Here is a 57,671-nt window from a genome sequence, read left to right on the forward strand (position 1 = left end):
AGCGACTTACTCATCATCATCTTGGCCGGTCTTTTGGCCGGGTGGGGTCAAGCAATTATATCTATATTTGTCATTTTCATTGCTAGTATGATAATAGGCCGATACAAAAAGTCTCCAATTAAAGAAGGTCCTAGCATAGAAAAACAACCTGCCTATACTCATAAACACTCTCAATCATTATAAAAAAACATCGGTAGGTCACTAATGACTCTACCGATGTTTTTTATCTGCTAAAACCGTTTTGCCCCAAGGTAACGTTTTGACCAATAAGATGAATCTAATGAAGCGTGTGTGACACCGTTAGAGGAGCCAGAATGAATAAATTGGCGATCGCCAATATAAATGCCAGCATGGGAAGGGCCGCTACGATATGTAGTGAAAAAAACGATATCGCCTGCCTGTAATGTTGATACCGGTTGACCTTGATTAAATAGTTCCTTTGTTGTTCTCGGTAATTTTTTTCCATGTTGATTAAATACATATTGAATAAATCCACTACAATCAAAGCCGGCAGGGGTTGTTCCACCCCAGACATATGGAGTTCCTTTTAAGGAAGAAGCTGTTGTAATTAGGTTAGAAGAATGTGTCGAAACGCTTTTTTCAACTGGTTCTTGTTGTTGTTCGGTCGTTTCTGCAATTGCTACTTCTGCTGCTTGTGTCTCATCAGTCTTTTGAATGTCAACAGTTGCGGAAGCAGTTATCTCAGGTGTCGGAGGACTATAATCAATAATTTCTTCTGTATTCTCAAACATCTTTTTCGTCTCCGGTCCAATAATTCCGTCAACCGCTAAATTATGGACACGTTGAAACTCTTTTACAGCTGACATCGTTTTCGAACCGAATATTCCATCTACACCATCGTAATAGCCATGGTCTTCAAGTACCTCTTGAAATTTCTTTATTTGTGAGCCTTGATCACCAATTTTATATAATTGAATTGACTCTCCTTTTAGTACAGAGGTGTCTTCTTTAGCAATTAACACCTCTTCAGGATTGTTCTCCTGTATTTGTATGGAAGACATTAGCATCGTGTTATTTACATTAACAGAAACATCACTCGAATGAATCAAATGACCAAGGGTTTGAGGTCCTGAAATGCCATCGATTGTTAGTTTGTGATTTTTTTGAAATGAAGTAACCGCTTGCTTTGTTAATAATCCGTATACACCATCGTGGACCCCTCTGTAATAATCAAAAGCTTTTAAATAGCTCTGAACCTCAAATACAGAATCACCGACTGATCCGAAGCTAAGTTTTTGGTTATACTGAGACTTTTTTGGGGAAGGGGTTATAGGAGTTGAAGTCATTTCTGCTTTGCTAATCTCAAATGGTAGTGATAATGCCGACCCAAACATGGCAGTTGACAATAGCAGTGTTCCTTTGGCCTTTGCATTCACAATTGATCCCTCCAGTGTTTAGATCATGATGGTTGGTCATTTATCACTTAGTTTATGATGGGTGAGAAGGGCTAGAACCGTTGTAATCATTTTGAAATGAAAATAGACATGTTATACTACTAGTACATACATAAGAAGGGGTGGAACTATGCGTCTACAAAATAAGAAAATTATTGCACTTGTTGATCATGATTTTGAAGATTTAGAGCTTTGGTACCCAGTAATGCGACTCCAAGAAGAAGGAGCAACTGTTCATTTAGTAGGAGATGAGAAGGGAAAGAAGTATATTGGAAAATATGGTGTTCCCGCTACATCTGATTTCGCATTTTCTGGTATCTCGAGTTCAGACTATGATGGAATCTTAGTTCCAGGGGGATGGGCTCCAGATAAATTGAGAAGATACCCAGAAGTCTTAACTTTCGTAAAAGAGATGGATAAAGCCCAAAAACCAATTGGACAAATCTGTCACGCTGGTTGGGTTCTCATTTCAGCGAAAATATTAGAAGGAAGAACAGTTACTAGTACGCCGGGGATTCGCGATGATATGGAAAATGCAGGGGCAACCTGGTTAGACGAAGCTGTTGTCGTTGATGGGCATATTATCTCAAGTCGCCGTCCGCCAGATCTTCCCCCATATGCAAAAGCTTTTGCGGACGCAATTGCGGGAGAATAAGGAATGGAATGTCATTTTCTAGGTACAGGATCCGGTATCCCGTCTAAATCACGTAATGTGAGTGCGTTGGTTGTTCGTTTTCTACAGCAAAAAGTCCAGTGGCTTTTTGATTGTGGAGAAGCAACTCAACATCAGATTCTATCGACACCCGTCACCTTGTCGAGAATAAATCGCATTTTTATTAGTCATTTGCATGGTGATCATATTTTTGGGCTACCAGGATTGCTTTGCTCTAGATCTGCCCAAGGTGCAGTCTCGGAATTAACCATATACGGTCCAAGCGGTTTGCAGGAATACATTGAAACATCATTATCATTGTCACAATCTTATTTAGGCTATTCGATCACCTACGTCATTGTAGAAGAAGGAGTTGTCTATTCGGATGATTCAGTAACGGTTGAAGCTCTTTCTCTAGATCATGTGATGCCAAGCTTTGCTTATAAAATAACGGAATGTGATAAGCCAGGAACCTTGCAGGTGGACAAACTTAAAGAACTTGGTATTGAACCAGGACCGATCTATCAAAAAATAAAAAATGGTGAAGCAGTTACATTATCAAATGGTCTCGTAATCGAGAGTTCAGAATTTCTGAGTGAGCCGATCAAAGGGCGTTCGATTGTTATTGCAGGAGATACGCGAGTGATAACTAAAATGGCTGCTTTCTCCTCAGGCGTCGATTTACTCATTCATGAAGGCACATTTTCAAGTGATAAAGCTGAACATGCTGAGAAATTTGGACATTCAACGATTTTGGAAGTAGCGAATCTGGCAAAGGAAGCAAAAGTGAAAAAGCTAATTTTGACTCATATTAGTTCTCGTTATGTAGACAAGGAAGAAGAATTGTTATTGGAAGCAACGTCTGTTTTTGAACAATCGATCATTGCTCATGATTATATGATTTATCGATTTGAATGAATACATTAACAGATTATGCACAAATTAAGATCAGTCCATTATTAGGAGGGTGATCTTAATGACAGAAAGAAGCCATTTAAAGCAATTCTTAGAAAAAGTTGATATGACGATGGAACAAGCTGAAGCCATTTTTGATGAGTCACAAAAGATAGAGAGTGTTGATGAGCAAGAGTACATACAAACTCAAACTCAATTAGAAGAACTGCACGGAGAGTTAGAAGGATTAATTCGTGCGGCAACTCCAGAACAGCGCGAGGAATTGAATCGTACTCAGCAGCAAATTAGACAGTTGCAAAATCATATGATCTTAAAAAAGGAATATTAATATGTTAACCTTATCTTAACAAACGTAAGCCGAGTACAAAACGCTCGGCTTTTTGTTTTTTTTCTGCTACAATTGAGCTTGAAAGAGGGATAGGTTATGATTGAAATAACAAATGATGAATTACATAAGAAACTTGAGAGCAGGGAACCACTAACAATTATTTTTATTTATACACCTTTATGTGGTACGTGTAAGTTAGCTGAGAAAATGATTCGTATTGTGGAAGAGATGTTACCTACGTTACCAATATACTCGCTAAACGTGAACCATGCTGCAGGCTTTGCTCAAACATGGAAGGTGAAAAGCGTTCCCGCCTTATATGTATTTCAAAAGGGGTTTGGGACCAAACAAATTTACGCATTCCATTCAATTATGAATGTTCATCAATTATTAAAACCTTATACTATAAATTGAAGGGAGAAATTTATTTATGTCAATGGCTTATGAAGAATATATGAAGCAAGTTGTTTTACCAATGCGGGCTGAGTTAACAGAGAATGGATTTAAGGAATTAGTAACTGCCGAAGAGGTAGACCAGTATATGGAACAAACAGAAGGGACTACATTAGTTGTTATTAATTCTGTTTGTGGCTGTGCTGCCGGATTAGCACGTCCATCCGCTGTGACATCACTCATGCATGATCATACACCAGATCATCTCGTAACAGTGTTTGCTGGCCAAGACAAGGAAGCGACAGCACGTATGAGACAGTTTATCGGGGATGTACCGCCATCATCACCATCAATGGCTTTATTTAAGGAGAAAGAATTGGTTCATTTCATTCCTCGTGAGGAAATTGAAGGAGCTTCACCCGAAGCTATTATCAGAAACTTGGCACTTGCTTACAATTCATTTTGTTCAGAGTCAAAATAATGTGAAGAAAGGTGACTTTTTGCAGGATCTGCATAAAAGTCACCTTTTTTATTATGTGCTAGTTATGGACGTACACCATAAAATATAACCGGGGCCATAGTCTGTGTATTTGGATAGCCACCTTGTTTGTAGATTTCAACCACATGTTCTCTATTATAAGGAACGCGATTTAAGTGTAATCTATGTCTACCTTCCTCAATTTCGGCTATTAAATAAGATGCTAGTGGATGACCATCAAATGGCAGACCGACACTTCCGACATTTACGATGTTCTTTCCATGCATTGAACGAATATACGGGTGATGAATGTGACCGTATACATATAAATCGGCATCGTCTCTCTGCATTAATGTGTTTTCGATTTTCTCTGTTTCGTCTGGTAATACAACATCAAATAAACTGTCTGGTGTCGCGTGAAAAGCATGAACAATCGTATCTAGACCATCATCTAACACTAATTCTGTTGGTAGGTTCTTTAAGTATTCAAGATCCGCTTGATTTAAACGTTGTAGTGTCCAATCGCGTTCTTGCCTCATAATACTTAATGACTTATCAGGAACTTCGCCTTCTTCAATACCTCTGACAAGCCATTCGTCTGCATTACCCTTAATTACTTGAGCATTTAGTGATTGGACGGTTTCTAGAACCCGCTTAGGTTCAGGTCCACGGTAACAAAGGTCACCTAATATACATATCTTATCAACACGTTGTAACCTGATGTCTTGTAAAACAGCATCAAGTGCTGTAGCGTTTCCATGAATATCAGATAAAAAAGCAATTCTCACTAGAAAAACCTCCCTTTTTCTTTTTATTATAACAGACAAGCATCAATTTACAGTATTTCATTTCCGTTAAATTGATAATTAAAACATGATAATCAACAAAAGCTGATCACTGGCATGACATTAGCTCGTATGATAAAGTTAAAAACAAATGAAAAATACAGGAGGTTTCTTATATGTTTATCAAAACAATTGAACCAACCCCAAGTCCTAATACGATGAAATTAATTTTAAGTGAAAGTTTAGGGGATAGTTCACGACATACGTACACCGCAAAAAATAAACAAGAGGCACCATCATACATACAACAATTGTTTGACATAGAAGGAGTAAAGGGAGTGTATCATGTAGCTGACTTTATTGCGATTGACCGTCATCCGAAGGTAGATTGGAAGCAAATTCTTCCCCAAGTTCGTACTGTGTTTGGTGAAGACTCAGAAGGATCTTTAAATAATGAAGATGCTGTTAATGAACATTATGGTGAAGTGAGTGTATTTATTCAGACATTTAAAGGGATTCCAATGCAAATTAAATTAACGGATGGCGAACAAGAGAAGCGAGAAGGTCTCCCAGCACGTTTTGTTGATGCGGTAACTAAGGCTCAAAGCCCTGATGATAATGTTGTCTTAGAACGTAAATGGGTTGAAAAAGGAGTGCGTTATGGTGACTTCGAACAAATTGCAAAAGAAGTTGCAGATGAATTATTAGCAGCTTATTCAGATGAACGCTTACATGCTCTAATTGCATTAGCACAAGGTAATCCATCTGAGGTTCAAGAGGCACAAGCGGACCGTTTTATTGAGGTTACTTTAGACATGCTTGATGATGAGGATTGGAGAAAACGATATGCGGCCCTTGAAAGAATGGATCCTAAGGAGAAGGATATTCCAGTATTAGAGAAAGCTCTTTCTGATGAGAAAGCATCGATTCGAAGATTAGCAACTGTTTACTTTGGTATGATTGAAACAGAAGCCGTTCTCCCTTATTTATATAAAGCCCTTCAAGACAGTTCTGTTACAGTTAGACGAACAGCTGGTGACTGTCTCTCGGATTTAGGAAATCCAGATGCAATACCAGCAATGATTGAGGCACTAAAGGATAAGAATAAGCTCGTGCGTTGGAGAGCAGCAATGTTTTTGTATGAAGAGGGAGATGAAACAGCTATTCCAGCCCTGAAAGAAGCAGAATCTGATAATGAATTTGAAGTTGCTCTCCAAGTGAAAATGGCACTTGAACGAATCGAGGGCGGAGAAGCTGCGAAAGGTTCTGTTTGGAAGCAAATGACTGAGGCGAGAAAAAATAAAAGTGAAGGGGAAGCTTAAGATGACAAGGGATGAGATCGTAAATGAGCTCAAACGATTAGAAATGGATGATGTTCTTGAAATAATAGAGGATGCCGAGACTGGACATCTGGAGGAACTTGAATTAGTGGAATCGATTGGTCTAGTCTACGATCAAGATTTAAATAGAGAAGTCATTAACTTATTAAAGCAATTAAATGTGTCGATCGTTTATTTGACAGATGAAAATGAAGATTGATTTAGTAGTAGAAAGAAACTGACCACTATGTATAATGGGTCAGTTTCTTTTTTGTTTCGTATTACGGTCATAACGTAATGATTGGAGCTGAAAAAGATAATCCATACGCGACACACGCTCTTTTTCTAGCTTCTCATTAAAATCAATTAAAGTAAGTTCCATTTTTGTTAAAGTCATATAAATATTTTCTATTTGTGCGGCTTGATGCTCCGCTGTTAATGAGATGAATGTGTGAAGAAGTGATGGAATATCTTCTCGCAACATTCTTCTAACAACATGTCTCTCTTCAAAATCAAGTAATGAAAAATCATCCTGTAATTGATTAGCTTGCTGGAGGATACGACCTAATCGATTTTCAATCGCAGGATCAACTTGAAAATGTTTGAGCAGTTTTTGATAACGTTTTGCTTCTTCAATTAGAAATAAAATATCATGTCCATCACTTGTTTTTAAAAGAGTTTCTTGCTGCTGTAACATCGCTTTAGATGTTTCTTGAAGTAACGTAATATCGTTAGCAAGTGCTGAGTCTAAATAATGTATCCTGTAGAATAATGTTCTAAATAAAGGAGAATCCTTGACGGACCTAATTTGGGCTCGTCCATCCTTTATATAGTGAATGGAAGCTTCCTTGCATACACCTACTCCATTATCTGCCTTTATGTATTTACGATAACATCGGATCACTATTCGTTTGTTAATTGGTGCAGTTGATTTCTTTTGATCTGTGAGAGTGATTATTATCATTGTTTGCTTAATTTTTACTTTTATTTTCCACTCAGGTTGTTTTCTAGTAATTGTTTTGTTTTGATTGTTTTTTGGTAGATTTTCAGTAATACGAATTAATAAGTCTTCGGCATCTTCTAGTAAGCGCCTTGTCGTTGAATCACTAATTAAATGTTCGTCGATAGGCTTTTTATGTGATGGAGTAAAGAAGGAGCTTACTTGTTCAAGTAATAGTTTCATTAAGTTCCTCCTCTCGAATGAGCTCGTCCATTAGCGTAATAGCTTTGTCTTCATTTGGTTATTAAGTGTTTCCAGTTCTTTAATAAACTCCTGACCGTTTTGAACGATACGTTCGTTTGATTTCTCAGTAAGTTCAATTGCAGCAAACACATTTTCATAAGCTTTTCTAAATGATTCTAATGCAATCGCAGGTTCTTCCATTGTTTTTAGGGTCTGTTCCGTGTTTTGTTTAAGTAGCTCAGAGTTACTTAGTAACATTGATTCGGTTGCTTCATTAACGTGTTTGACAGCCTTAATAACTTTCTGCTGGTTCGCCAAAGCAAGTTGAATAGAAGCAGATACAGTAATAACATTTTTAGTCATCGTAATAGCGTTGAAAATAGCTTCTTCAAGCTTGTCATTGTTTTCCATAATTAAATCAACGGAAGCTAGGGATTGTTGGAGAACTACAACAGCCTGGGACATATTTTTCACACGAGACACGACTTTAACTTGTCCTTTTTTAATTTCATTTAGATCCGTAGTAGTCGTGTCCTCATCTTCAAGTTTTTGTCTAAGCATATCATGAAGGGTTTGACCCAATTCTATTTGTTCATTCAACCTATCGATCCGCTCAATTGCGACACCTTTTAACTGGTCAAGCATGATATTATCTTCTTCCAGTTTATCCTTACCACTTAGAAGTCCTTCGATAATTTGATCGACCTGAGCTTCGACTGTTTGATATTTTCTCGCATACTGTTCAATCGGATTGCGTCGTAACAATTTATTAACCAGCTGCTTTGTTTTACCAGCACGGAGATAGGTTGGTTCTAACTGGCTAACTGTTTCTTTTAGTTGATGAAGTTGGGTAGGTAATTGATTATTTTGATCTTGCATCATTTCTTTAACAGGTCGTTTAAGTGCTTCTAATGATTCTCCTGCTTCTTTTTGTTCATTCTCACCTAAAGAATCTAGAGAAGATAAGACAGACTTTAAATCATCCGTTTCTTTGTATTCATTAATTACTTTAGAAAAGTCTTTATTAGTCATGAAGTTCCTCCTTCAAAAAATTAACATATATATAAGTAGATTACTTATATTATGATTGATTTTTGTTGCGAACACAATGATCTTACACCAGATTCATCTACTGGTAGGATCTTTCATTAGAAATTTATTAGGATCTATCTTATGATAAATGAGAAAGAATCATTGATGCATAATTAATATGAAGAAAGACAATTTTTGGTTTTCTAAAAAATTGAATGTTTCCTTGGGAAAATCCGAGTAGTGTTCGCAAATAAACAAATGTCCTGTAAGGGAGCACGAATAAGAGGGAATTCCAAAATACAAAATCAATGCATTTTTATACAATATAAATCTATATCTATGCAAAAGAGGAATTTGCTGTATTAATCTAGTTATTTTAGAAAATCAGTTAAAAATACGCTGTAGTAACCGCTTTCATATTAAAGTTTTGTAAATTTTAATTTGCCGAAATGTCAGAAAAATGATATGATCCTGTATATTAGCTCATTAGATTTGGGGAGAGTTGATTGATATTTATTTTTTGGAGAAAGGTTGATGCCAATGCGGTACGCACAATTCCCGAAGAAACAAGGCTTATATGATCCGCAATTTGAACATGACAATTGCGGGATCGGTTTTTTAGCCCATATGAAAGGGAAAAAATCACATAAAGTAGTCGAAGATGCCCTTCATATTTTACGAAATTTAGAGCATCGTGGTGGTCAAGGTGACGAAGTAAACACAGGAGATGGTGCAGGTATCCTTCTACAAATTCCTCATCGTTTCTTTGAGAAAGTTTGTTTGGCTGAAGGTATGACGCTGCCAGAACAAGCTGGTGAGTACGGAGTAGGGATGCTATTTTTGCCACAGGATGAAGAAGCTAGAGGAAACTGCGAAAAAGGTTTAGAAGCGATTATAGAAGAAGAGAACATGGAGCTTCTAGGCTGGCGTACAGTTCCTGTTGATGATTCGATGCTTGGTAATGCGGCAAAAGCAGCTATGCCATTTATCCGTCAACTTTTCATTAAAAAAGATAAAACAATAAAAACAGAGATTGATTTTGAACGTAAATTGTATGTTGTACGCAAACGAGCTGAGCGGGAGCTCATTTCGTCTGTTCCTGAAAATGAATCATTTTATTTTACAAGTCTTTCGAGTCGAACAATTGTCTACAAAGGAATGCTTACAACAGAACAAGTAGATCAATTTTACTTAGATATTCCAGATCATGATTTTGAAACGGCGATTGCATTAGTTCACTCGCGTTTTAGCACAAATACATTCCCAAGCTGGGAGCGAGCTCATCCTAATAGGTATATGATTCATAACGGTGAAATTAATACTGTTAAAGGAAATGTCAATTGGATGCATGCTCGTGAGGCGAAATTTGAATCGGACTATTTTGGAGAAGACATGAACAAGATTTATCCGGTTGTTGATAAAGACGGTTCAGATTCATCAATGTTCGATAACACAATTGAGTTTCTTTCCCTGTCAGGACGTTCATTGGCTCATTCTGCAATGATGATGATCCCGGAACCTTGGCAAAATGATAAACAAATGTCCGCTGAAAAGAAAGCTTTTTACCAGTTCCATAGTACGCTAATGGAGCCATGGGATGGACCAACGGCCATTGTATTTACTGATGGAAAACAAATCGGTGCGTCTCTGGACAGAAATGGACTTAGACCATCACGCTACTATATAACAAAAGATGATTATATTATCATGTCATCTGAGGTTGGAGTTCTTGATATTGATGCTGATAACATCTTATACAAGGAGCGTTTGCACCCTGGACATATGTTATTAGTTGATACCGAAGAAGGAAGAATTATCCCTGACGAGGAAATCAAGCACGAAATTGCAAGTGCACAACCTTATGATCAATGGGTTAACGAGCATTTAATTAATCTGGAAGATGTTTTAGAGACGGCACATGTTGAGAATACTGATTTTCAGACATTAGAGACGCGTCAATTAGCCTTTGGTTATACGTATGAAGAATTGTCTAAAATGATCCAACCTATGGTAACTGCAGGTGTAGATCCAATTGGATCAATGGGGTATGATTCACCTCTTGCAGTTTTATCGAAGAAACCTCAACTTTTGTACAACTACTTTAAGCAGTTGTTTGCACAGGTAACGAATCCTCCAATTGATGCGATTCGTGAGGAAATTGTAACAGCAATGGGGACAACAATTGGGGCGGAAAGAAATTTATTGAAGCCGGAACCACTTAGCTGTCGTCATATTCATCTCCCATATCCGATTTTAGATAACGAGGAGATGGCGAAGTTACGTCATAATAAAATGGATGGATTTAAATCTATTACTCTTCCAATTTTGTTTGATGTAAAAGGAGAAAATCAACTTGAACAGGCACTTGATCAACTGTTTGCCCAAGCTGATGAAGCAATTAAATCTGGACATACGTTAATTGTCTTAAGTGACCGTGGAATCAATGAGAATAAGGCTGCGATTCCAGCTCTATTAGCTGTATCTGGCTTACACCATCATCTGATTCGTCAAGGTACAAGAACTGAGGTTAGTTTACTAGTTGAATCTGGAGAGCCACGTGAAGTGCATCACTTTGCTGTCTTACTAGGTTATGGTGCAGAAGCGATTAATCCATACTTAGTCTTTGATTCAATTGATGGACTTATCCATGAGTCACTTCTTGAGGATATTTCATATGTTCAAGCAGTTAATAAATATATCAAAGCCGCTTCAAAAGGTATTATGAAAGTATTATCTAAAATGGGGATTTCTACGATTCAAAGTTATCGTGGAGCTCAGATTTTTGAGGCTGTCGGGATTCACTCTTCTGTTGTAGATAAGTATTTCACTTGGACTGCAACTAGAATTGGTGGAGTTAACCTAGACATAATTGAAAAAGAAGTGAGAGAACGACATAATCGTGCATATTCTGAGCAAGAAGGCGTTGACAAGACTTTAGATCCTGGTGATGACCTTCAGTGGCGTCGAAACGGTGAACCACACCAATATAACCCACATACGATCCATATGCTCCAAAATGCTTGTCGTGCGAATAACTATGATCTTTTTAAGAAGTATTCAAAAGCAATTAATGAGCAAACAAAGGAACAAACAACACTTCGTGGATTGTTGAAATTCAAAGCTGATCGTACGTCAATTTCAATTGATGAAGTAGAGCCGGTTGAAGAGATTGTGAAACGATTCCGTACTGGTGCGATGTCGTTTGGTTCGATTTCTCAAGAAGCTCATGAAACATTGGCTATTGCTATGAACCGCCTTGGTGGTAAAAGTAATACTGGTGAGGGTGGTGAACATCCTGATCGATTTACTCAAGATGAAAATGGAGACTTACGTCGTAGCTCAATTAAACAGGTTGCCTCTGGCCGATTTGGCGTAACGAGTCATTATCTTGTAAATGCTGATGAGATCCAAATTAAGGTTGCACAGGGAGCGAAGCCTGGTGAAGGTGGACAATTACCTGGTAATAAAGTGTATCCATGGGTTGCTGAGGTTCGTGGCTCAACTCCAGGTGTTGGCTTAATCTCGCCTCCACCACATCATGATATTTATTCAATTGAAGATTTAGCTGAATTAATTCATGACTTAAAAAATGCTAATCCAACCGCAAAAGTAAGTGTAAAGCTTGTAGCCGGTACTGGTGTAGGAACAATTGCAGCAGGTGTAGCTAAAGGGCGGGCTGATGGCATTATTATTAGTGGTTATGATGGTGGTACTGGTGCTGCTGCAAGAACAAGTATTAAGCATACCGGTTTACCATGGGAGATTGGTTTAGCTGAGACTCATCAAACACTACTATTAAATAACTTGCGTGATCGCGTCACTCTAGAAACTGACGGGAAATTAATGACTGGTCGCGATGTTGTAACAGCGGCATTGCTTGGAGCAGAAGAATTTGCATTTTCAACTGCACCACTTGTTGTCTTAGGCTGTATAATCATGCGTGTATGTCATCTTGATACATGCCCTGTGGGAATTGCAACACAGAATCCGGAGCTTCGCAAAAAATACATGGGTCAACCTGAACATGTCGAGAACTTCATGCTATTCATTGCTCAAGAAATCCGTGAATTAATGGCAGAGCTAGGTTTCAAAAAAATTGATGAACTCATTGGACGTACAGATGTTCTAGAAATGAATATGGATATCGAGAATGAGAAGGCCAAGACAGTTGATCTTTCTAACCTATTGCATAGACCGAAAACTGATTCACATGACAGACATTTTAAAACGAAAGAGCAAGATCATCAGCTTGACATTTCTCTTGATCATCGCGAGTTACTTGCAGCAAGCCAACCTGCAATATTAAAGGGAGAAAAGGTTACAGGAACATTCCCTATTCGTAATATTGATCGTGTTGTTGGTACAATTGTTGGTAGTGAAATTAGTAAAAAATACGGTGCTGCTGGCTTACCAGACGATACAATCACTTTTGATTTTAAAGGATCTGCAGGTCAGAGCTTTGGTGCCTTCGTTCCAAAAGGGATGACTCTTCGTCTTGAAGGAGATGCCAATGATTACACTGGTAAAGGACTTTCAGGTGGTAAAGTAGTCGTCTATCCGCCGAAGGAGTCGTCATTCAAAGCAGAAGATAATATCATTATCGGTAACACATCTTTCTATGGTTCAACTGGAGGAGAAGCGTATATTAATGGGATTGCTGGCGAACGCTTTGGTGTGCGTAACTCTGGATTAAAGGTTGTCGTTGAAGGTGTCGGTGATCATGGACTAGAGTATATGACTGGTGGGGTTGTCGTTAACCTTGGAACAGTTGGTAAGAACTTCGCTGCTGGGATGTCTGGTGGAATTGCCTTTGTACTTGATGAAAATGGGACATTCGAGAAGAAATGCAATAAGGAAATGGTCCTTCTAGAGGATGTAATTGAACAAGATGATATTGATCAACTTCATAGTTTACTAGAAAACCATGTTTCTTATACTGGTAGTCCTCGTGCCCAATCGGTCCTTAATAATTGGAACGAATCACTACCGAAATTCGTTAAAGTGATTCCTAAAGATTACAAGAGAATGCAAGAAGCAATTAACCGTGTCAAGCAAGAAGGTTTGACAGGAGTAGATGCTGTCATGGTTGCATTTGACGAAAATAAAAACGATAAGTCTCGAGTTAGCGGAAAATAAATATGAGGGACGCAAAAGCGTCTCTCCCCTTTTTTGAGAGATTGGAGATAGCTAGAAACAGATTGGAGTGAATGCGATGGGGAAGCCAACTGGATTTCTTGAATATAAGAGAGAAAACCCAACAAAAAAAGATCCATTTGAACGGACAAAGAGTTGGAAAGAGTTTCAAATATTAATGCCTGAACCAAAGTTACGTCAACAAGGTGCTCGTTGTATGGATTGCGGCGTTCCATTTTGTCAAACGGGAACAACTATGGATGGGTCCGGTGAAATTGGATGTCCAGTCTACAATCTAATTCCTGAATGGAATGACCTTGTATACCGTGGGAAATGGAAAGAAGCCTTAGAGCGATTGCACAAGACAAACAACTTTCCGGAGTTTACTGGTCGAGTTTGTCCTGCACCGTGTGAAGGATCCTGTACAGTAGCAATTAGTGACGATGCTGTCTCAATTAAAAGCATTGAATATCATATTGTTGAACGAGGATTCCAAGAGGGTTGGATTGTACCACAACCTCCAGTTACTCGTACTGGTAAAAAAGTAGCAGTTGTTGGATCTGGTCCTGCTGGATTAGCAGCGGCAGCTCAATTAAACAAAGCAGGTCATTCTGTAACAGTTTTTGAAAGAGAAGATCGTATTGGCGGCCTTCTTACTTATGGTATTCCTGATGTTAAGTTAGCTAATGCTACTGTTGAACGTCGTATTAAAATTCTTGAAGAAGAAGGAATTACGTTCAAGGCTAACACGGAAATCGGAAAGGATATATCTGCAACAGAGCTTAAGGCACAATTTGATTCTGTCCTATTATGTACTGGTGCGACAAAGCCTCGTGATGTTGAAGTTGAAGGACGAGAATTAAAAGGTATTCATTTCGCAATGGATTTCCTTACTGAGAATACAAAGAGCTTATTAAATTCAGATCTTAAAGACGGCAAATATACTACAGCTAAAGACAAGCATGTAATTGTTATCGGTGGTGGAGATACAGGCGTTGACTGTATCACAACTTCGGTTCGTCATGGTGCTGCTTCAATTACACAATTTGATATTAATCGTCCTAAGTCTGAAGAACGACCAGATGCTAATCCATGGCCACTATTTCCAATTGTTCATACAGTAGAAGATGGTCAAAAGGAAGCAAAAGCTGTCTATGGTAAAGACCCACGTAGCTATCAAGTTAGCACGACTAAATTTGTTGGCGATGAAAATGGAAACGTTAAAGAGCTTCATACAATTGGCGTTGAGACGACAATTGATGATAGTGGTCGTAAAGTTCGTACACCAATTCCTGGTACTGAAAAGGTATGGCCAGCAGATTTAGTATTGCTTGCTGTAGGGTTTACAGGACCTGAAGAACGTATTATTAATGAACTATCACTTGAGACAACTTCGCGTTCAACAATTGATGCTGAGTACGGTAGTTACGCAACAAGTGTTCCTGGAGTTTTTGCAGCTGGGGATAACCGTCGCGGCCAAAGTTTAGTTGTTTGGGCCATTCATGAAGGTCGTGAAGCCGCTCGTGAATGTGATCGTTATTTAATGGGAAGTTCAAATCTACCTTAAATTAATAATTTTTTATGGCTCTTTCATAGATTTCATGAGAGAATAGAAGAAATGAAAGATGAAAGGGCGTATTAAAATGCTTCCTTGGATGAAACGTGGACTCATCATCTCATCTGCTATTTTGTCATTTGGTTTAGCTACAACAACTCCTGATCTTGATCAAGCAGTTTTAGCACAGCAACCGAATAAATCGCAGGATGAACTTGATGGTAAATCGGTTATTTATAAAGTTAACCAAGATAATTATGATTTATTTACTGATGTATTACCTGCTAAAGCAGGGCATTATATTCATCGACATTCATCATCAGCAGAATTGTTAAATGCCTATTTTATTGACCAAGCATACGAGCAAAGTCTAATTAAATTTGGCCCATCTATCTCTGATAAAATAGTCGAACCTTTTAATGACCTAATTCTTCCTCAGCTTGATAAGGTTGTTCGGGAGACAACGAATACTTTATCTAATGAAGATTGGAAATTTCTCAAAACATCAGTTAGTCCATCTGCAGGAAATGGAGAAAAAATTTTACATCTGTATAATGAAGAAAGTGGGGAAGACATTTTCCGTTTTCATGTTCGAAGAGATCAACCACCTAAACAAGGGTATTTCTTCAACTTTCATTACCACACGTATTTAGATCATTATGAAACACATCATGAACTTGGCTCTATTTATTGGGGCAAGGACATGCCACCTCAATGGTCTAGTGAAAGTAATTTATTCAGAGTTTAATGGTTAGGGTGTTTTTGAAAGGGCAAGTCTTTTCAAAAACGCTCTTTTTTTTTTGTGAATAAATATCGTCAATTTTTAGCGGTATGTGACAAATAATGAGCATGGTGATAAAATAAAAATATTAATATAAAAGTAGGTGAATCACTTGCCAAAACAAATAGCACTTCTGGCGGTTGCTGGCACTTTATTTGTAGGTATTTGGGTTTTAGTTATTTTACAAGTAACAGGAGATCCATATAGTCAACCAATAACTGATTTAGGGCAATTTGAAACGATTGAAACAATCGAAATAATCGATGATGAAATGGTTTCGACTGAAGTAGCCGAAGAAGAGACAGTTGAAGAAGATCTAGAAAAAGTATTAACGGAAGAGAACGTAGAGAAAGTGGTAAATACAGTTACGCAAAAAGACGATTCGATTAACTTATCAAACTATGACTTTAGTGATATTTCAACTGAAAATGGTATTCCAATTGATGGGATATTAACTAAGCTTAATTTAGTTAAGTAAACCTAATTGAAAAGGATTGAGGGGATCTTATTTGAAAATAGAAGGTACAAATAGACAAAGCCTTCCATCATGGCTTAAATGGGTAATTAGAGTTGTACTCGCTTATTTTATTCTACTTGCCATCATTCTTACTATTACAATTATCTCTATCCTAATTACTTTCACATTTATTGTTATTGATGGTTTTTCCGATGCAAGTTCATTAGGGCGTATTTCAGAAGAATATCTTGTACCGTTATCTGAGTTCATGTGGAACTTGTTTACTTTGCTTATACCGGGATTATAGGGAGCTTACATGAGAGAAGAGATTTGGATTATTATTGTCGTCTTTGTTTTATTTCTTTTAATAGGAGTGGCCGGAGCTTTGGCCTTTTTCTTTCTTTTTAAAGGGAAAAAAAGAAAAGCGTTATGGAGTCTGGTGATTGGACTTGTATTGATCATCGTTTATATTGTAAGTATGTTTTCAATCAAGCTATGAGGAGGAGTGCATAATATGGGGAAAGAATATGTTCGTGCTTTTTATAAAACAGGGGCTTATGTTGGTGAATTAATTGAACGACAAGAGGAAAACCAACGTGCACTTGTGAAGATCGTCGCTGTGTTGAAGCATCCGATGCAGGGAGATCTCCATTCTCCTAAACAAACTGATGTTCCGTTATTTCACCAACGTAAGGCATTGGCACAATTTGAAAAAACATGGGTGCCTCTATCCTCGTTGAAATCGTATCTAGAAGAGCCCCCAGTCTATCGATCCTCACTAGAACAAGCCTTATACAGCCAAGAAGAAGAGTTAAGTAAGGATCGCTCTGCTTGGGCCAAGTTATGTTTGGAACGACTTCAAGAATGTCGAGATGAGTATGGTCTTTAACGACCATACTCATTTTTTTGATGTTTCTAGTCGATATAGCCACAGTCTAATACTCATATCTAACAAGAACAAATCATCGGAATTGTCCAAGGAACAATTAGTCAATGTTTCAATTTTTCTTAATCTGTATAAAAGCGATTGTCGATGCAGATTAAGTTCTCTTGCTGTCTGACTAACATTTCCACGATTTTGATGATAACTAGTAAATGTATGAAGTAAGTCAATTTGACGGCTTTTTTGATAGTGTAATAGAGAGTCAAGTACTGAGTCTGATATATCTAATAAATCTTCATTCTTAAGCAAATGTTCTAATACTCGGTCCACTTTCGTATCCGCATAAGAAGAAATACAGCCAGGTCCGAATCTCTTTTTTCCAATTTCACGTGCCCGATTAGCTTCTTGATAGCCTTCAAAAAAGCAGGAATAGCCATTTTGCTTAGCGATTCCCCAAGTAATACATATACTAGGATAGAGAAATGACACCCTCTTCTGAAGCTTTTCAATATATACTTTCGCCTGCGATACCGTATCAGGATGGTTTGTTTCTAAATAAATGATCAATTCTTGCTGTTGATACGTGACCATTGATTTTAGTGCTAATGATTTTGCAACACTCTCCGCTTCTTCTTCTACATATCTAATACATTCATGCTGCCAATGATCAAAAGAAATAACTAGATGAGGTAACCTTTTATAGACATCTTCCATATGTTCGAGTGAAGCAACTAAACATAGATATGGTAGATTAATTTGATAATTTAACGATTTAGAACGAGAGAGTAGTGATTCAATCGAATCAAAGGATCCTCTCGATAATTCCCAAACGAAATCATCACGTAACCGCCATTCTGCTTCTTTTGCTGCTTGTTCATGTAGAAAATGAATAGCAACCGTTGTTGTCACATGTTCGAGAAGCATCTCCCATTCATGTTGCTCTTGCGGTGTTAATGGATTCTCTGAAAATCCACCAATAACTAAATACCCTTGGATATTTCCCGCTGAATGGATTGCTAACTGTAGACCGTAACCCTGATCGTAGGGAATCCATTTAAACGTTTGATTAACTATCTGGTTTATCCCCTCCTCGCTTAGTTGAGCATGAAGAAATTCGCACCATTTTTCGTGAAGATTACTTTCATTTGAAAATGATTTACCACGGATGCTCCCACGTTTGTCAGCAATCATCACTTCACAATCAATCGATTGTGCGACATGATTAGCTACCTTTTCGAGAGGTTGCCGCGTTAGGATTAACTCAAGTAATGCTTTACGAATTGTTTCGACTTTTTCTACGTACTGATGCTTAGATTGTTGAAGTAATTCATAAACTGACTCGATAATATCCGAAAAGCGGATAGACCAATCTAGTTCAACTAAGATAAAGTCTCGTTCGCTGGCATAAGTTATGATGGATTTTGGGATTTGATCAATGAAAGGACCAAGTGCAAAGGCAAGAGCAGCGGCACCTGAATCGATAACATCTTTCACAAATGTCATGAACAAATTTTCATCATGAGCAAAACTAACACCAGTCGTTAAAATATATTCATTCTTACGCACAAACGATTCCACAGGGGCTTCTATAACAGAAATCCAATCAACAACTTGGACAGGGATCGTCTGTGTACCGGTTCGAACACTTGCTTTTTCAAAGGGAGAAAGCGAGTGTACATCTTTTACAACAATATTCATTTCTTTCTCCTTATCCTATTAGTTATTTTCAGAACATTATAACAAATTGAACGAATATCGAGGATTTTTTTCATACAGTTTGTTGAATGATTTCCCTTTCTGGATTTCATATCATGGTTGTAAGAAGAAGAAAGGGGTGGCAAGATGGAAAACAATAAATCATTAAACAAAGCAACAAAAGCTGTATGGTCAGGTGAAAAAGATTCTTTGGCACATGGGGCAACTCAAGTGCCAGTCGTTCACAGCGTTGCCTATACCTATGATGATGTTGATCATTGGTATGATGTAGCGATAGGTAAGAAAAAAGGACATATTTATGGAAGAAACACAAACCCAACTGTTCAAGCTTTCGAAGACAAGGTTAAGTCACTTGAATATGCTGAAGCGGCGACAAGCTTCTCTACTGGAATGGCAGCTATCTCTAATGCTTTGTTAACCATTTTAAAACCCGGTGATCGAGTCGTGTCTATTAAAGATACGTATGGTGGTACAAATAAGATATTCTCAGAATTTTTACCACGACTACAAATTGAAGTTGTTCTTGTAGAAACAGGAAATCATGAACAAATGGAAACTGAAATTGCGAAAGGTTGCAAGCTTGTTTATCTTGAAACACCAACAAACCCAACAGTGAAAATTACTGATATTAAACGAATTTGTAAGGCAGCTCGAGCGGTTAATGCTCTTGTCTTCGTTGATAATACGTTTGCAACTCCGATCAATCAAAATCCGCTTGCTTTAGGAGTAGACCTTGTCATTCATAGTGCGACGAAATTTCTTGGTGGTCATGCAGATGCACTAGGTGGGGTAGTATGTGGTTCCAAGTCATTAGTTGATAAAGTGTATCACTATAGAGAAATTAATGGAGCTACCTTGGATCCGATGGCTGCATATCTTCTCCTTCGTGGAATGAAGACATTAGACCTGAGAGTTCAAAAGCAGCAACAAAATGCTTTAGCTGTCGCAAACTATTTATCGACACATGAAAAAATAGACCAAGTGTATTATCCAGGTCTTGTCACACATCCGAGTCATGACATTGCCAAAAAGCAGATGAGTGGATTTGGTGGAATGCTTAGTTTTTCTTTGAAAGGAGAAATGGAAGCGGTACGACAATTCCTCCCAAAACTCAAGCTAGCTCATCGTGCAGCAAACTTAGGGGCTGTTGAGACGACCGTTGGGCCTGCTCGGACGACGAGTCATGTTGAGAATACTGCGGAGGAACGAGCTGCGCTTGGAATTCCAGAAGGACTAATTAGATATTCGGCCGGAATTGAGGAAATTCATGACCTCCTGTTTGATCTAGAACAAGCACTTGCGGAAATTGATGTGTAAGCGATGATTTCACTTTTACGAAAGTGGAGAAGGCATCTCCATCAATTTCCCGAGCTGAGCTTTTGTGAATACGAAACAACAGCTTATATTATTAATCAAGTGAAAGACCTACCTGGGATAACTATTGAAACAGGAAAAAATGAAATTGGGATTGATACTGGAGTACTTGTGACAATTGGAAATGGAAGAAAGCCTATTATTGGCTTGAGAGCTGATATTGATGCATTGCCAATACAGGAGCTTAATCAACATTCTTATTGCTCCTCTTTCGATGGTGTGATGCATGCTTGTGGTCATGATGGGCACACGGCGATGTTAATAGGAGCAATATATCGGTTATCTGAACTATACGAAAAGGATTTTCTAAATGGCACCGTTAAATGCCTATTTCAACCAGCAGAAGAAACAGAAGATCAATTTGGAAAGACAGGTGCCCAGTATGTACTTGAATCAAGTGCTTTGGATGATGTTGAATCAATTATTGCTCTTCACCTAGATCCAGAGATTCCTCTTGGAGAAGTGAAGCTGAAGGAAGGTGTCGTTATGGCTAATGTTGATACCTTTCAAATTACGGTTCGTGGGACTGGAGGACATGGGGCTTATCCAGAGCAAACAATAGATCCAATTTGGATTAGTTCACTAATGCTCCCTGCTCTTTACAGTATGACCAGTCGTAAACTTTCTGCATCTGATCCGTTTGTTTGTAGCGTTTGTCAGCTAAATGGCGGTACATCGACGAATGTTATTCCTAACACGGTTACATTAGGTGGAACGATTAGAACTTACTCGGATCACGCTAGAATGATAATTTCAAAGGAATTAAAGAGCCTTGTTAATAGCTTCACGCATTTAGGAGCATCTATTGAAATAATGGTCCATCACGGTGAGCCAGCTTTAGTTAATGATCGGGATATGGTAGCCATTTTAAAAGAAAGCATTCAAATCGTTTATCCAGATATGCGTATTCATAATCAAACTTACGGAATGGGTGGTGAAGATTTCAGCCATTTCGCTCAAGTCATTCCAGGGGCTATGATGTTTTTAGGGGCAGGGATTATTGATGTAAATACAAGCTTGCATCAGGCATCCTTTGATTTCGATGAACAATCACTTGTTTACGGAATGGAGACACTTGTACATTCCGTCTTACTTCGTTTAAGGGGTGATCAACATGCATAAGCTCGCATTAATTGGTTTTGGTGGGGTTGGGCAAGGATTTGTAGAGATACTCAGTCAAAAAGAACAGAAGCTAGAAAAGGATGATTATTCATTTTTAATCGTTTCGATTTGTGATCTTTACAAAGGCTCAATTCATCACGATAAGGGGTTAGATCTAGACAGAGTCTTAGATTCGATCAAAAAAACAGGAACACTGGAACTTTATCCCGATTCTGATGAGTTAATACGTGGATGGTCTAGTCAAGAAACGATCAAAAAAACAAATGCAAAAACGATCATTGAAATGACTTATACAGATGTCGATACTGGGCAACCAGCTATTAATCATTGCGAGCAGGCCTTTAATCAAGGGAAAAATGTTGTTATGACAAATAAAGGTCCTGTTGCATTGGCTTATCACTCATTAAACCAACTAGCGAAGGAAAAGGGAGTGCGTTGGTTATTTGAAGGAGCTGTGATGAGTGGTACTCCTGCAATACGATTACCTCTAACAACATTAACAGGAAATGATATTTCGGAAATAAAAGGAATCTTAAATGGTACAACTAATTATATTCTAACGCAAATGGAAGATGGAATGAGTTATAAAAGTGCTTTAAAACAAGCTCAAAAACTCGGATATGCTGAAGCTAATCCTAGTGCAGATGTTGATGGCTTTGATGTGCTATATAAAGTATTGATCTTAGCAAATGTTGTTCTAGGAATCCCTTTAAAACGGGAAGATGTAATCGTTGAGGGGCTCTCAGCTCTTGATAGTGAAGCCGTTATTGAAGCGAAAAGTAATGGTGATCATTGGAAGTTGATTGGTAAGTTAAAAAAAACAGAGAATGGACTTGAAGCATCTGTAAAGCCAGAAAGATTGTCTAGCAAAGATCCGCTCTCGGCCATTTCAGGTGCAACCAACGCTATAACTTATACCTGTGATTTGTCAGGTCCGGTTACCTTAGTTGGAGCAGGTGCTGGTATTAAAGAAACAGCTTTTGCCGTTTTAATTGACTTAATTGAGATTGAAAGAAGTGAGCGTTTATAAGGAAAGGTGGGGAGTAATATGGAATGGGTAAAGGAAAAAATGCTCGTTGGCGGAACTTGGAGAAAAGGTGTTCAATCCCTAGCTGTGTATGACCCAGAAAGCGGTAAGAAGATCGCAGAAGTACCAGCAGCAACAAAGGATGATGTTCAGACAGCTGTTTTTTCAGCGAAGAACGGAGCTGCTATAAATAAAAAACTCCCTATCCACGAGCGTTCTCGTATTTTACAAGACACGGCAGCTTATATTAACACTCATTTTGAGGTCTTTGTTCATACAATTATTTCTGAAAGTAGCAAAACAATCAAAGAAGCTCGCAAAGAGGTACACAGATGCATAGAAACGCTACGTCTCAGTGCAGAAGAATCAAAACGTCTGCAAGGTGAAACGATTCCATTTTCTCAAATTCCTGGACACGAAAACCGAGTGGGGTATGTTTGTCGTGATCCGATCGGAGTTGTTGCCGCAATTACACCATTTAATGATCCGTTAAATTTGGTTGCCCATAAAATTGGCCCAGCGATAGCTGCAGGGAATTCAGTTATTGTTAAACCATCGACATTGACACCCTTAAGTACAATTCGCTTAGCCGAAGCTTTTTTACACGCTGGCTTACCAGCTGAAATACTATCTGTGATCACAGGAAAAGGTTCAGAAATTTGTGATGTTCTTGTCCAGCATGAGGATGTACGCTTCGTATCGTTTACAGGTGGGTATGAGACGGGGAGATCTATTTTAGAAAAAGCAGGTGTCAAAAAGACTGCGATGGAGCTCGGTTCTAATTCACCAACCATTATTTTAGCAGATAGTAACATGGAGGAAGCCGTTGCTGCTACTGTTGCTGGGGCATTTGGCGTTGCAGGTCAAAACTGTATCAGTGTTCAGAGAATCTATGTGATCGATTCAATCTATTCAGAATTTATTAAGCAGTATACGAAAGAAACGAAAAAATTAAAAATTGGCTCTAAAATCGATGAAAATACTGATATCGGACCAATGATTTCAGAAAAAGAAGCAAGTAGAGTGGAAAACTGGATCCTAGAAGCTGAATCTGCTGGAGCCGAATTGTGTTGCGGTGGGAAACGTGTTGGAGCCTTTCTTGAACCAACCGTTTTAACAAATGTGCCTGATTGTGCTTTAATTTCAAAAGAGGAAGTTTTTGGCCCAGTTGTCATAATTAATCCAGTTTCTTCATTCAATCAAGCAATTGAGCTAGCTAATGATAGTAGATTTGGACTACAGGCCGGTCTTTTTACATCAAGTATAGATCTGGCCTTTCAAGCAATTGAGCGGTTAGACTTTGGAGCAGTTATGATCAATGATAGTAGTGATGTCCGGATAGACAGTATGCCATTTGGTGGTGTAAAACATTCAGGTATTGGCAGAGAGGGGGTTCGTTATTCGATTGAAGCAATGACCGAGCGTAAAGTCGTTGCGTTTCGTCTTAACTAAACAATGATATCGTGAAAGAAGGTGAGGAGTTTGTTTGCACTAGCAGAGTATCGTCAGCGTTTAAACTCACTGAAAAAACGAATGGTCGATGAAGGGGTGGATGTTTTACTTGTTTCAAACCCTTCTAATATGTATTATCTATCTAATTATTCTGCTTGGAGTTTCTATGTTCATCAAATGATGATTATCACTCTAGAAGACGATCAACCCTTATGGATCGGTAGACAAATGGATGCATTAGGGGTTTCGAAAACGACATGGCTTGATGATCAACATATTATCTCCTATCCAGATTATTATGTTCAATCGAAAGAAAGGCATCCAGTTGATTTTGTTACGAATATTTTGACAGAAATAGGGCAAAGCAACAGAGTGATTGGAGTTGAAATGGATGTTCACTATTTCACTGGTTTATGTTATGAACGTCTAAGGGCAGGCTTACCAAATGCAACGATAAAAGACACTTCGAGTATTGTAAATATGGTGAGATTGATCAAATCAGATCAAGAAATTGACTATATGAGAAAAGCAGCAAAAATTGTAGAGAGTGCAATGCATGCGGCTTATGATTCAATTGCAGTCGGAACAAGAGAATGTGATGTAGCTGCCGCCATTTATTATGCTCAAATAAAAGGAACACCAGAATATGGGGGTGATTATACGTCGATTGTTCCAATGCTCCCAACCAATGAGAATACTTCTTGTCCTCATTTAACTTGGACAGATCGCAAGTATGAAATTGGTGATTTCGTCACACTTGAACTTGCAGGTGCTTATAAACGGTATCATGCCCCGATGGCTAGGACGATGGCAGTTGGTCAGGCTCCCTCTCGTGTTAAAGATCTTGCTTTAGTTGTGGAAGAAGGAATAGAAACAACGCTTGATGCAATAAAACCTGGAATACGCGCAGAAGAAGTTGAACAGGTTTGGCGGAATACGATAGCTAAATATGGCCATCACAAAAATTCTAGACTTGGGTATTCTGTCGGTTTGAGCTTTCCACCTGATTGGGGCGAGCATACAATTAGTTTAAGACCAGGAGATAAGTCGGTTTTACAACCTAATATGACATTTCATCTGATGCCAGGAATTTGGTATGAAGATTACGGAGTAGAAATAACTGAAACGATTCTAATCACTGAAAAGGGAGTGGAAACGTTAACTAAATTCCCGAGAAGCTTGTATGAGAAAATGGATCATCCTTTTGTAGATAAATATTCGTCTTAATGAGCCATAAGGGTACTAACCTTTATGGTTCTTTAATGTGAAAAATAAGGATAAAATCCGTGACCATTGTTTGTCAGAGTGATAAGATACTACAAAAGAGAGAGGAGTGGAAGGTAGTACGTGAAACAACAATCAGTTTTATTTACTTATGGTCTTGTATTTTTTGTCATGATCCTCTGGGGAGTAAATGTTGTCATGCTAAAAGTATTAGTCGACACGTTTCCGGCAACAACTATGACTTCATTTCGCATTATGACTGCTGGTATTGCTGCAACAGCCATCCTACTAGTAACGAGGAATATGAGAAGGTTAACAGCAAAAGAGTGGAAGTATACGATTCTTGGAACCGTTTTTGGCGTTGTTGCACATCATTTTTTTCTTGCGGAAGGACTCACACAAACTGGTGCTTCAAATGCTGTTCTAATTCTTGCACTATTGCCATTAACGACCTCGGTGCTAGCGATTTTAATGTTAGGGGACCGGTTAACAAAATGGCGCTTCCTTGGAATCGTTCTAGCTTTCATTGGTGTACTCTTTATTCAAGGTGGGGCGGGTTCATGGTCAATTGATCGTGGTGAGCTCTATATTTTTGTCGCGATGCTTGTGCAAGCAATTAGCTTCATTTATATAAAAAAAGCAACGGCTACACTTGATTCAAGGCAAATGACTGGAATGATGCTTCTGATTGGGTCACTTGGATTATTTGGCGTAAGTCTTTTGCTTGAGCCTGGTGGAACACAAGCTATGGTCGGTGCACCGCTTAGTGTATATGTGATCTTTTTTATTTCTGCCATTTTTGCTACGGCTGTTGGCCATTTTCTGTTTAATGGAGCGATTGAACGAATAGGGGCAGGACAAACGGCAATTTTTAATAATTTCGTCCCATTCTTCGGGTTACTAAGTTCTTCTATATTTCTCAAGGAACAAATTTATTGGTACCAGACATTTGGATTTCTCTTTATCGTTATTGGAGTCTTATTCGGAACGGGTTATGTTGAAAGAGCCATTTTAAAACGTCGAGTCTCACATCAGAAAAGTGCATAACAGTGGTGGGAAAAAGTGTCTGAATTGACTATAAGTCGAATAAGATAGATAGTGTATGGACACCGCTCCTGAAATATACTTCGCTTTCCGCGGGAAGCCGGTGAGCCTCCTCGTTTGCACTGCGGGGTCTCACCTTTGGCTTTTACATCCCGCAGGAGTCTACGTATATTTCATCCGCTAAGTGCTTGCTTTCTTTGCTATCTCAGAGGACATATAGAAAATCAGTTCTCTAATACTGATGCAAATGCGTAATAGCTAAAATTTTCATCCAAATATATTAAGTTGCTTTTATTCGTTGGCTTGAAGTTCCAAAAAGGTAGTTATTGTCACTACATGAACATCAATTCTCCGTCATCTATGAAAAAGAGTCCAATTTACTTGAAAACCCCTTTGAGAATTTGATTTCTCAAAAGGGGTTTTGTCTATAGTAAAAGAAGGTGTCGTTTTGACACCTTCTTTTTGTTTTTATTTAGCTCACGAAGAAATTCATTGTTGGATGTACAACGGTTTGTAATTCATGTTGTTGCTCAGCTGATAAAGGGAGTAGAGGCAGTCGAACTGAACCAACACGAATTCCCTTCATTTCTAGAGCTGCTTTGACCGGAGTTGGATTTGGAGCAATAAATAAATTCTTCATAACAGGTACTAGTTGGCGATGCTGCATTGCTGCGGCGGCTACTTGACCTGCCTGATAATTACGTACCATTTGCTGCATTTCATTGCCAATAATATGAGAAGCAACAGATACGACACCCACACCGCCAATTGCTAGTATTGGAAGGGTTAGACTGTCATCACCACTGTATAAAGAGAAGCCTTCAGGGGCATGCTCAATAATTGAGGCCATTGCGTCTAAATCTCCACTTGCTTCTTTTGTTGCAACGATATTAGGTATTTGTGCTAGTTCTAATGTCGTTTCAACACTCATATTTACTGCACTTCGACCAGGGATATTGTAAAGCATCACAGGTAATTTTGTTGCCTGTGCAATTGCACTGAAGTGTGCATACATACCTTCTTGAGAAGGCTTATTATAATATGGAACAACTAGCATAACGGCATCGACACCAATGGCTTCCGCTTGTTTGGTTAATTCAATAGAAGCTTGTGTGTTATTAGATCCAGTACCTGCAATGACAGGTACTTGTCCGTTAACGGTTTCAACAACTGTCTGAAAGAGTGTCAGCTTTTCGTCTGTTGAAAGGGTAGGGGATTCACCCGTTGTTCCTCCAACAACTAGAGCATCAGAACCGTTTGCAATAAGATGATGCACAAGTTCCTTTGTAGCTTCCTTATCAAATTGTCCATGTTGATTAAATGGTGTTACCATTGCAGTAATTACACGTCCGAAATTCATCCTATTCACCCTCAATTCATCAAGTTTTCTATACGTCACGGGCTACTTTTGGAAGGCACAAAAAACAACAATGAGGTCTCGACTCATTGTTGGATGGTTAGCAAGGCAATACAAGCAAAACCAAATCAATGTGTGAGATAGCCCTCCATATAGCATGTGCTATATGACAGTCCTGTTCTTATTCAAAACAGTCCCAGCAAATGGGTTATGAGTATCCATTTACTTCGGCAAATACCCCTTTTAACATGTTTCACGAGAGCTCATACTCTTCCGCATGTTTACTAATGATCTTTGCACCTCTACCCTCACTTCAAATTTTAATGAAGTAAGATATTTCTTAATTGTGTCTACCTTATCAAATGTAATGATTGAATGCAATGCTTTCGGAACAATTTTCCGATATTTCTATATCGTTTAGCTTATTTATTGAGTTTCATTTGGACTGCATTGAGCAACTTGTCCAATTCTTGACTGCATTGGACAGTGATCTCGGAAGTAAAGCCATATTTTTTAGCGGAGGATAGCATTTCAGACCGTTTTTCTTCTATCTTAATCATTATCATTTTATTTTTCACTCCATTACTGACATTCAAACAGTCGAGAAATTGTATGTTGTGATGCATATGGAGGAAAATCTTGGTCCCGTCTGTTCAATAAAGATTATAACCTAAAGAAATTTGTTGAAAAGTGTTTCTGCTAAATTAGTCAAACTTAGTAAATAAAAGTGCAAATTCGACAACAATTACATCATTTTTCCCCATTTGGTCAAAGCTTTTTTAAGCTCTAATGTTTGAAATCCCTAGTGTTTTCTCACACTAAGTGAAGGAGGGGATAACCAATGAGACAGTATGTTGTTTTCGCAGTGGCCGTCCTATCATTGAGCGGATGTGTGATACCACAAGATCAACCACTAGGATCGAATGCAGATCCTAATCGAGGATACAATCATTTTGGTGTTCAAAATGTACGGTCTTATGAAGGGCCATTAAGTGATTTAATGGTTCCGGATGCTGCTCCAAACGGAATAGGAAGTACAGCACAAGAGATCTTACGTAATAAAGGAGAAACGTCCCAAAATTATAATTTAAGCATGAGCCATGAAGGGATAAACAATGCTGGGTCAAGAATTTTAAGCAACAAACCTGGCATCATTAGAGATAAACCCGCACATCAAAATAATCCAAACTTAGAAAAACGACCAATCAGAGAAAAATCTCAAGTATTACAGAGTGAATTAAAAACAGAAAGAGCGATTGAACAAAGAGTTGAACAATTTGCAGAGGTAAGAGATGCCCATGTCATTTCAGATGGTAATGTCTACGTTATTGGTGTTGAGTCAACAGAATCTGATCGAGTAAGCTTGATACAATCAATTGAAAAAGAAGTAGCAGGTATGGATGAAGCAGAAATCTACATTACAACGAATCGTCGAGTTATTAATCGAATTAAGGCATTGGAACACCATATTAGTCTTCCGCAGCCATTGGAATCAATTGGTGGTGCAGTGGCAGAAATGGTCGATTTAATTGATGACACTACAAATCATAGAAGATAATTTTAACAAAACCCCAGTCCGAGAAGGCTGGGGTACTTCGTTTTAATGTAATCCGTATTCTTCAGTGATTGATAAATACTCTCTTTCCATTAGTTTATGTGATACGACAGCATTCTCATAGTGAACTCGAGCATTTGTGACAACTATTGGGTGAATGGGTTCAGTTATTTCCATTAATACTTTTTCAAGTGCATCAATTTCAACGAGTGTAGCTACATGAACATGATGAAACCCTTCAAACGCTTCTGGTGGTTGAAAGGTTAAAAAGCTCTGACTTTGTCTTTTAAGTTCTTGAATCGTTGCTAGAGCCTCATCAATGTCATTGGCCGTTGGTGCACCGACCTCAAATAATCGAACGGTTTTTTCCAATAAAGTAGCAGTTTCACTAATATACGATCCTGCTTGATTAGCGTAAGAAGTTAATTCGGGATTAGTCATTTGATCTTCATTCTGGTCAGCATTGTTCGCCCGTTGTTGAAAGCCGTAGTCTTCGTCAAATTGCTGAACTTCAACATCCTGAACAATATTTTCTTCAGAATCGGTTTGACCACAAGCGGATAAGGGTATAAAAACAAGTCCACTACAAATAATAAAAGTAAACTTTTTCAATGTATTTAACCTCCTGCAAGTATGTTAAGTTTAGTATGAGGGTCAAAAGGAAAAAGTATGCATCAATGGATTGAACTGGTGAATTTTTGTTGATCTTTCTAAATCAACCTTGCAATTTTAGGATATCTAGGGTATAGTATTGTTAACGGTTGAGAACAACAGGTAAGCGCTTTTCATTCGCTGGCGCGGTCAAGGAACCGCAAGGATGAACGAGAGGCAGGGCTTTCATTGTCTGAAGATTGATCAATTGGATCCTTATATTTACCCTTAATATATATTTTGGTTATCAATAGTTACACTGTAAGAGTTCAGTATTCACATGTTATAAGGGATATTCACTCCGAACCGTGGTTGATGCTCCTTATAATATGTGAATTTTTATTTACCACGTAAATACGATTGCATATTAAGAAAATTTATTTAAAAGATTGGGGTTTTTGTACATGCAAACTGGTACAGTTAAATGGTTTAACGCAGAAAAAGGATTCGGTTTCATTGAAGTAGAAGGCGGAAATGATGTATTCGTACACTTCAGCGCTATCACTGGTGAAGGTTTCAAATCACTTGACGAAGGTCAAGCTGTAGAATTTGAAATCGTAGACGGCGACCGTGGACCACAAGCAGCTAACGTTGTAAAGCGTTAATTTGCTTCAGATAAACACTATCTCTTTTGAGATAGTGTTTTTTTCGTGATGTGATTAAAAGGCAGGCATAGTTATTTCGTTTTTCTAAATATAAGTTATAATACAACTATACTTGTTTAAGGAGTTGACGTTATAATGTACGAATTACTAAAAGAATTGTCCCAATTACATGGTCCTTGTGGTCACGAGCAACAGGTTTCCTCTTGGATTAAAGATAAAATAGCCCCGATGGTCGATGAAGTTTACATTGATCCAATCGGAAACGTTATCGCAAGGAAAAAAGGTAATAAACCAGGACCTTCAATAGCAGTGACTGCTCATATGGATGAAATCGGTTTTATCATTAAAAAAATTGAAAACAACGGGTTGCTACGTTTTGAAAAGCTAGGTGGACATGATGATCGTATTCTATTAGCACAGCATGTTCAGTTGCTAACTATAAGTGGATACCTACACGGAGTCATTGGAACAATGTCGGCTCATTTTGTTAAATTTGATGATCCGAATAAAGTCAGAAATCATCGTCAGCTATACATAGATATCGGTGCAAAAAGCAAAGAGGAGGCGGAGCAATTAGGTGTAGAAATTGGCCAGACAGTGACTTGGCTACCGTCAATTGATTATCTTGGAAATAAGGAAACAGGCAAACTTGTTGGAAAAGCATTTGATGATCGTGCAGGCTGTGCAGTCATTATTGAAGCTTTAACAGAGCTGCAGGATGAACCTTTTTGCGGAGAACTAATCGCTGTTTTTACAGTTCAGGAGGAAGTAGGGTTGAGAGGAGCACAAGTAGCGGCTCAACAAATTAATGCAGATGTCGCCATTGCTCTAGACACTACTGCAGTTAGCGATACTGTGGAAGAAACAATGGATCAAAGTCTAGCTTTAGGTGCGGGAACCGGAATTAAGATTATGGACTTTAGCTTAATCTCACATCCTGCAGTCAAGGACAAGTTAATTGAAATAGCAAAAGAACAAAAAATTAATTATCAGTTAGAGGTATTTCCTGGCATCGGTACGGATGGAGGGGCAATGAGTTTAGCTAACAAGGGTGTTCCAACTGGAGTTCTCTCCATTCCTTCCCGTTATGCACATAGCCCAGTTGAAGTTATTGATCAAGAGGATTTACTCGCAACAAAACATCTATTGAAACATTTTATTCTTTCTTTGAGTGAAAGTACGGCCTTTCCATTTGTGCAACCAAATCGTCCCACTGTTTAAAACTAGAGAATATTTGTAAGTACAAAAGGATCGTAACGACCTTTTGTACTTTTTTATTTAGTACGAGCTACACAATTAACTCATTTCTTTTAGATTGGCTATTATCCAAGGGGCTGCCTCCTGTAACGTAGAAAAATAAGCATCTGCTTCGAATGAATGCTCCTGACCAATAAAAACAGTTTTGCATCCTGCTTTTCTTCCGGCTTGTATATCTGGTTCGCGGTCACCGACCATGATGCTTTCTTTAAGGTTAATATCATGCTTTTTGGCAAGATCTATTAGCATTTGTACCCCTGGTTTTCGACATAAGCATCCTGCTTGAGGCTTGTGTGGGCAATAAGCAATATCATCGATGTATGTTTCTTCGCTTTTTAATTGGTTTCTCATTTCTAGATGAATTTTCTCGAGAGCTTCTTTCTTCATATACCCCAGTCCAACTCCACCTTGATTTGTTACAACGAAGGTTGGGATTTTCGCTTCATTAAACTGGCGAATTGCCTGGCTTACACCATGCAATAAATGAAACTGTTCCGGCTTGTTAACAAATTTAACACGTGAGTTAATACCTCATTTATGACTCCATCTCGATCTAAGAAAACAGCTTTTCTCATCTTTACCTCCTCAAACTTTTTACCATTTACTATGTTATTAAAAATGTCCTCTTTTTAAAGCTTTTATGTAGAGTAAGTGGAGGCTTTGTGGAAGGAGGGATCATCTATTTGTTAGATTTAAAACTACACGATAATGTATTTACCCATCTTCATCGTAATCTAAACCATAGATAAAAAAATGACGAACAAACTATTTCCAAAATCTAGTATGCAGAAGGGTATATATTTGACATTCCTTTATGAGATTGATAGATTGGCACACAGACCTAGGGCATACTAACATGACAAGGATGTGGATGTTTTGAAGAAACTTGTACTAGCTGTTATTACTGTAACTTTAGTAATAACGTTAGCGTATAACAGCTCAGAAGCAGCTGAAGTAAAACCAGCGAAGCTAGAAAGATCTATATTATCCGAAAGTGATCTTTTTGATGAAACGATTGACCTATTAACAGGTGAGAATCATTTTGTCGATAATATTAACGAGATCTTTCCAGAACCAATTTTGAAAATTACTAGTAATAGTGAAAGTGAAATTGAAAAAGTTGAATTTGTAGAAGCAAAAGAAACAGAAGAGACACAAAAAATAACCGATATAGAGTATGACCTCCTTGCCCGATTGGTTGTATCTGAATCAAGAGGTGAACCGTATTCTGGTAAAGTTGCCGTGGCTAATGTTGTTTTAAAACGAGTGGAGTCAAATGAATTTCCGAATACAATCAGGGAAGTCATCTATCAGCCCGGTCAATTTCAGGTCGTTTCAAATGGATTAATTGACCGTCGTAAACCTTCAGAGAAGTCCAAGACAGCTGTAACGGAGGCATTAAATACAGACAACGGTGATGCATTATATTTCTATAACCCTGAAATCGCGACAAATAGGTGGTTGGATCAATTAACAACCGTTGAAGTGATTGGTGATCATACATTCAAAAAATAGCTTACAAAAAACTAAAAAAACCGCAGAGGGCGGTTTTTTTAGTTTTTTTAGTAATTATTAGCAATGATTATTTACTGCTTCACGCTAGCTAATAGTAGAAAAACAAACAAACATTCGCTACAATAAAGAGAGAAGAAAATGAGGTGTAACGGATGTTTAAAAAGAATTTGGACCAGCTTTTACATGAATTTCGAACAAATGATCGGTACAAGGAAGCAATTGTACATTGGCGAGAACTTGAGGCAGTTGAAGCCAAAAGTGTCGATTTCCCTTTGGACTTAGATATACGTATCCAGCAGGCACTCCGTCGCAGAGGCATTGGCTCCCTTTATTCTCATCAATACGAATCATTTAAAATTACACAAAAGCAAGAGAATGTGGTTGCTGTAACTCCAACGGCTTCAGGAAAAACATTATGTTATAATCTCCCTGTTCTTCAAGAAATCTCAGTAAACGCAGAGAGTCGTGCTTTATATCTTTTTCCAACGAAGGCACTTGCACAGGATCAAAAAAGTGAAATAAATGAAATAATTGAAGAGATGGGAATGGACGTGAAATGCTTTACAAATGATGGAGACACAGCTCCGAATATCCGTCAAGCTGTTCGAAAAGCAGGACATGTCGTCATTACTAATCCTGACATGTTACATTCTGCTATTTTACCCCATCATACAAAGTGGGTTGCTTTCTTTGAAAATTTAAAATACATCATTATTGATGAACTACATACATACCGAGGTGTTTTTGGTAGCCATGTAGCGAACGTGATTCGAAGGTTGAAACGTATTGCACGGTATTACGGCAGTAACCCCACCTTTATTTGTACATCAGCAACAATTGCTAATCCAAAAGAACTAGCTGAAGAGTTAACCGGTGAATCAATGCGACTAATTGACAAGAACGGTGCACCGAGAGGAAAGAAGCACTTTCTCTTCTATAATCCACCTATTGTTAATAAGCCTTTGAATATCCGTAAAAGTACAACAGTAGAGGTAAATGAATTAGCGAAAACCTTCTTGGAAAACCAGATACAGACAATCGTATTTGCGAGAAGCCGTGTGAGGGTTGAGATTATTCTAAGTCACCTGCAGTCTCTAACGAAAAAACAAATCGGTCCGAAAACAATACAAGGATATCGAGGCGGATATTTACCTAAGCAAAGAAGAGAAATTGAACGTGGCTTGAGGAGCGGAGAAATTATTGGAGTTGTAAGTACAAATGCACTTGAGTTAGGAGTAGACATTGGCCAGCTACAAGTTTGTATTATGACAGGTTATCCAGGTTCAATTGCTAGTGCGTGGCAACAAGCGGGACGAGCCGGTAGAAGACAGAATGAATCTGTCATTGTTATGGTGGCAAACTCTACTCCTTTAGATCAATATATCGTATCAAATCCAGATTATTTCTTTGACCGCAACCCTGAATCGGCTAGGATTAATCCAAATAATTTAATTATTTTGGTTGACCATTTGAAATGTGCTGCTTATGAACTTCCTTTTAAAAAAGATGAGACTTTCGATGGTGTAGATATTGAAGATATTTTAGAGTTTCTGACAGATGAACAAGTTCTTCATCATCGTGCTGATAAATGGTATTGGATGAATGATGCTTTTCCTGCACATGGAATTAGTTTGCGATCAGCATCTCAAGAAAATGTGGTCATCATTGATCAAAGCGATGTTGCTAACCCAACTGTCATTGGAGAAATGGACCGTTTTAGTGCAATGACTCTTCTTCATGATGAAGCGATTTATCTTCATCAAGGAGTCCAGTTTCAAGTTGAATATTTAGATTGGGATGAGAAAAAAGCCTTTGTCAGAGAAGTCGCTGTTGAATATTTTACAGATGCCAATTTGGCTGTTCAATTACGTGTACTAGAGGAAGACCAATCAACCAATGTTTCTAAGGCAACAATCAACTACGGTGACGTTATGGTCAATGCAAAAGCGACGATCTTCAAGAAAATCAAACTATCAACCTTTGAAAATATTGGATCAGGGCCTATTCATTTACCTGAAGAAGAGCTTCATACAAATGCGATGTGGATTCAATTCTCAGAAGAGTTAGTGAAGAAGTTTGGCGAGAAACGATTCGAATCAGCCTTGACAGGGTTGGCTCAACTCCTCCAACAAGTTGCACCTGTTTATGTAATGTGTGATCAACATGACTTACATGCTGTCCCGCAGATGAAAGCAGAGCACACGGAGTTACCGACAATCTTCTTATATGACCGCTATCCTGGAGGAATCGGTTTAGCAAAAGATGTTTACCGCAATTTGTCTGTAATTTTAAACCAGGTCAATAATTTAGTGACAACATGTACTTGTGAATTAGGGTGTCCTGCTTGTATTGGCTCTGAAAATAGCGAAGGTAACGCAAAGGCTTTAGTTCGTCGCTTTATTGATCTCCTTTTAAATACGAAGGAAGGATGATCCCAAATGCTAAAAAATAAATTAGCTAGAATGAAAAAACATATGGGGATTGAAGAAAAAAAAGATAAGGAACCTAAGATAGAACTTGCTCCATCCGAAACCCGTACAGAATCACTTCCATTTGAGAAAGAGTGGGCCGAAATAGGAGCGTTTCCGTTTTGGTTTGAAGATCAGTATATTTGGATCCGTGAAAAAAGCTATCCACTGTCCGACTTCCATGGTTGCTATCAATACAAGCAACTCATTTCGGTCGTTTCTCGTTGGCAGAATCATAAGTATTCGCACTCTTTATCAGCAAAAGATCGTCAGCCTGAAGATCTTATTTTCTTTGATACAGAAACAACCGGTCTAAGTAGTGGTGCTGGAAACACTATTTTTTTGCTTGGTTATTGTCAATTGAAACATGATCGTATTATTGTAAAACAATATTTTCTGCCAGGTCCTGAGGCAGAGGTTGCATTGTATCACTATTTCTTAACTGATGTCGGCTCGACAGGTAATCTTGTTACTTATAACGGAAAAGCTTTTGATTGGCCACAGGTTAAAACGAGACATACTTTTGTCCGGGAGCAAGTTCCTAAATTACCTAAGTTTGGCCACTTCGACTTGTTACATGCCTCGAGGAGACTTTGGAAGGACAGTCTACCATCATGTAAGCTCTCAATTGTCGAGAAAGAACAGCTTGATGTCAATCGTGTTGAGGATACACCAAGTTATCTGGTGCCGATGCTATATTTTGATTATCTGCACGATCCTAATCCTGAATACATCCAGGGAATACTTGATCATCATGAATGGGATGTTCTTTCATTAATGAGCTTGTATATTCACTTATCATTACTAATTTTAGGGGAGTTGAAGGCTTCAAACAAGGAACGGTATGAAATTGCCCGCTGGTATGAAGCGATTGGAGAGAGAGGAGCATCGACTCTTCATTATAAAGAGTTAATCGATTTAAAGGATGGAATTGGAGCAAGTAGCTTAGTAGCGTATGCAAAAATTTGTAAACAAGAACAACGTTTCGAAGAGGCCCTTGACATGTATAAGAAAGCTGTGGAAGAAGAAGCTGTTCGATTTGAAGCAGCTGTTGAATGTGCAAAACTTCTCGAGCATCAATTCAAAGACCCTCAGCAAGCATTAGTTTATACTGAAATTGCTTTTGGAACTTTAAGGGAAGAAATATTAGAAGAAGAACTGGTTAAAAGAAAAGAAAGATTGGAAAGGAAATCTCATGTATTTCCTGGGGAAGCGCAATAACTAACAAAAATCAACAATTAAATAAATGAAATATGGCAAAAACATGTAAATTCTAAAAAACGATTGTCATTTTGTGTTGAAGCAATTAAAATATGGTCGATATATGAAGAATACGAAAGATGAGTGATAACGATGTATCGAGCAATTTTACTAATGTTTTTTGTGATGATCGGCTTAACGCTATTTATTATGACCGGATTACGAGACGGGGCTATTTTATAGAAATCTTCCTTAAGAAATAGGTAGAGTAACTAGTACAATTATTCTGATTACATCATAAGTTATAATGACTCAACATTAAAAAGGAGGAATTAGCTTATGCATTGTTATCCAAGACCACATGTATGTAAAATGCCAACTACAACACGAGTATTACCTGCTCGAGTTGCTCCAACACAGCAGAATATTATCGAGAAAACATGTGAATATATTGTACCAGAAATTTATCCTACACACACTCATAACATTACTAATCATGTATATAAGCATGTGAAAAGCTTTCCGCAAACGTATTCTGCTAGTCAAACAATTGCTAATCAGCAATTTGTTGTTCCACCAGGACCGCCAAGACCAGTACCAGCACCACCGGCATATGGTCCTGTAGCAGGAGCAGGATTATTTGGGCGTAGATTTAGGTAACTGTCTAGGACATTAGCTGGATGCAAGACATAGGGTAATAGTGACTTAACTATTTAAGGAGGAGTTAACCTATGCATTGTCAACCAAAACCAAATTACTGCAAGCTACCAACAACAACTCAGGTGTTACCAACTCAGGTTGCACCAACTCAACAAAATATTATCGAAAAAGATTGTGAGTATATCGTACCCGAAGTATATCCAACTCATACGCACAATCAAACAAATCATCTTTATAAGCATGTAAAGAGTTTCCCGCAAACGTACTCGGCAAATGAAACAATTGCTAATCAGCAATTCGTTGCACCACCAACACCACCGAGACCAGTACCAACACCGGGATTCGGTCCACAAGTAGCAGGTGCACAAACAGGTCCAGCATTTGGTCCAACACCAGGATATGGTCCACAAGTAGCAGGTGCACAAACAGGTCCAGCTTATGGTCCAACACCAGGATACGGTCCGACACCAGGATACGGTCCGACACCAGGGTATGGTCCACAAGTAGCAGGTGCAATGTCACCACATTCTAAAGGCTGTGGCTGCGGTTGTAACGGTAAACGTTAATGAAGGAATTCATGAGCGAGCTGATTGACTCAGTTCGCTCTTTTTTGTTAAATCAAGGCTGAGGTGAAAATATGAAGGTTATAGCCGTAACGGGATATAAATCACATGAATTAGGAATATTTGATCAAAAACATGACGGCATTTATTACATAAAATTAGCTCTCGAACAAAGATTACGATCGCTTTGTGAAGAAGGGTTGGAATGGGTCATTATTAGTGGGCAATTAGGTGTTGAATTATGGGCAGCAGAGGTTGTTTTTGCTTTGAAAGAGGAATTTAAACAACTTCAGTTGGCTGTGTTGACTCCATTTCTTGAGCAGGAGGAACGCTGGCAGGAAGCTGCAAAATCACATTATCTTGAGATTTTACAAAAGGCTGATTTTGTTGACAGTATTACAAAACGCCCATATGATGATCCTGCACAATTACGTCAAAAAAATGAATTTATTATTATGAAGGCAGAAGGTTTGCTGGTGCTCTATGATGAAGAAAAGCCAGGGTCACCACGTTTTTATTTAGATATCGCATTAAAAAGACAAGAGAAAGAACATTTTCCAATCTTGTTCATAACTCCGAGTGATTTAGATATACTTGTTCAAGAGGAACAGTTTAATAGGGTTGATTATTGGGAGTAATAATATCAAATTGACAAGTCAGCAGATTTTTGGAAAAATAAAAGAGAAAAGTTGTTTTATTTTTCTGGATAAGAAGAGGTGGAGTAAGTGAATCAAGATATCCGTTTTACAACAAAGCAAATATTAGAAAAAGACTTTAAAACGAGTATGAGAGGCTATAACCCAGATGAGGTTGATAAGTTTTTAGATGCTATTATTCAAGATTACGAGGTTTTCTATCGCAAACTCGAACAATTGGATCAAGAAAACAATCAATTGAAGCGTGAATTGAAAAAAAACGCAGAGCGAGCTCAACGACAAAGCCCTGTGCAAACAGCTGGCAGCACTAATTATGATATATTACAGCGTTTATCTAATTTAGAAAAGCAGGTGTTTGGCAACAAACTTTAAAGGAGTTTAGAAATGGTTCATGTGTATATTGATGGAGCAAGTGCTGGTGACCCTGGACCTTCTGGAGCGGGTGTACTAATTAATTACAAGAATGGAGAGGTAGAACACCATTCATTGCCACTTGAGGACATGTCGAATCACGAAGCTGAGTATGAAGCATTGCTTTATGCCCTACATTTGTGTATACAGAAGGAAATTAAGATGGCTTCTTTCCGAACGGATTCTAAACTAATTGACGACGCAATCGAGAAACGCTATGTAAAGAACAAAAAATTTCAAGCCTATCTAGATAAAGCCTTGTTACAAATTGAACAATTTGACTTGTTCTTTATGAAATGGGTTCCTAGCAGTCAAAATAAAGCTGCTGATGCCCTAGCGAGACAAGCGATACAAAAGTCCAGGAAATAATTCCCTGTTGCCTCAATTTGTTTAACGCGGTATAATAACAAATGTCGCTTATGACATATTTAAGCATTCAGGTGACCGCTGCACGCATTGCGTGTAGAGGAAAGTCCATGCTCGCACGGGCTGAGATGCCCGTAGTGTTCGTGCCTAGCCAATTCATAAGCTAGGGTAGTCTGGTTTCGACTGGACTAACGGCAAGGGAAGCACCTACGTCTTTTATAGATATGGTGTTCTACCTTTGAAAGTGCCACAGTGACGTAGTCCATTTGGAAACGAATGGAGTGGAACGCGGTAAACCCCTCGAGCGAGAAACCCAAATTAGGTAGGGGCATCTTCTCTAATGGAAATGAACAAATGAGAAGGACAAGAGTGATCTTGTAGATAGATGGTTGCCACCGGAGTACGAGGTTCATCACCGTTTGCAGTACTAAGGTACAAAACATGGCTTATCGAATGCTTAAATGATGACAAAGACCCCTTTAGAGGGGCTTTTTTTATTTAGATATAATTTGTCATGTGATAGCAGAAACTTTATAATAGAAGGAATCACTGTACATAAGGAGTTTTATCATGGGAAAAGTAACATTAATTGCAACATCAACAATGGGCTTAGAAGCTCTTGTTGCCCGCGAGGTGAAAGATTTAGGATATGAAGACATCCAAGTCGATAACGGGAAAGTAACATTCACAGCTGATGCTTCAGCTATTCCTAGAGCTAATCTATGGCTTCGAACGGCAGACCGTGTGAAATTAAAAGTCGGAGAATTTAAAGCATTTACGTTTGATGAATTATTCGAAAAAACAAAAGCATTACCATGGGCTGATATCATTCCAATGGATGCTGAGTTTCCTGTTATCGGCAAATCAGTGAAGTCAACTTTATATAGTGTGTCTGATTGCCAAGCCATTGTCAAAAAAGCCGTAGTAGAAAGTATGAAAACCAAATATAATCAGAACTGGTTTGACGAGGATGGTCCTTTTTACAGGATTGAAGTAGCTCTTCTCAAAGATGTCGTAACACTGACAATCGATACGAGTGGAACGGCTTTACATCGACGGGGATATCGCTATTTGCATAATGAGGCTCCATTAAAGGAAACGTTAGCTGCTGCAATGATCATGCTAACACCTTGGAAACCAGATCGTCCTTTTGCGGATCCCTTTTGCGGATCAGGTACGTTACCAATTGAAGCAGCAATGATTGGACAAAATATCGCTCCAGGCTTCAATCGTGACTTTGCATCAGAGGACTGGCATATTGTCGGAAAAGACCATTGGGATAAAGCACGGCAGGAGGTTGAAGATGTTGCCAATTATGATCAACCATTAGACATTCTTGGTTCAGATATTGATCACCGAAGTGTAGAACTCGCAACCAATAATGCAATGGAAGCCGGATTCGGAGATCTAATTAAGTTTAAACAAATGCAAGTGCGAGATTTTCGTCATCGTGGTGAATATGGTATTTTAATTGGAAACCCTCCCTATGGTGAACGATTAATGGAAAGACCAGAAGTAGAGGAAATGTACCGCGATATGGGTAAGACCCTAGATCTCTTGGATACGTGGTCTGTTTATATGTTAACCTCACACGAAGGTTTTGAAGAGCTTTATGGGAAAAAGGCAACAAAGAAACGAAAGCTGTATAACGGAAACCTTAAAGTCGATTATTATCAATTTTTCGGACCACGCCCTCCTAGAAAATCAGAATAAGCCCAGTTTTTCATTTTTAATTCATTATAGCTAAAATAAAGATAGATCTCTCTAAACTATTGGAGGGATCTTTTTTTGTATTAATTACAGAGTTCATAGAAAGAAATTAAGGAAAATTAACGTTATTAAACCAAAATTAATTATGTATTTAGAATGAAAAAGTGATTTCTAACAAAGTCTAAAGATACAAATTCAATTTCAAAGGTGATTTTATGTCTTTTTTTCATAGGAAATATAAAGAAAATATAAATTTACCTGGTTCTCTCGACAAATTACTAGAGGAGAGTAGCTTTGACCAGAATATCCAATTAATAAAAGACACCTATCACTCAACGATTAATAAAGATTTTGTCTGTCGGGAATTCACGATGAAACAGTCATCAAAGAAAGCCATCCTGTTTTTTTATAAATCAGCGGTCAATAGTCAGCAAATCGAGGATAGCATTATTCATCCACTACAGACAATTGAAGGGACAGAGATCCAGTCAATTGCTTCGGTATTTACTGTTGCAACCGTTCGTTACCTAGATGAATTGGTTGGTAAGCTGAATGAATGTGATGTGATCCTACTAATTGATGGATACAAAGAAGCGTATACATTTTCGATTTCACAATTTCAGCATCGAGCGATAGAGAAACCAGCAAATGAAGGTCTAATTAAGGGGCCAAAGGAGGCATTTACTGAATCTCTTCAAGTAAATCATTCTCTATTACGTAAACGAATTTACAATGAAAATTTTGTAGCTGAATCGATATCAATCGGGAAACGTTCAAAAAGTAATGTATCAATCATGTATATAAAGAACCTTGCTAATGAGGAGGTTTTAAAAAAGGTAAGGGACAGACTAGCGAATATTAATGTCGATAACGTCCGAACGGTTGAATTGCTTGAACAATATATTGAAGACCGGGTGTACTCAGTCGTGCCAACCTTGCTCTACACAGAAAGACCTGACCGTGCTGCAGCTCATATAGATGATGGATATGTTGTTCTAATGATGGAAAACTCCTCAGCATGCTTGATATTACCCGTTACTTTTTGGTCCTTTTTTCACGCACCAGAGGATCATTATTTACGGCTCCTTTTCGGAAACTTCACGAGACTTATTCGGATGGCTGCATTTTTCATCACTTTATTTATTTCTAGTTTGTATATAGCTGTTACGAATTATCATAGCGAGATGTTGCCTCCAGATCTTTTATTTGCCATTGCTGCCTCACGTGAACGGGTACCATTTCCAGTAGTATTTGAAGTGTTACTGATGGAGTTTGCATTTGAATTGATTCGAGAGGCCGGGTTACGAATTCCCAGTCCGCTCGGCCCAACAATTGGAATCGTTGGAGCCTTGATTCTTGGTCAAGCTGCGGTTGAGGCAAATATTATCAGTCCGATTATTGTCATTGTTGCTGCACTATCTGGTCTATCATCCTTTGCAATAACCGATGTTAGTTTCAACTTCACCCTAAGGATTTCAAGATTTATCTTCATTTTTTCTGCAACCATATTTGGAATTTATGGGTTAACTGCCTGTTTTTTATTGTGGCTCATGTATTTAACATCTGTAACTTCATTTGGAGTGCCTTATTTGGCTCCACTTGGACCAAAGTATATTTCATCAAAAGATACATTGTTTCGAGGGGCTCTTCATAAGGAGCGTTGGAGACCTGAGCATTTAAAGCCAAAGGATTTAAAAAAGAATGCTACACGTAGGTGATCCTAATGAAAGAGAAAATCAGTGTACGAGAACTCGTCGCGTTAATCTTATTAACGGTTGGTACCAAGCTTGCAGATATGACGCCAACCATTGTAGCCCAAGTAGGGAAAAATGCGATGTGGATGGTGCCAATCATTTCGTTTCTTACTTTACTACCATCCTTTCTGATTCTGTTATATCTATTCAGAAAATTGGAAGTAGAAAATTTAGTTGAGCTACTGAAAAAAATTTGTGGTAAATACATTGGCGGTATTTTTGGTTTTTTATTTTTCCTCTGTATTTATGTTTTAACGATTGTAGATACAAACAGCTATGTGAATGAACTTACGGCAATGTACTACCCAAAATCACCTGAATTATTTATTTTTATCATCGTTTTTATTGTTGGCTTGTGGGGGGCGAAAAAGGGATTTGGTTTAATAAGCTCTATTGCTTGGATGCTCCTACCGTATATAAAGGTCATTGCAACCTTCTTAATTGTCTTATTACTAGGTGATTTAGTGTGGCTAAGAATTTTCCCATTGTGGGGAGATGGATTTGTTCCTGTATTAATAGAAGGGATCAAAAAAGGATCAATTTATGGGGATTTGTTTCTCTATACGATGGCTTACGGCTTATTGGGTCATAAGTCATTTACGAAAGGGGTTTCAATCGGTGGTGTAATTGTTTTAATTGAATTGACTCTCTTTTACTTAGTCTATGTCGTCTTTTTTGATTATAAGTCAATTGACAGTATTGCATACGCCTTTCACGAAATTACACAGTATGTATCAATTGGAACTTTTTTCACAAATATTGAAGTGTTCTTTATGGCCTTTTGGTTACTTGCTACCTTCATGCGTTTCATTATTTATTTTTACTTATCTACCTGGATTTTTGCGGCAGTCTTCTCTATTAAGAATTTCCGTCCACTGTTGGTACCGATGATATTCATTGCATGTATGTTTGGATTATGGATGGATGAACCGATCAGAAATGTATTAGTTCATTTCTCACTTGTGATGGATCTTTCGACAGCTGTATATTTCATTATTCCATTGCTGTTATTGGCGATTGCGAAATTCAGGGGGCAGTTAAAAGGATGAGACTCTATCATATTTTATTGTTAGCATGCAGTTGTTTGATTTTGGCTAGTTGTTTTGATAAGGCAGAACTCGAACAACAAGCCTACGTCATTGCAGTTGGAATCGATCAAGCAGAGGAAAAAGGAAAATTTAATATCACATTTCAAATATCTAACCCAGAGGTAGGGACCAATATTCCTGGAGGAGGATCTTCAACAGAGGAGCCTCAAGAATCGGTTACCTTACTAGCAGATGATCTACTTTCAGCGAAAAATACCGCCAACTCTATTATCTCGAGAGAGGTGTTGCTTGATCACACGAGTGTAGTAATTGTTTCTGAAGAGCTAGCACGTTCTGGTCAATTTATAAATATAATTCAGAGTGCGAATCGGACTAAAGAACTTAGACGAGGTGTACAAATCATTGTTTCTAAAGAGGATGCAAAAGATTTTCTGAAAAACAATAATCCAAAAATGGAGACACGCCCACATAAATATTATCAATTCATGTTAAAAAGAGCGAAAGAGACGGGGTTCATACCCGAAGCAGATCTTCACCGTTTTTTTCAAATAACTGAAGGGGATGCAGATCTCTTTCTAGCTATTTATGCTTCAGCCGAAAAAGGTGAGGTATTGAAAAATCAAAATGAAGATGAATTTATGGCTGGTCAAGTCCCGCAGATTGGTGAGCAAAAAACACAATTTATGGGATCGGCTGTTTTCAAAGAGGGAACGATGATTGATACTCTCACAGGAGAAGAAACAAGATTCTCTGTGATTTTAGATAACACGATTCAGGTTCAGGATGTACTTGCGACCTACCGTGATCCTAAGTCTGATCAATACAGAATAGCAACAAGGTTTATAAAAAAAGAAAAGACAAAAGTTGATCTTCATCTTGATGAAAAAGGACAAGCTCATATAAATGTGATTGTTCCGTTTAATTTAGAAATTCTAGCCGTTCCTAGTTTAGTTAATTATTCAAATAATGAAGAAAATATAGAACTACTTAAAAAGTCAATTGAGGAAGGTCTGAACAAAAAAGTAAACGAATTCGTTGCCAAAACTCAAGAAATATACAAGTCTGAACCGTTTTATTGGTCTTTATATGTGAGGTCTCATTTCAACACAATTACTGAATACGAGACAGCAGATTGGCATAAAAAAATATACCCAAATGCAGAAATTACTGTGGATTGCCAAGTGAAAAGTATCATGTTTGGAAAATTAATCAAAAATACGGATTTAGGTGAAGTAAGGGATTGATCAGATGAATTTAATTTTGTGGCTATCAGCTATTGCTGTGTCAGCTTATACATTTTATCATGCTAAACGCTATTTTTCTGATGAAGGTCGTTTCATTGGGATTTTAGTTGGAATGGTTGGACTGTTCTGTCTGGTTTTACCCTTTTTTGTTAATGGGGCAACTTAAGAGGTTTACATAATAGTATTATGTAAACCTGAGAATGAAGCTCATTAAAAGTGGGCACTCTATTAGGGATTATTGATTATTAAGGAGGGTTTTTTTGATGTCTTCAAAAAATGAATTTAATGATGTAAAACAAGTTGAGATGTCGATTTTGTCTGCTGAACATATGGTAGGTCAAGCAACGAGAACAATGGATGAAGAACAAATTCAGGCTGCTACTGATGCAATTAAGACAGCCAAGCAGCAATTAAGTCATGCCCTTGCTCATCAAACCGGTGTGGATGATGCTTTTTATGAGATGGCAACTGAATTACTTCATAAAGCGGATCATCAATTAAAAGAAGCAAAAAAATAAGGCACATTATTAAACAAAAAAGAGATCTAAAAAGGTCGTCCTTTTTAGGTCTCTTCTAAAGTTATAATTGGTTTTTGGGTTCAGGATGGTCGAGTTGATCAAATTTCGGATTAGAGAAATCAAAATAGCCTAGGTCCTCTTCATAATCAATCGTCATTCCATCAAAGTACCAAAAGTCATCTTCAGTTATAAAGAAAACAATGCCCTCTCGTTCCACCTTGAAACTGGTTGGGGTAGGTTGGTCTTTCATTACTCCAACAGAGAATCCGCCTGAACCAACACCACCAACACGTACATAAAGTCTAAGCGACTCTCCTTTTTGTAAGAGAATTTCTTTTTTATATAAAGCAGCTGCTTGGTTTGTAATTGTAAACTCCAAATGAATACCTCCTTTACACTACAAACGATACCATAGTAAAAAAAATATTTCTATAAAACTGAAAATATTAGAAGGAAAACCATTTCGAATGACGAAATAATACGAGAAAGAATTTAAAAGAGGTGTAATCAATGACAGAAGAACAAGTAAAAGCACTAGAAACAGAATTTAGACAATATGTAAAAAAAATTCAAGATTATAACCAAGCATTATCTCTACTTGCATGGGATTCTAGAACTGGCGCTCCGAAAAAGGGTGTCAAGCAACGTTCAGAAGTCATCGGTACAATTTCAGCGGAGGTATTTCACCTTTCTACAAGTGAGCAAATGGCTAAGTATTTAAAGGAATTGCGTGAAGAAAATGTTTATGCTCAGCTATCTGAAATCACACAGAAAACAGTGGATGAATGCCATAAAAACTATGAAAGAAACGTTAAAATTCCTAAAGAAGAGTATAAGGAATATGTTATGCTTCAATCGGAATCAGAGTCATTATGGGAAGAAGCAAAGGATAAGGCTGACTTTGAATTATTTAGACCGAACCTTGAAAAATTAGTTGAATTCAAAAAGAAGTTCATTGGCTATTGGGGATATGAAAAGCATCCATATAATACTTTACTAGATGATTACGAGCCAGGTGTCTTTGTTGAGACAATTGATCGTGTATTTGGAGAGTTACGCGATCAATTGATCCCATTAGTTAAAGGTGTAACCGAATCGAAGCATCAACCAAAAACAGATTTCTTATTTGAGAAATTTCCTAAAGAAAATCAGAAAGAGTTAAGTTTAGATATTTTAAAAGAAATTGGTTATGATTTCGATGCAGGTCGATTAGATGAAACGGTTCATCCATTTGCTATTGGGTTAAACCCAAATGATGTTCGTGTAACGACAAAGTACAATGAAGATGACTTTAGAGTCGCTTTATTTGGAACAATTCATGAATGTGGACATGCACTTTATGAACAAAATATTTCTTTAGATTTACTTGGGACTCCGTTATGTACTGGAACATCAATGGGCATTCATGAGTCACAATCACTTTTTTGGGAGAAATTTGTCGGGAAGAACTATGGCTTCTGGGAACGTAATTATGATGTATTGAAGAAACATTCAACAGGTCAATTTGATGATGTTTCTTTAGAAGATTTTTATTTTGCTGTTAATCAAGCGAAACGTTCACTTATCCGTATTGAAAGTGATGAGTTAACATACTGCTTACACATTATCATCCGTTATGAACTTGAAAAAGCTTTAATGGAAGATAAGCTTGAAGTGAAGGATCTTCCACAAGCATGGAACGAGAAGATGGAAGAGTACTTAGGAGTTAAACCTTCTCATGATGGTGAGGGTGTACTTCAGGACGTTCATTGGTCATTCGGGGCATTTGGTTACTTCCCTTCCTATGCGTTAGGATACATCTACTCTGCTCAATTAAAAGAAGCGATCGTGAAAGAACTTCCTAACTTTGATGAGCTTGTTAAAGCGGGAGATCTTGCTCCAATTCGTGAATGGCTAACGACAAATATTCACCAGCATGGAGCAATGAAAAAACCAGCTGAAATCATTAAGGATATTACTGGTGGGGGTATTGATTCGAAACCTCTTGTCAAATATTTAGATGAAAAATACCGTCGTCTCTATAAATTTTAATTGAATTAGAAAAAGCTCAAAAGGTTGTTCAAACCTTTTGAGCTTTTTTCTGCTTAACTTATTAAAATAATATTATTTCGATATATTAATAATAATGTATTCGCTTTCATTTGTATTGATTAATACTACGGTTCAATTTCCTGTATTTTCTTGTTCATTTACATGCTTAAAGGTCGATATAAAAGAAAGATAGATACTTATTTAATAACTATTAAAAAATAATAGTCTATGGTATAGTAATTTGAGGTTTTTGTCGAAAAAAGTAAATTAAGAGGAGATATGGTAGATGAAAGTTATTGCACCGTCATTGCTACTATTGTGTATACTGACATTATTTCTATCAGGCTGTATGTCTGAAACGGGACAAAAGGTAAAAGAAGAACCGATTAGAATAGGCATTATGTTATCAGATGTTGGTTTAGGTGATCAATCATTTAGTGACTCAGCATTTAAAGGACTTGAAACAGCACGTGACCAGTTAGGGATTGTTTTTGATTACCGAGAGCTAGCAGAAACTGGTACATACGAAGAGGGATTAAAAGAGCTTGTTGCAGAGGATAATGATTTAATTATAGGTCTAGGATTTATGATAAAAGAAGAGTTGGAAAAAGTAGCCAAGGAGCACCCTGAGCAACGGTTTTTATTAGTTGATGAGGTTTCCGACGTAGAAAATATTGTTTCGCTGACATTTAAGGAAGACGAAGGTAGCTTTTTAGCTGGAGTAGTCGCTGGATTGAAATCAGAAACAGGTGTCGTTGGATTTGTCGGAGGAGCGGATGTTCCTTTAATTCAAAAATTTGAAAAAGGATTTGCTGAAGGAGTCAAGGAAGTCAATCCCTCTGCTGAAATTCTTTCAGAGTACGCAGGAGATTTCGGGAATGACCAATTAGGTGCTAGTATCGCACTTGACATGATCGAGAACCAAAATGCCGATATTATTTATACAGCTGCTGGGTTTACTGGCGTCGGAGCACTTCAAGAAGCACAAGAGCAAGGTGTCTATGCTATTGGGGTGGACAGTGATCAATTCTTTCTAGCAGAGGAAGCAGTCATTACTTCAATGTTAAAAAATATCGATGTTGCCATGTTAACTGTTTCAACATTATTAGTAGAACAAGGTCAAATATCTGAGGATATTGTAATGGGTCTTAATGAAAACGGGGTAGGCTTAGCCCCAATTAGAGTCACATCTCTAGATGCGAATGAAGAAAAAACATTAAACGAGCTTATCGAAAAACTAAAAACCAACTAGGACCATTAGGAGAGTAGCAAATGAAACTGGGTACAAAAATTTTACTGAATTCCTTAGCAGGATTATTTTTAGCTATTTTATTGGTTGGATTTATCATCTTTAATATGCTACAAATACAAACGTCAAATGGGAATTATGTGCCGATTCTTATTAATGTAAAAGAACTTGAAGCTGACTTAATTGGAACACAGCAAGCATTAAATAACTATGCATATAATCCTTCTGAATCAAATAAAGCAGCAACATTAACGAATATCGAATCAGCTAGACAAGAATTAACGGAACTAGCTGATCATTTAATTACAGATCAAGAAAAAGAATATTTAAGTCGAATTCAGTACAAGTTTGAGCAACTAGAACAAGCATCGTTGCTAGCTTTAGATGCGATGGCTGCGGCGGATATTCAAAAGCAGTCTGTACGTGCTTCAGGTATTTTAAATGATGTTCATCATTTAACAAATGAGACAAACCGAAACTATGAGATTTTAACTGAAGAAATGGAAGCGAAAATTGATGGGATCATTAGTACATCAGTTATCGTTAGCATCGTTCTTATTTTAGGAGCGACTTTCGTTAATATTGTATTGACTCGTAGAATTACAAAACCAATTATTTCGTTATCTGACCAAGCAAAGCAGGTGGCAGATGGAGATTTGTCGATAGAGGTTGTTTCAACTACGAGCAAGGATGAAGTCGGGGTATTAACGAATTCTTTTGCACAGATGGTAACAAATCTAAAGCAGATCTTACAGTCTGTAAATCATGTTAGTGACCAGGTAACAACGGTCTCAACGAATATTCATAATGATAACAAGTATGTAGCAGAAATTTCTCAACAGGTAGCATTGTCTACAGAAGAGCTTGCAAGTGGTTCACAAAATATTTCTTCAGACTTATCGGAAGCTGTAGATCTTATTAGTGACATGAAGAATACATTTGAACAAAACTTGAATGACTCAACGCGATCAACTGTACTTAGTCAAGAGGCTGTAGATGTGATCAACCAAGGAAAAGAGACGATTAAGAAACAAGAGCAGTTAATGAATGACAATATTCAAGCAAGTCACCTTATTAAGACGTCAACAGAAGAATTCAGTTCTTACTTTAAGCAGATTGAAAACATGGCGAAATTCGTTGCGGATATTGCTGGTCAAACAAACCTGCTTGCATTAAATGCGGCAATTGAAGCAGCAAGAGCAGGTGAGGCTGGAAAAGGTTTTGCTGTTGTAGCTGACGAAGTTCGAAAGTTGGCTGAGGAAACAAACAATGCGACAAAGCAAATCTTTGATATGGTTTCCAAGCTAAATGGTGGTATGACAACGATTATGTCTGCAATTGAAAATGGCTCTGAAATTGTAGCCAACCAAAAAGACTCGATGGTATTTACTGCCAATTCATTCGTTGAAATTGAGCAGAAAGTGAATGAAATTGGACAGCAAATTCGTGTCGTTGCAAAAGGAATGGAAAGCACACAAGAAAAATCATTCCAAATTTTATCAAATGTTGAAAGTATTAGTGCTGTAACGGAACAGTCTGCAGCCGGAACAGAAGAAATATCGGCTTCTGCAACTGAACAGCTTCAGTCATTAGATCGAGTCACTGACAAAATTAATCAATTAAAGGAAATGACTGATGATCTAAATAATCAGCTTTCTCATTTTAAAATTTAAATTATAAAATTAGACCGGAAAACCCGGTCTCTTTTTTATTTGTTTTCTAATGAGATTAAGGTACGATAGTGGTATCTATAACAATATGTGGGAGTAGAAGGGAATGGTATATTTATGAGTTTTTTTGAAGTGCTTTGGGCTTATCTCTTAGTTTTTGTGTTTTCTGCAACTCCTCTTTTTGAATCGATTATTGTGATTCCACTTGGGATTTTTGCAGGTCTTTCCGCAATTCCAGTAACAATCGTTGCCTTAGTCGGGAATTTATTAACCGTGTATCTTGTTATTGTTTTTGTTGAGCAAATTAAGAACTGGAGAAATAAACGAAAGAAACAAGAGGGAGTGGAGAAACAGAACAAACGTTCCGAAAGAGCGAAGGCAATCTGGAAAAAGTATGGATTACCTGGTTTAGCTATTATTGGTCCGTTATTTGTTGGTAGTCATATTACAGCATTAATGGGCTTGTCATTAGGTGGATCAAAAAAAATGGTTGCTTCTTGGTTAACAGCAAGTTTGATTTTTTGGTGTATTCTTGCAGCGATTCTAGCACATCTCGGTTTTGATCTATTTAATGCACAGGACAGAGAAATTTTCTAATTAATAGCCACCACTCTTCTTTTTAAAATAAAAAGGAATGTAGAGTATTCCAAACATAATTAATGCAATCAGTTCGAGTGAAAGAATATACCATGGATAAGGTCCTAGAAAGTCAATCAAACTTGCATTGGTTGGCTTTCTAGCTAAAAACATGTAATTAGCACCTGTAATGAAATTAACGATTATCGCGATGAGAGCGATCGCATTTAAAGTAATGAACGATTTAATAAATGAGCGAAAAGTAATGTGAAACTGTTCAATCCAGACCATATACAGAATTGAAAGGACAATTGAAAAATGAGCAATAAAAAAATGAATAAACCGGAAATGTGGAAAGGTATAAAATAAATCAGGGGTAAGTAACGCTTGAAGGGCCCCTGATAAGCCAAAAAAGTAAACAACCTCGAATACTGTACGATTTTTAGTGATAAGCATATACACACAAAGATACAGACTAATTGTACATAGCTGGAGCGGTAAATTATAACGAATATCCCAATTGCCAATCCAAATACTCCATGTAATGAGTCCGAATTCAGATAGCACAAGGCTAGCTATTAAGAGTGAACGAGCATAACGTTTCGTTAGCGATGATTGACGGAAATAATAGAGTAAACCAACTAGAACAACAAACGCTAGAATGCTGTAAAGATGAGCCGTTGATAAGAAGAGTGCAGGCTCCATATACGCATCTTTTTCGATTAGTTCTAACATCGTATTCCCTCCCCACCTATAGTTGATTCATCTAGTTCGAACGCCTTCTTTACTAACTATACCAATTGAACTAAAAGAAATCCAAGAACAGATAGGAGGACAGAACCGATAGCTGCAGCAAGAAACGGTTTTAATCCAATTCCTCCTAGAGCTTTGAAATTTACACTTAAGCCAAGGCCTGCCATTGCCATAGTCATAAGGAAATAGGCAATTGTTATAAGAACTTCTACAATGGTTGCAGGCACCATTCCAAATGTATTTAAACAGCTAGTAAAAATAAAGCCGAGAATAAACCAAGGGACTTGAAATGATCGAAAGGTTTTATTATTTTGGTTATCTTTAAGGTACATGCCTATTCCAAGTATCAATGCTATAGGAATGAGCATCATTACTCTAGTTAATTTAACAATCACAGCTATGTCAACTGCTAGATGGCCACCAGGTTCTGCTGCTGCAATCACATGTGCCAATTCATGTAGTGTAGCCCCTGCAAATACGCCAAAAGCTGTATCAGAAATTGTTAGTAATGGGTAACTAATTGTATACAAAATAGTAAATCCCGTGCCGATTAAAGCTATAATCGTTGCAGAGACTGCAACTTCTTCGTCTTTTGCTTTAATTTGCGGTGCGATTGCGACAATAGCAGCGGCCCCACAAATAGCTGTTCCACATGCTGTTAATATGCCCAAACGGTGATTAACTTTGAAGAGCTTTGTTAGATAATATACAATAACTAAAGTAAAGATAAGACAGCCAAGAGCTATTAAAAACATACTCGGCCCTGCCTGAAAAATCTCTTTAAAATTTAATCTTAAACCTAATAGCACTATGCCTATACGAAGTAAGGTTTTACTCGAAAACGTGGCACCTTTACTATTAAATTGATCACGTCTAAATGTACTCCAAGTCAATCCTATCAGCATTGCGAGGATAAATGCACCTGTGAGTTGAAAAATCGGCAGCATTACAAGAAGGTTTGCGATTATCGCAATCCAGAAAGTTAAAAAGAGTCCAATTATGAAGGAATTGTCTTGTATTGATTTAATATATGTCAAAATGCAGCCCCCAATAACATTCGTTTGTTCCACTATAGTACGACGCTTTCTATAAGTGAAATACATAAAACTAATGCCAATCATTAATAAAACTTATGATGGATTTGAAGGAGTTTTGAAATGTTAGATCAATTAAAATTATTTGTGACCGTTGTCGAACAACGACACTTTTCAAAGGCCGCTAAATTATTAAATGTTACTCAGCCAAATGTAAGCCTGCAAATCCGTAGATTGGAAGAAGAATTCGGCACAACCCTTTTTGTTAGGTCACCAAAAAGGGTTCAGGTTACTGATTCTGGTGAGCTATTGTACCTTAAAGCTAAAAAGATTCTCTCACTTTATGAACAGGCGAAACAGGAAATTGAACAGCAGCAGGTCGAAATTAAAGGGGTTATCAAAATTGGAGCGAGTTTTACAATAGGGGAGTACATTTTACCTCGGATATTGGCCGAATTTGCAAATCAGTACACTGAAGTGAAGGTTGAGGTGTTCGTTGGTAATACCGAAGAGGTCATTGAGAAGATCAATAAGCATGAACTAGATATCGGTCTCGTTGAAGGGCAAGTGAATAGCAATATTCGAATGTATCCATTCATGGAGGATGAACTAATTTTGATCGCACCACCAAATCATGAGTATGCCCAGTTAAGGTCGATCAAACCTGAAATGCTCGATGAACAGGTTTGGATTCTCAGAGAAAAAGGTTCCGGAACAAGAGAATATTGCGATCGTTTTTTTTCTGACTTTTCATTGAAATTACAGCATCTATTTATCTTTAGTAGCAGTCAAGGAATTAAGGAAGCTGTCTCAGCAGGGCTTGGGATTGCAATGATTTCGAAACTAACCGTTAAGAAAGAACTTGAGTATAAAGAAATTAAACAATTATATGTTCAGAATCAAAATGTTACACGAACATTTCATTTGATTGAGCCCGAGAACTTGAATGCTTCGAAAGCAAGGGAGTTGTTCAAACAAGCCATCCTCAGCCAGAGAATGGCTTGATTCATAAATTCTTATGACTATAAAGACCTATAGCTATGGCCCTGTTTTGTTTGAATAGACAATTGTTCAATTTTTTCGTTTAAATAATCTCGATCCAACTCAAGTAATGTTTCTCGCTTAATTCCTTGCTGGATATAGAGTGAGAATTCCCATATTAATTTTTTTGTTTTAGTTCCATTCTGTGCTGCAATGACCTGAAGGGAATCAATCATTGCAGCTACAACAGAGACATCATCAATTCCATAATGGCGTATTTGGTAATAGCATTTATAGAGATAATCTTGAAAATGACGTTGCTTATTAATTACTCTTAAATTATTTAAATCATCATTATAAAAGGAGCGATGCAAATTTTTACCTGCTAACACGGTAAGGATTTTTGCGAGTGCTCTGATCCCGCTTATTGCAGTATTTGGGTCATTTGTACCTGGAGATAACGCACGTAATGTGATTTCAACTAATTTCGTTAAGCCGAAATCGATATCTTGAATTGTGGATCTTTCTTCACCGACGTGAAAGAAACTCAAATAATGATTAATGTCTAAATGATCACGCTTGCCCCAAAGGGACAGAACAGTTGTTCCTTCTTCGATATAATCACCAAGTCCAACTTCTATTTTTACAATGCTGTCATCATTCTTGGATTGGTTAATTAGTTTTTCGAGTTCAATTAACAGTAAATAACCCGCTTTTGGTGCGAAAATATAGATTGGTTCGATTAATTTTATTTCTTCACTTTCCCAATCTTTCCATGGTTCATCACCAGCATCGGTTGATTCATCTTCATAATTTTTGTTAATCGAGATAATGGTTTTATTCGTAATATGATGGATGAGGTTGCTAACTTGGATCCACCTCCCGACATGATGGACAAAAAAGACGAAATAGCCAACACAAATGATCGAATAAATAACAGCTAAAACAGGCGAAATGTAAAGAGTATCTGCCGAATCCCCTTTTAACAACAATAAGAGAACAAGGGAGTACAAGAAACCTCCAATAAATACTCCAAGAATTCGTTGTGTTGAGGCATCAGTTAAAAAGTCCTGCATTGTTCTTGGTGAAAATTGAGACAAATACGTTGTTAATACGACCATAATTGTTGAAAAAGAAATTGTGGTCATCGTTAAAAGAGAAGATGTAATCGTACTTAACAATGTTTGTGCAAGACTAAGATCAACTGTTAGAATATTAATCATCACAGAATGATCTAATATCGAAGTTAAGATTGCAAATAGAATTGAGATTACACCGTACAAAGCTGGGGTAAACCAAAAGTATGAACGCAATACTAGAAGAGTAGGATGAATGTTCAATTTTCTCTTCCTCCCTTTTGAACTGTTACCCCGTAGTCTTGGTTATTTGCAAGAATTTAAACAAAAATGGCAGATGGGTTGATTGTTAGCATAATTTAAAAGGAGAGATTAATATGAGTATTAAAAATCCAGCAAATGAAGAGATTAAGGAATTGCTAAACAGTAGCAAGCGAATTGCGGTTGTCGGTCTATCAGGAAACCCTGACAGAACTTCTTACATGGTTTCGGAAGCGATGCAAAAGGCCGGTTATGAGATTATCCCAGTGAATCCATCAGTAGATGAAGTTCTAGGGGTTAAGGCAGTTAGTTCATTAAAGGAAATCGATGGTCCTATTGATATTGTTAATGTTTTCAGAAGAAGTGAATATTTACCTGAAGTTGCTCAGGAAACAATTGAGGTTGGTGCAAAGTCATTTTGGGCACAGCTAGGGCTAGAGAATGAAGAAGCCTTTGAATTATTGAGAAAACAAGGGATTTTCACAGTGATGAATCGATGTATCAAGGTGGAACACGCTAAATGGAAATAAAAAACATTGTCTCTTTTTTTGAAAAAGAGGCATGTTTTTTTATTTAATTCTCTAAAGATTAAGCAGGAAATTTGAAAAGAGGTTGCGAATACTGAAATAACCGCTACAATAGATAAAGCAGCACTAAATGACCGGATAGAAACATTTGTTCGCTTGTGCTACAATAACGGTAGCATGTTGAAAGGGGTACCAACTTTGGCTAAGAAACAACATATGGAATATAATGATGATGCAATACAGGTGTTAGAAGGACTTGAAGCAGTCAGAAAGCGTCCAGGGATGTACATTGGTAGCACTGATGCTCGAGGACTTCATCATCTCGTTTATGAAATAGTTGATAACTCTGTAGATGAGGCTCTTGCTGGTTACGGAGAATACATAAAGGTCACAGTCCATCGTGATAATAGTATTTCTGTCTCTGATGATGGACGAGGAATGCCAACGGGTATGCATAAGTCAGGTAAGCCAACACCCGAAGTTATCCTTACTGTACTCCACGCTGGAGGTAAGTTTGGTCAAGGTGGTTATGCAACGAGTGGAGGACTTCACGGGGTTGGGGCATCTGTAGTAAATGCCTTATCTGAATGGCTAGTTGTTGAAATCAAACGTGATGGACAAATGTACAGACAGCGATTTGAGAATGGCGGTAAGCCAGTAACAACACTAGAAAAAGTTGGACCTACTAGAAAAACAGGAACAACGATTCATTTTAAACCAGATACAACAATATTTAGTGTGACAACTTATAATATTGAAACGCTTACAGAACGCCTAAGAGAAGCTGCTTTTCTTCTAAAAGGCTTAAGAATTGAATTGGTGGACCTACGAGGTGAAGGGTCTACTGAAGAGTTTTACTTCGAAAATGGAATTGAAGCTTTCGTTGAGTATTTGAATGAAGATAAAGAAACATTAAGTCCAGTTGTGTTTTTCTCAGGAGAACAAAACAATATCGAGGTTGAATTCGCTTTTCAATTTAACGATGGTTACACAGAAAACGTTCTCTCATTTGTGAACAATGTGCGTACAAAAGATGGCGGAACACATGAACTTGGTGCAAAAACGGCGATGACTCGTGCGGTGAATGAATATGCTCGCAAAGTGAAGCTCCTTAAGGAAAAAGACAAAAATCTTGATGGATCAGATATCCGCGAAGGCTTCACTTCAATAGTCTCTGTCCGTGTGCCAGAGGAAAAGCTCCAATTTGAAGGTCAAACAAAAGGCAAGCTTGGGACAACAGAAGCACGTTCTGCAGTAGATGGGGTTGTTTCTGAGAAGCTGTCATACTTCTTTGAAGAGAATCCTGATGTAAGTATGATGTTGATTAGAAAGGCAATTAAAGCAGCTCAGGCTAGAGAAGCAGCAAGAAAAGCTAGAGAAGATGCACGTAACGGTAAAAAGAGTAAGCGGAAAGATGTTCTCCTCAGTGGGAAACTAACCCCTGCTCAATCCAAAAATCCTGAACGAAATGAATTATATCTAGTAGAGGGTGACTCTGCTGGTGGATCTGCCAAGCAAGGTCGTGACCGAAAGTTTCAGGCAGTTCTTCCGCTTAGAGGAAAGGTAATTAATACCGAAAAAGCAAAGCTTGAAGACATTATGAAAAACGAGGAAATCCGGACAATCATTCATACGATTGGTGCAGGTGTTGGGTCTGACTTTGATTTAAATGATGTTAATTACGACAAAATTGTGATTATGACCGA

Annotated in this window: 57 protein-coding genes, 1 other RNA gene, 1 pseudogene and 1 riboswitch (2 of these 60 running past the window's edge); of the genes and pseudogenes, 46 read left to right on the plus strand and 13 right to left on the minus strand. The window is 37.8% G+C overall.

Features of this window, described 5'->3' with window-relative positions; genetic code table 11:
- Positions 1–183, plus strand: partial view of a YitT family protein gene (locus tag J7W16_RS05805; RefSeq protein WP_210596331.1) — the end only. It extends 450 nt beyond the left edge of the window; 183 of the gene's 633 nt are visible here — the last part of the coding sequence; the start codon falls outside the window, past its left edge; its stop codon occupies positions 181–183.
- 47 nt (positions 184–230) lie between these two features.
- On the opposite strand, the gene J7W16_RS05810 is transcribed toward J7W16_RS05805, so the two are convergent.
- The gene (locus tag J7W16_RS05810; protein WP_210596332.1) at positions 231–1,397 is read right to left on the minus strand and encodes a C40 family peptidase; all 1,167 of its coding nucleotides are present in this window, start codon (positions 1,395–1,397) and stop codon (positions 231–233) included.
- Positions 1,398–1,545: 148 nt separating this feature from the next.
- On the opposite strand from J7W16_RS05810, the gene J7W16_RS05815 reads away from it, so the two are divergent.
- The 5 genes from J7W16_RS05815 (at position 1,546) to J7W16_RS05835 (ending at position 4,184) form a co-directional block, all read left to right on the plus strand.
- Positions 1,546–2,070 carry a type 1 glutamine amidotransferase domain-containing protein gene (locus J7W16_RS05815; RefSeq protein WP_210596333.1) on the plus strand — a complete coding sequence of 175 codons (525 nt, stop codon included), beginning with the start codon at positions 1,546–1,548 and terminating at the stop codon, positions 2,068–2,070.
- A 3-nt stretch (positions 2,071–2,073) separates the two neighbouring features.
- Positions 2,074–2,985: a ribonuclease Z gene (gene rnz / locus J7W16_RS05820; RefSeq protein WP_210596334.1), complete on the plus strand. Its 912-nt coding sequence runs from the start codon at positions 2,074–2,076 to the stop codon at positions 2,983–2,985.
- Positions 2,986–3,043: 58 nt separating this feature from the next.
- Positions 3,044–3,310 (plus strand): DUF2524 family protein, encoded by a 267-nt coding sequence (locus tag J7W16_RS05825; protein ID WP_210596335.1) that lies wholly within the window; start codon positions 3,044–3,046, stop codon positions 3,308–3,310.
- Positions 3,311–3,406: 96 nt separating this feature from the next.
- The gene (locus tag J7W16_RS05830) at positions 3,407–3,724 is read left to right on the plus strand and encodes a thioredoxin family protein (protein ID WP_210596336.1); all 318 of its coding nucleotides are present in this window, start codon (positions 3,407–3,409) and stop codon (positions 3,722–3,724) included.
- A gap of 16 nt (positions 3,725–3,740) precedes the next feature.
- Complete coding sequence (locus J7W16_RS05835; protein ID WP_210596337.1) at positions 3,741–4,184, plus strand: BrxA/BrxB family bacilliredoxin; 444 nt, start codon at positions 3,741–3,743, stop codon at positions 4,182–4,184.
- Positions 4,185–4,246: 62 nt separating this feature from the next.
- Here the strand turns inward: J7W16_RS05835 and J7W16_RS05840 are convergent, their stop codons facing one another.
- Complete coding sequence (locus tag J7W16_RS05840) at positions 4,247–4,969, minus strand: metallophosphoesterase family protein (protein ID WP_210596338.1); 723 nt, start codon at positions 4,967–4,969, stop codon at positions 4,247–4,249.
- Between the two features lie 173 nt (positions 4,970–5,142).
- On the opposite strand from J7W16_RS05840, the gene J7W16_RS05845 reads away from it, so the two are divergent.
- Both J7W16_RS05845 and J7W16_RS05850 read left to right on the plus strand, forming a co-directional pair.
- Positions 5,143–6,288, plus strand: coding sequence for a conserved virulence factor C family protein (locus J7W16_RS05845; protein WP_210596339.1), 1,146 nt, complete (start codon positions 5,143–5,145; stop codon positions 6,286–6,288).
- Position 6,289: 1 nt separating this feature from the next.
- Positions 6,290–6,505 carry a hypothetical protein gene (locus J7W16_RS05850; protein WP_210596340.1) on the plus strand — a complete coding sequence of 72 codons (216 nt, stop codon included), beginning with the start codon at positions 6,290–6,292 and terminating at the stop codon, positions 6,503–6,505.
- A gap of 39 nt (positions 6,506–6,544) precedes the next feature.
- On the opposite strand, the gene J7W16_RS05855 is transcribed toward J7W16_RS05850, so the two are convergent.
- Together J7W16_RS05855 and J7W16_RS05860 are read right to left on the minus strand one after the other, a co-directional pair.
- Complete coding sequence (locus J7W16_RS05855; protein WP_210596341.1) at positions 6,545–7,468, minus strand: hypothetical protein; 924 nt, start codon at positions 7,466–7,468, stop codon at positions 6,545–6,547.
- 30 nt (positions 7,469–7,498) lie between these two features.
- Entirely contained in the window at positions 7,499–8,500 is a 1,002-nt protein-coding gene (locus J7W16_RS05860) for a toxic anion resistance protein (protein WP_210596342.1), read from the minus strand.
- A gap of 540 nt (positions 8,501–9,040) precedes the next feature.
- Between J7W16_RS05860 and gltB the strand changes: the two genes are divergently transcribed.
- The 7 genes from gltB (at position 9,041) to kapB (ending at position 17,315) form a co-directional block, all read left to right on the plus strand.
- On the plus strand, positions 9,041–13,636 hold the full coding sequence (gltB, locus tag J7W16_RS05865; protein WP_210596650.1) for a glutamate synthase large subunit: 4,596 nt from the start codon (positions 9,041–9,043) through the stop codon (positions 13,634–13,636).
- A gap of 76 nt (positions 13,637–13,712) precedes the next feature.
- Positions 13,713–15,200 carry a glutamate synthase subunit beta gene (locus tag J7W16_RS05870; RefSeq protein ID WP_210596343.1) on the plus strand — a complete coding sequence of 496 codons (1,488 nt, stop codon included), beginning with the start codon at positions 13,713–13,715 and terminating at the stop codon, positions 15,198–15,200.
- Positions 15,201–15,258: 58 nt separating this feature from the next.
- A complete protein-coding gene (locus J7W16_RS05875; RefSeq protein ID WP_246879867.1) occupies positions 15,259–15,936 on the plus strand; it encodes a YpjP family protein in 678 nt (225 codons plus the stop codon).
- A gap of 145 nt (positions 15,937–16,081) precedes the next feature.
- Positions 16,082–16,447, plus strand: coding sequence for a hypothetical protein (locus J7W16_RS05880; protein WP_210596344.1), 366 nt, complete (start codon positions 16,082–16,084; stop codon positions 16,445–16,447).
- Positions 16,448–16,478: 31 nt separating this feature from the next.
- A complete protein-coding gene (locus tag J7W16_RS05885; protein ID WP_210596345.1) occupies positions 16,479–16,733 on the plus strand; it encodes a hypothetical protein in 255 nt (84 codons plus the stop codon).
- 9 nt (positions 16,734–16,742) lie between these two features.
- Positions 16,743–16,925: a hypothetical protein gene (locus J7W16_RS05890; protein ID WP_210596346.1), complete on the plus strand. Its 183-nt coding sequence runs from the start codon at positions 16,743–16,745 to the stop codon at positions 16,923–16,925.
- Between the two features lie 15 nt (positions 16,926–16,940).
- On the plus strand, positions 16,941–17,315 hold the full coding sequence (kapB, locus tag J7W16_RS05895) for a kinase-associated lipoprotein KapB (RefSeq protein ID WP_210596347.1): 375 nt from the start codon (positions 16,941–16,943) through the stop codon (positions 17,313–17,315).
- A 9-nt stretch (positions 17,316–17,324) separates the two neighbouring features.
- Here kapB and J7W16_RS05900 read toward each other — a convergent pair whose 3' ends face one another.
- A complete protein-coding gene (locus J7W16_RS05900; RefSeq protein WP_210596348.1) occupies positions 17,325–19,007 on the minus strand; it encodes a PucR family transcriptional regulator in 1,683 nt (560 codons plus the stop codon).
- 144 nt (positions 19,008–19,151) lie between these two features.
- Here J7W16_RS05900 and J7W16_RS05905 point away from each other — a divergent pair, with 144 nt between their 5' ends.
- The 6 genes from J7W16_RS05905 (at position 19,152) to J7W16_RS05930 (ending at position 26,271) form a co-directional block, all read left to right on the plus strand.
- Positions 19,152–20,342 carry a cystathionine gamma-synthase family protein gene (locus J7W16_RS05905; protein ID WP_210596349.1) on the plus strand — a complete coding sequence of 397 codons (1,191 nt, stop codon included), beginning with the start codon at positions 19,152–19,154 and terminating at the stop codon, positions 20,340–20,342.
- A gap of 3 nt (positions 20,343–20,345) precedes the next feature.
- Entirely contained in the window at positions 20,346–21,521 is a 1,176-nt protein-coding gene (locus J7W16_RS05910; RefSeq protein ID WP_210596350.1) for a M20 metallopeptidase family protein, read from the plus strand.
- Positions 21,514–22,551 carry a homoserine dehydrogenase gene (locus tag J7W16_RS05915; protein ID WP_210596351.1) on the plus strand — a complete coding sequence of 346 codons (1,038 nt, stop codon included), beginning with the start codon at positions 21,514–21,516 and terminating at the stop codon, positions 22,549–22,551. The genes J7W16_RS05910 and J7W16_RS05915 overlap by 8 nt, the downstream gene beginning before the upstream one ends.
- Positions 22,552–22,569: 18 nt before the next feature.
- Complete coding sequence (locus J7W16_RS05920) at positions 22,570–24,000, plus strand: aldehyde dehydrogenase family protein (RefSeq protein ID WP_210596352.1); 1,431 nt, start codon at positions 22,570–22,572, stop codon at positions 23,998–24,000.
- A gap of 30 nt (positions 24,001–24,030) precedes the next feature.
- The gene (locus J7W16_RS05925) at positions 24,031–25,227 is read left to right on the plus strand and encodes a M24 family metallopeptidase (protein ID WP_210596353.1); all 1,197 of its coding nucleotides are present in this window, start codon (positions 24,031–24,033) and stop codon (positions 25,225–25,227) included.
- Between the two features lie 120 nt (positions 25,228–25,347).
- The gene (locus J7W16_RS05930; RefSeq protein WP_210596354.1) at positions 25,348–26,271 is read left to right on the plus strand and encodes a DMT family transporter; all 924 of its coding nucleotides are present in this window, start codon (positions 25,348–25,350) and stop codon (positions 26,269–26,271) included.
- Between the two features lie 469 nt (positions 26,272–26,740).
- Here J7W16_RS05930 and dapA read toward each other — a convergent pair whose 3' ends face one another.
- Positions 26,741–27,628, minus strand: coding sequence for a 4-hydroxy-tetrahydrodipicolinate synthase (dapA, locus tag J7W16_RS05935; RefSeq protein ID WP_210596355.1), 888 nt, complete (start codon positions 27,626–27,628; stop codon positions 26,741–26,743).
- A gap of 130 nt (positions 27,629–27,758) precedes the next feature.
- Positions 27,759–27,938, minus strand: a riboswitch (Lysine riboswitch).
- A gap of 109 nt (positions 27,939–28,047) precedes the next feature.
- Complete coding sequence (locus J7W16_RS05940; protein WP_346726906.1) at positions 28,048–28,251, minus strand: aspartyl-phosphate phosphatase Spo0E family protein; 204 nt, start codon at positions 28,249–28,251, stop codon at positions 28,048–28,050.
- A gap of 215 nt (positions 28,252–28,466) precedes the next feature.
- Between J7W16_RS05940 and J7W16_RS05945 the strand changes: the two genes are divergently transcribed.
- Positions 28,467–29,183 (plus strand): YhcN/YlaJ family sporulation lipoprotein, encoded by a 717-nt coding sequence (locus J7W16_RS05945; protein WP_210596356.1) that lies wholly within the window; start codon positions 28,467–28,469, stop codon positions 29,181–29,183.
- A gap of 42 nt (positions 29,184–29,225) precedes the next feature.
- Here J7W16_RS05945 and J7W16_RS05950 read toward each other — a convergent pair whose 3' ends face one another.
- The gene (locus J7W16_RS05950) at positions 29,226–29,792 is read right to left on the minus strand and encodes a hypothetical protein (RefSeq protein ID WP_210596357.1); all 567 of its coding nucleotides are present in this window, start codon (positions 29,790–29,792) and stop codon (positions 29,226–29,228) included.
- Between the two features lie 443 nt (positions 29,793–30,235).
- On the opposite strand from J7W16_RS05950, the gene J7W16_RS05955 reads away from it, so the two are divergent.
- Positions 30,236–30,436 (plus strand): cold-shock protein, encoded by a 201-nt coding sequence (locus J7W16_RS05955; protein WP_210596358.1) that lies wholly within the window; start codon positions 30,236–30,238, stop codon positions 30,434–30,436.
- Positions 30,437–30,571: 135 nt separating this feature from the next.
- Positions 30,572–31,657, plus strand: a complete 1,086-nt coding sequence (locus J7W16_RS05960; protein WP_210596359.1) for a M42 family metallopeptidase — start codon at positions 30,572–30,574, stop codon at positions 31,655–31,657.
- Positions 31,658–31,732: 75 nt separating this feature from the next.
- Here J7W16_RS05960 and J7W16_RS05965 read toward each other — a convergent pair.
- Positions 31,733–32,268 (minus strand): annotated as a pseudogene (locus J7W16_RS05965) (D-glycero-alpha-D-manno-heptose-1,7-bisphosphate 7-phosphatase).
- Positions 32,269–32,569: 301 nt separating this feature from the next.
- Here J7W16_RS05965 and J7W16_RS21875 point away from each other — a divergent pair.
- From J7W16_RS21875 to J7W16_RS06040, 15 genes are all read left to right on the plus strand, one after another.
- Positions 32,570–33,208 (plus strand): cell wall hydrolase, encoded by a 639-nt coding sequence (locus tag J7W16_RS21875; protein ID WP_246879868.1) that lies wholly within the window; start codon positions 32,570–32,572, stop codon positions 33,206–33,208.
- 152 nt (positions 33,209–33,360) lie between these two features.
- The gene (locus J7W16_RS05975) at positions 33,361–35,640 is read left to right on the plus strand and encodes a DEAD/DEAH box helicase (protein ID WP_210596360.1); all 2,280 of its coding nucleotides are present in this window, start codon (positions 33,361–33,363) and stop codon (positions 35,638–35,640) included.
- A 6-nt stretch (positions 35,641–35,646) separates the two neighbouring features.
- Positions 35,647–36,897: a ribonuclease H-like domain-containing protein gene (locus J7W16_RS05980; protein WP_210596361.1), complete on the plus strand. Its 1,251-nt coding sequence runs from the start codon at positions 35,647–35,649 to the stop codon at positions 36,895–36,897.
- 318 nt (positions 36,898–37,215) lie between these two features.
- On the plus strand, positions 37,216–37,536 hold the full coding sequence (locus tag J7W16_RS05985; RefSeq protein ID WP_210596362.1) for a spore coat protein: 321 nt from the start codon (positions 37,216–37,218) through the stop codon (positions 37,534–37,536).
- A 71-nt stretch (positions 37,537–37,607) separates the two neighbouring features.
- Positions 37,608–38,102: a spore coat protein gene (locus J7W16_RS05990; RefSeq protein ID WP_210596363.1), complete on the plus strand. Its 495-nt coding sequence runs from the start codon at positions 37,608–37,610 to the stop codon at positions 38,100–38,102.
- A gap of 71 nt (positions 38,103–38,173) precedes the next feature.
- Positions 38,174–38,737 carry an SLOG family protein gene (locus tag J7W16_RS05995; RefSeq protein ID WP_210596364.1) on the plus strand — a complete coding sequence of 188 codons (564 nt, stop codon included), beginning with the start codon at positions 38,174–38,176 and terminating at the stop codon, positions 38,735–38,737.
- A gap of 87 nt (positions 38,738–38,824) precedes the next feature.
- Positions 38,825–39,127 carry a cell division regulator GpsB gene (gene gpsB / locus J7W16_RS06000; protein WP_210596365.1) on the plus strand — a complete coding sequence of 101 codons (303 nt, stop codon included), beginning with the start codon at positions 38,825–38,827 and terminating at the stop codon, positions 39,125–39,127.
- Between the two features lie 12 nt (positions 39,128–39,139).
- The gene (locus J7W16_RS06005; RefSeq protein WP_210596366.1) at positions 39,140–39,535 is read left to right on the plus strand and encodes a reverse transcriptase-like protein; all 396 of its coding nucleotides are present in this window, start codon (positions 39,140–39,142) and stop codon (positions 39,533–39,535) included.
- A 63-nt stretch (positions 39,536–39,598) separates the two neighbouring features.
- Positions 39,599–39,986: RNase P RNA component class B (gene rnpB, locus J7W16_RS06010), an RNA gene on the plus strand.
- A gap of 116 nt (positions 39,987–40,102) precedes the next feature.
- Complete coding sequence (locus J7W16_RS06015; protein WP_210596367.1) at positions 40,103–41,245, plus strand: THUMP domain-containing class I SAM-dependent RNA methyltransferase; 1,143 nt, start codon at positions 40,103–40,105, stop codon at positions 41,243–41,245.
- 212 nt (positions 41,246–41,457) lie between these two features.
- Positions 41,458–42,960: a spore germination protein gene (locus J7W16_RS06020; protein ID WP_210596368.1), complete on the plus strand. Its 1,503-nt coding sequence runs from the start codon at positions 41,458–41,460 to the stop codon at positions 42,958–42,960.
- Between the two features lie 5 nt (positions 42,961–42,965).
- A complete protein-coding gene (locus J7W16_RS06025; RefSeq protein WP_210596369.1) occupies positions 42,966–44,045 on the plus strand; it encodes a GerAB/ArcD/ProY family transporter in 1,080 nt (359 codons plus the stop codon).
- Positions 44,042–45,289: a Ger(x)C family spore germination protein gene (locus J7W16_RS06030; RefSeq protein ID WP_210596370.1), complete on the plus strand. Its 1,248-nt coding sequence runs from the start codon at positions 44,042–44,044 to the stop codon at positions 45,287–45,289. The genes J7W16_RS06025 and J7W16_RS06030 overlap by 4 nt, the downstream gene beginning before the upstream one ends.
- 4 nt (positions 45,290–45,293) lie before the next feature.
- Positions 45,294–45,455: a hypothetical protein gene (locus J7W16_RS06035; RefSeq protein WP_210596371.1), complete on the plus strand. Its 162-nt coding sequence runs from the start codon at positions 45,294–45,296 to the stop codon at positions 45,453–45,455.
- A 97-nt stretch (positions 45,456–45,552) separates the two neighbouring features.
- Positions 45,553–45,807, plus strand: coding sequence for a DUF2564 family protein (locus tag J7W16_RS06040; protein ID WP_210596372.1), 255 nt, complete (start codon positions 45,553–45,555; stop codon positions 45,805–45,807).
- Positions 45,808–45,868: 61 nt separating this feature from the next.
- Here the strand turns inward: J7W16_RS06040 and J7W16_RS06045 are convergent, their stop codons facing one another.
- Entirely contained in the window at positions 45,869–46,186 is a 318-nt protein-coding gene (locus J7W16_RS06045; protein ID WP_210596373.1) for an iron-sulfur cluster biosynthesis family protein, read from the minus strand.
- Between the two features lie 131 nt (positions 46,187–46,317).
- On the opposite strand from J7W16_RS06045, the gene J7W16_RS06050 reads away from it, so the two are divergent.
- The 4 genes from J7W16_RS06050 (at position 46,318) to J7W16_RS06065 (ending at position 51,354) form a co-directional block, all read left to right on the plus strand.
- Positions 46,318–47,838, plus strand: a complete 1,521-nt coding sequence (locus J7W16_RS06050; RefSeq protein ID WP_210596374.1) for a carboxypeptidase M32 — start codon at positions 46,318–46,320, stop codon at positions 47,836–47,838.
- Between the two features lie 286 nt (positions 47,839–48,124).
- A complete protein-coding gene (locus tag J7W16_RS06055) occupies positions 48,125–49,090 on the plus strand; it encodes a BMP family lipoprotein (protein ID WP_210596375.1) in 966 nt (321 codons plus the stop codon).
- Between the two features lie 20 nt (positions 49,091–49,110).
- The gene (locus J7W16_RS22600; protein ID WP_210596376.1) at positions 49,111–50,760 is read left to right on the plus strand and encodes a methyl-accepting chemotaxis protein; all 1,650 of its coding nucleotides are present in this window, start codon (positions 49,111–49,113) and stop codon (positions 50,758–50,760) included.
- A 114-nt stretch (positions 50,761–50,874) separates the two neighbouring features.
- Complete coding sequence (locus tag J7W16_RS06065; RefSeq protein ID WP_210596377.1) at positions 50,875–51,354, plus strand: small multi-drug export protein; 480 nt, start codon at positions 50,875–50,877, stop codon at positions 51,352–51,354.
- On the opposite strand, the gene J7W16_RS06070 is transcribed toward J7W16_RS06065, so the two are convergent.
- Together J7W16_RS06070 and J7W16_RS06075 are read right to left on the minus strand one after the other, a co-directional pair.
- On the minus strand, positions 51,355–52,068 hold the full coding sequence (locus J7W16_RS06070) for a YwaF family protein (RefSeq protein WP_210596378.1): 714 nt from the start codon (positions 52,066–52,068) through the stop codon (positions 51,355–51,357).
- A 56-nt stretch (positions 52,069–52,124) separates the two neighbouring features.
- A complete protein-coding gene (locus tag J7W16_RS06075) occupies positions 52,125–53,123 on the minus strand; it encodes a YeiH family protein (RefSeq protein WP_246879869.1) in 999 nt (332 codons plus the stop codon).
- A 120-nt stretch (positions 53,124–53,243) separates the two neighbouring features.
- On the opposite strand from J7W16_RS06075, the gene J7W16_RS06080 reads away from it, so the two are divergent.
- Positions 53,244–54,125 (plus strand): selenium metabolism-associated LysR family transcriptional regulator, encoded by an 882-nt coding sequence (locus J7W16_RS06080; RefSeq protein ID WP_210596379.1) that lies wholly within the window; start codon positions 53,244–53,246, stop codon positions 54,123–54,125.
- A gap of 17 nt (positions 54,126–54,142) precedes the next feature.
- Here J7W16_RS06080 and J7W16_RS06085 read toward each other — a convergent pair whose 3' ends face one another.
- Positions 54,143–55,441 (minus strand): DUF2254 domain-containing protein, encoded by a 1,299-nt coding sequence (locus J7W16_RS06085; protein WP_210596380.1) that lies wholly within the window; start codon positions 55,439–55,441, stop codon positions 54,143–54,145.
- A 113-nt stretch (positions 55,442–55,554) separates the two neighbouring features.
- Here J7W16_RS06085 and J7W16_RS06090 point away from each other — a divergent pair, with 113 nt between their 5' ends.
- Positions 55,555–55,968 (plus strand): CoA-binding protein, encoded by a 414-nt coding sequence (locus tag J7W16_RS06090; RefSeq protein WP_210596381.1) that lies wholly within the window; start codon positions 55,555–55,557, stop codon positions 55,966–55,968.
- Between the two features lie 195 nt (positions 55,969–56,163).
- Positions 56,164–57,671 carry the 5' portion of a DNA topoisomerase IV subunit B gene (parE, locus tag J7W16_RS06095; RefSeq protein WP_210596382.1) on the plus strand. It continues 463 nt past the right edge of the window, so the window shows 1,508 of its 1,971 coding nt (coding positions 1–1,508); its start codon is at positions 56,164–56,166; the stop codon falls past the right edge of the window.

Source organism: Halalkalibacter suaedae (genome assembly GCF_017939705.1).
Taxonomy (GTDB): Bacteria; Bacillota; Bacilli; order Bacillales; family Bacillaceae_D; genus Halalkalibacter; species Halalkalibacter suaedae.

Excerpts from the sequence above, each read along its gene's own strand:
- J7W16_RS05815 (WP_210596333.1), top strand. The coding sequence starts at position 1,546 with ATGCGTCTACAAAATAAGAAAATTATTGCACTTGTTGATCATGATTTT.
- rnz (WP_210596334.1), top strand. The coding sequence starts at position 2,074 with ATGGAATGTCATTTTCTAGGTACAGGATCCGGTATCCCGTCTAAATCA.
- J7W16_RS05825 (WP_210596335.1), top strand. The coding sequence starts at position 3,044 with ATGACAGAAAGAAGCCATTTAAAGCAATTCTTAGAAAAAGTTGATATG.
- J7W16_RS05830 (WP_210596336.1), top strand. The coding sequence starts at position 3,407 with ATGATTGAAATAACAAATGATGAATTACATAAGAAACTTGAGAGCAGG.
- J7W16_RS05835 (WP_210596337.1), top strand. The coding sequence starts at position 3,741 with ATGTCAATGGCTTATGAAGAATATATGAAGCAAGTTGTTTTACCAATG.
- J7W16_RS05845 (WP_210596339.1), top strand. The coding sequence starts at position 5,143 with ATGTTTATCAAAACAATTGAACCAACCCCAAGTCCTAATACGATGAAA.
- J7W16_RS05850 (WP_210596340.1), top strand. The coding sequence starts at position 6,290 with ATGACAAGGGATGAGATCGTAAATGAGCTCAAACGATTAGAAATGGAT.
- J7W16_RS05855 (WP_210596341.1), bottom strand. The coding sequence starts at position 7,468 with ATGAAACTATTACTTGAACAAGTAAGCTCCTTCTTTACTCCATCACAT.
- J7W16_RS05860 (WP_210596342.1), bottom strand. The coding sequence starts at position 8,500 with ATGACTAATAAAGACTTTTCTAAAGTAATTAATGAATACAAAGAAACG.
- gltB (WP_210596650.1), top strand. The coding sequence starts at position 9,041 with ATGCGGTACGCACAATTCCCGAAGAAACAAGGCTTATATGATCCGCAA.
- J7W16_RS05870 (WP_210596343.1), top strand. The coding sequence starts at position 13,713 with ATGGGGAAGCCAACTGGATTTCTTGAATATAAGAGAGAAAACCCAACA.
- J7W16_RS05875 (WP_246879867.1), top strand. The coding sequence starts at position 15,259 with ATGAAAGGGCGTATTAAAATGCTTCCTTGGATGAAACGTGGACTCATC.
- J7W16_RS05890 (WP_210596346.1), top strand. The coding sequence starts at position 16,743 with ATGAGAGAAGAGATTTGGATTATTATTGTCGTCTTTGTTTTATTTCTT.
- kapB (WP_210596347.1), top strand. The coding sequence starts at position 16,941 with ATGGGGAAAGAATATGTTCGTGCTTTTTATAAAACAGGGGCTTATGTT.
- J7W16_RS05900 (WP_210596348.1), bottom strand. The coding sequence starts at position 19,007 with ATGAATATTGTTGTAAAAGATGTACACTCGCTTTCTCCCTTTGAAAAA.
- J7W16_RS05905 (WP_210596349.1), top strand. The coding sequence starts at position 19,152 with ATGGAAAACAATAAATCATTAAACAAAGCAACAAAAGCTGTATGGTCA.
- J7W16_RS05910 (WP_210596350.1), top strand. The coding sequence starts at position 20,346 with ATGATTTCACTTTTACGAAAGTGGAGAAGGCATCTCCATCAATTTCCC.
- J7W16_RS05915 (WP_210596351.1), top strand. The coding sequence starts at position 21,514 with ATGCATAAGCTCGCATTAATTGGTTTTGGTGGGGTTGGGCAAGGATTT.
- J7W16_RS05920 (WP_210596352.1), top strand. The coding sequence starts at position 22,570 with ATGGAATGGGTAAAGGAAAAAATGCTCGTTGGCGGAACTTGGAGAAAA.
- dapA (WP_210596355.1), bottom strand. The coding sequence starts at position 27,628 with ATGAATTTCGGACGTGTAATTACTGCAATGGTAACACCATTTAATCAA.
- J7W16_RS05940 (WP_346726906.1), bottom strand. The coding sequence starts at position 28,251 with ATGCATCACAACATACAATTTCTCGACTGTTTGAATGTCAGTAATGGA.
- J7W16_RS05945 (WP_210596356.1), top strand. The coding sequence starts at position 28,467 with ATGAGACAGTATGTTGTTTTCGCAGTGGCCGTCCTATCATTGAGCGGA.
- J7W16_RS05955 (WP_210596358.1), top strand. The coding sequence starts at position 30,236 with ATGCAAACTGGTACAGTTAAATGGTTTAACGCAGAAAAAGGATTCGGT.
- J7W16_RS05960 (WP_210596359.1), top strand. The coding sequence starts at position 30,572 with ATGTACGAATTACTAAAAGAATTGTCCCAATTACATGGTCCTTGTGGT.
- J7W16_RS05975 (WP_210596360.1), top strand. The coding sequence starts at position 33,361 with ATGTTTAAAAAGAATTTGGACCAGCTTTTACATGAATTTCGAACAAAT.
- J7W16_RS05980 (WP_210596361.1), top strand. The coding sequence starts at position 35,647 with ATGCTAAAAAATAAATTAGCTAGAATGAAAAAACATATGGGGATTGAA.
- J7W16_RS05985 (WP_210596362.1), top strand. The coding sequence starts at position 37,216 with ATGCATTGTTATCCAAGACCACATGTATGTAAAATGCCAACTACAACA.
- J7W16_RS05990 (WP_210596363.1), top strand. The coding sequence starts at position 37,608 with ATGCATTGTCAACCAAAACCAAATTACTGCAAGCTACCAACAACAACT.
- J7W16_RS05995 (WP_210596364.1), top strand. The coding sequence starts at position 38,174 with ATGAAGGTTATAGCCGTAACGGGATATAAATCACATGAATTAGGAATA.
- J7W16_RS06005 (WP_210596366.1), top strand. The coding sequence starts at position 39,140 with ATGGTTCATGTGTATATTGATGGAGCAAGTGCTGGTGACCCTGGACCT.
- J7W16_RS06015 (WP_210596367.1), top strand. The coding sequence starts at position 40,103 with ATGGGAAAAGTAACATTAATTGCAACATCAACAATGGGCTTAGAAGCT.
- J7W16_RS06020 (WP_210596368.1), top strand. The coding sequence starts at position 41,458 with ATGTCTTTTTTTCATAGGAAATATAAAGAAAATATAAATTTACCTGGT.
- J7W16_RS06025 (WP_210596369.1), top strand. The coding sequence starts at position 42,966 with ATGAAAGAGAAAATCAGTGTACGAGAACTCGTCGCGTTAATCTTATTA.
- J7W16_RS06030 (WP_210596370.1), top strand. The coding sequence starts at position 44,042 with ATGAGACTCTATCATATTTTATTGTTAGCATGCAGTTGTTTGATTTTG.
- J7W16_RS06035 (WP_210596371.1), top strand. The coding sequence starts at position 45,294 with ATGAATTTAATTTTGTGGCTATCAGCTATTGCTGTGTCAGCTTATACA.
- J7W16_RS06040 (WP_210596372.1), top strand. The coding sequence starts at position 45,553 with ATGTCTTCAAAAAATGAATTTAATGATGTAAAACAAGTTGAGATGTCG.
- J7W16_RS06050 (WP_210596374.1), top strand. The coding sequence starts at position 46,318 with ATGACAGAAGAACAAGTAAAAGCACTAGAAACAGAATTTAGACAATAT.
- J7W16_RS06055 (WP_210596375.1), top strand. The coding sequence starts at position 48,125 with ATGAAAGTTATTGCACCGTCATTGCTACTATTGTGTATACTGACATTA.
- J7W16_RS22600 (WP_210596376.1), top strand. The coding sequence starts at position 49,111 with ATGAAACTGGGTACAAAAATTTTACTGAATTCCTTAGCAGGATTATTT.
- J7W16_RS06065 (WP_210596377.1), top strand. The coding sequence starts at position 50,875 with ATGAGTTTTTTTGAAGTGCTTTGGGCTTATCTCTTAGTTTTTGTGTTT.
- J7W16_RS06070 (WP_210596378.1), bottom strand. The coding sequence starts at position 52,068 with ATGTTAGAACTAATCGAAAAAGATGCGTATATGGAGCCTGCACTCTTC.
- J7W16_RS06080 (WP_210596379.1), top strand. The coding sequence starts at position 53,244 with ATGTTAGATCAATTAAAATTATTTGTGACCGTTGTCGAACAACGACAC.
- J7W16_RS06090 (WP_210596381.1), top strand. The coding sequence starts at position 55,555 with ATGAGTATTAAAAATCCAGCAAATGAAGAGATTAAGGAATTGCTAAAC.